Annotated in this window: 39 protein-coding genes and 3 pseudogenes (2 of these 42 cut by a window edge); 28 read left to right on the top strand and 14 right to left on the bottom strand. The window is 39.7% G+C overall.

Features of this window, described 5'->3' with window-relative positions; translation table 11 throughout:
• Both DBK98_RS22770 and DBK98_RS22765 read left to right on the top strand, forming a co-directional pair.
• Positions 1-1,121: the 3' end of a bifunctional proline dehydrogenase/L-glutamate gamma-semialdehyde dehydrogenase gene (locus DBK98_RS22770; protein ID WP_032537001.1), read on the top strand. 2,311 nt of this gene lie to the left of the window's left edge; only the last 1,121 of its 3,432 coding nucleotides appear in the window; the start codon falls outside the window, past its left edge; its stop codon occupies positions 1,119-1,121.
• 67 nt (positions 1,122-1,188) lie between these two features.
• Entirely contained in the window at positions 1,189-2,241 is a 1,053-nt protein-coding gene (locus DBK98_RS22765) for a linear amide C-N hydrolase (RefSeq protein ID WP_032537002.1), read from the top strand.
• Positions 2,242-2,348: 107 nt separating this feature from the next.
• On the opposite strand, the gene DBK98_RS22760 is transcribed toward DBK98_RS22765, so the two are convergent.
• Both DBK98_RS22760 and aroC read right to left on the bottom strand, forming a co-directional pair.
• Positions 2,349-3,713 carry a dipeptidase gene (locus DBK98_RS22760; protein ID WP_032537003.1) on the bottom strand — a complete coding sequence of 455 codons (1,365 nt, stop codon included), beginning with the start codon at positions 3,711-3,713 and terminating at the stop codon, positions 2,349-2,351.
• A gap of 12 nt (positions 3,714-3,725) precedes the next feature.
• On the bottom strand, positions 3,726-4,802 hold the full coding sequence (gene aroC, locus DBK98_RS22755; protein ID WP_005808404.1) for a chorismate synthase: 1,077 nt from the start codon (positions 4,800-4,802) through the stop codon (positions 3,726-3,728).
• Positions 4,803-5,062: 260 nt separating this feature from the next.
• On the opposite strand from aroC, the gene DBK98_RS22750 reads away from it, so the two are divergent.
• From DBK98_RS22750 to DBK98_RS22720, 7 genes are all read left to right on the top strand, one after another.
• Positions 5,063-5,641, top strand: a complete 579-nt coding sequence (locus DBK98_RS22750; protein ID WP_005781354.1) for an RNA polymerase sigma factor — start codon at positions 5,063-5,065, stop codon at positions 5,639-5,641.
• 99 nt (positions 5,642-5,740) lie between these two features.
• The gene (locus tag DBK98_RS22745; protein WP_032537004.1) at positions 5,741-6,940 is read left to right on the top strand and encodes a FecR family protein; all 1,200 of its coding nucleotides are present in this window, start codon (positions 5,741-5,743) and stop codon (positions 6,938-6,940) included.
• A gap of 128 nt (positions 6,941-7,068) precedes the next feature.
• Positions 7,069-10,521, top strand: coding sequence for a TonB-dependent receptor (locus DBK98_RS22740; protein ID WP_032537005.1), 3,453 nt, complete (start codon positions 7,069-7,071; stop codon positions 10,519-10,521).
• Positions 10,522-10,550: 29 nt separating this feature from the next.
• Positions 10,551-12,437 carry a RagB/SusD family nutrient uptake outer membrane protein gene (locus DBK98_RS22735; RefSeq protein WP_032537006.1) on the top strand — a complete coding sequence of 629 codons (1,887 nt, stop codon included), beginning with the start codon at positions 10,551-10,553 and terminating at the stop codon, positions 12,435-12,437.
• A 26-nt stretch (positions 12,438-12,463) separates the two neighbouring features.
• A complete protein-coding gene (locus DBK98_RS22730) occupies positions 12,464-13,786 on the top strand; it encodes a BT_3987 domain-containing protein (RefSeq protein ID WP_032537007.1) in 1,323 nt (440 codons plus the stop codon).
• Positions 13,787-14,664: 878 nt separating this feature from the next.
• Entirely contained in the window at positions 14,665-17,880 is a 3,216-nt protein-coding gene (locus DBK98_RS22725; RefSeq protein WP_022011712.1) for a TonB-dependent receptor, read from the top strand.
• A gap of 22 nt (positions 17,881-17,902) precedes the next feature.
• The gene (locus tag DBK98_RS22720; protein WP_032537009.1) at positions 17,903-19,744 is read left to right on the top strand and encodes a RagB/SusD family nutrient uptake outer membrane protein; all 1,842 of its coding nucleotides are present in this window, start codon (positions 17,903-17,905) and stop codon (positions 19,742-19,744) included.
• Positions 19,745-20,007: 263 nt separating this feature from the next.
• On the opposite strand, the gene DBK98_RS23510 is transcribed toward DBK98_RS22720, so the two are convergent.
• Both DBK98_RS23510 and DBK98_RS23505 read right to left on the bottom strand, forming a co-directional pair.
• Positions 20,008-20,535 (bottom strand): 6-bladed beta-propeller, encoded by a 528-nt coding sequence (locus DBK98_RS23510; protein ID WP_232307377.1) that lies wholly within the window; start codon positions 20,533-20,535, stop codon positions 20,008-20,010.
• Positions 20,536-20,554: 19 nt separating this feature from the next.
• Positions 20,555-20,890, bottom strand: a pseudogene (locus DBK98_RS23505) (6-bladed beta-propeller); the annotation flags it as partial.
• Positions 20,891-20,971: 81 nt separating this feature from the next.
• Between DBK98_RS23505 and DBK98_RS22710 the strand changes: the two are divergent.
• A pseudogene (locus DBK98_RS22710) lies at positions 20,972-22,250 on the top strand (IS66 family transposase); the annotation flags it as partial.
• A gap of 110 nt (positions 22,251-22,360) precedes the next feature.
• Here the strand turns inward: DBK98_RS22710 and DBK98_RS22700 are convergent.
• The 5 genes from DBK98_RS22700 to DBK98_RS23500 form a co-directional block, all read right to left on the bottom strand.
• Positions 22,361-23,848 carry an IS1182 family transposase gene (locus DBK98_RS22700; RefSeq protein ID WP_005807054.1) on the bottom strand — a complete coding sequence of 496 codons (1,488 nt, stop codon included), beginning with the start codon at positions 23,846-23,848 and terminating at the stop codon, positions 22,361-22,363.
• A 228-nt stretch (positions 23,849-24,076) separates the two neighbouring features.
• On the bottom strand, positions 24,077-25,444 hold the full coding sequence (locus DBK98_RS22695) for a radical SAM/SPASM domain-containing protein (RefSeq protein WP_050503227.1): 1,368 nt from the start codon (positions 25,442-25,444) through the stop codon (positions 24,077-24,079).
• A gap of 184 nt (positions 25,445-25,628) precedes the next feature.
• Entirely contained in the window at positions 25,629-26,996 is a 1,368-nt protein-coding gene (locus DBK98_RS22690; protein ID WP_080594320.1) for a DUF4932 domain-containing protein, read from the bottom strand.
• Between the two features lie 727 nt (positions 26,997-27,723).
• On the bottom strand, positions 27,724-28,023 hold the full coding sequence (locus DBK98_RS22685; RefSeq protein ID WP_005808376.1) for a hypothetical protein: 300 nt from the start codon (positions 28,021-28,023) through the stop codon (positions 27,724-27,726).
• Positions 28,024-28,337: 314 nt separating this feature from the next.
• A complete protein-coding gene (locus DBK98_RS23500) occupies positions 28,338-28,544 on the bottom strand; it encodes a transposase (RefSeq protein ID WP_234072593.1) in 207 nt (68 codons plus the stop codon).
• Between the two features lie 702 nt (positions 28,545-29,246).
• Between DBK98_RS23500 and DBK98_RS23495 the strand changes: the two genes are divergently transcribed.
• Genes DBK98_RS23495 through DBK98_RS22665 form a run of 4 tightly spaced genes read left to right on the top strand, consistent with a single transcriptional unit; the run spans position 29,247 to position 32,088 of the window.
• Positions 29,247-29,501 (top strand): helix-turn-helix domain-containing protein, encoded by a 255-nt coding sequence (locus DBK98_RS23495; RefSeq protein WP_234064501.1) that lies wholly within the window; start codon positions 29,247-29,249, stop codon positions 29,499-29,501.
• Entirely contained in the window at positions 29,420-30,100 is a 681-nt protein-coding gene (locus tag DBK98_RS23490; RefSeq protein ID WP_229067038.1) for a transposase, read from the top strand. The genes DBK98_RS23495 and DBK98_RS23490 overlap by 82 nt, the downstream gene beginning before the upstream one ends.
• A 34-nt stretch (positions 30,101-30,134) precedes the next feature.
• On the top strand, positions 30,135-30,866 hold the full coding sequence (locus DBK98_RS22670) for a hypothetical protein (RefSeq protein WP_005808368.1): 732 nt from the start codon (positions 30,135-30,137) through the stop codon (positions 30,864-30,866).
• Positions 30,835-32,088: a glycosyltransferase gene (locus DBK98_RS22665; protein ID WP_032543947.1), complete on the top strand. Its 1,254-nt coding sequence runs from the start codon at positions 30,835-30,837 to the stop codon at positions 32,086-32,088. Before DBK98_RS22670 ends, DBK98_RS22665 begins: the two co-directional genes overlap by 32 nt.
• Before the next feature lie 306 nt (positions 32,089-32,394).
• Here DBK98_RS22665 and DBK98_RS22660 read toward each other — a convergent pair whose 3' ends face one another.
• Positions 32,395-32,541, bottom strand: coding sequence for an NVEALA domain-containing protein (locus DBK98_RS22660; protein ID WP_232307381.1), 147 nt, complete (start codon positions 32,539-32,541; stop codon positions 32,395-32,397).
• Between the two features lie 1,194 nt (positions 32,542-33,735).
• Between DBK98_RS22660 and DBK98_RS22655 the strand changes: the two genes are divergently transcribed.
• The 11 genes and pseudogenes from DBK98_RS22655 to DBK98_RS22605 form a co-directional block, all read left to right on the top strand.
• Positions 33,736-34,308 carry an RNA polymerase sigma-70 factor gene (locus tag DBK98_RS22655; protein ID WP_005781333.1) on the top strand — a complete coding sequence of 191 codons (573 nt, stop codon included), beginning with the start codon at positions 33,736-33,738 and terminating at the stop codon, positions 34,306-34,308.
• Between the two features lie 74 nt (positions 34,309-34,382).
• Positions 34,383-35,408 (top strand): FecR family protein, encoded by a 1,026-nt coding sequence (locus DBK98_RS22650; RefSeq protein ID WP_005808358.1) that lies wholly within the window; start codon positions 34,383-34,385, stop codon positions 35,406-35,408.
• A 161-nt stretch (positions 35,409-35,569) separates the two neighbouring features.
• On the top strand, positions 35,570-39,016 hold the full coding sequence (locus DBK98_RS22645) for a TonB-dependent receptor (RefSeq protein WP_032536820.1): 3,447 nt from the start codon (positions 35,570-35,572) through the stop codon (positions 39,014-39,016).
• 12 nt (positions 39,017-39,028) lie between these two features.
• On the top strand, positions 39,029-40,822 hold the full coding sequence (locus DBK98_RS22640) for a RagB/SusD family nutrient uptake outer membrane protein (protein WP_022011707.1): 1,794 nt from the start codon (positions 39,029-39,031) through the stop codon (positions 40,820-40,822).
• A gap of 101 nt (positions 40,823-40,923) precedes the next feature.
• Positions 40,924-43,380, top strand: coding sequence for a PQQ-binding-like beta-propeller repeat protein (locus tag DBK98_RS22635; protein ID WP_005808352.1), 2,457 nt, complete (start codon positions 40,924-40,926; stop codon positions 43,378-43,380).
• A 13-nt stretch (positions 43,381-43,393) separates the two neighbouring features.
• Positions 43,394-44,317, top strand: a complete 924-nt coding sequence (locus tag DBK98_RS22630) for an alkaline phosphatase (protein WP_032536834.1) — start codon at positions 43,394-43,396, stop codon at positions 44,315-44,317.
• Between the two features lie 64 nt (positions 44,318-44,381).
• Complete coding sequence (locus DBK98_RS22625) at positions 44,382-45,323, top strand: endonuclease/exonuclease/phosphatase family protein (RefSeq protein WP_005781322.1); 942 nt, start codon at positions 44,382-44,384, stop codon at positions 45,321-45,323.
• Positions 45,324-45,350: 27 nt separating this feature from the next.
• The gene (locus DBK98_RS22620; RefSeq protein ID WP_234072592.1) at positions 45,351-46,898 is read left to right on the top strand and encodes an arylsulfatase; all 1,548 of its coding nucleotides are present in this window, start codon (positions 45,351-45,353) and stop codon (positions 46,896-46,898) included.
• A 394-nt stretch (positions 46,899-47,292) separates the two neighbouring features.
• Positions 47,293-48,864: a DUF4925 domain-containing protein gene (locus DBK98_RS22615; RefSeq protein WP_032536821.1), complete on the top strand. Its 1,572-nt coding sequence runs from the start codon at positions 47,293-47,295 to the stop codon at positions 48,862-48,864.
• Between the two features lie 35 nt (positions 48,865-48,899).
• Positions 48,900-49,295 (top strand): calycin-like domain-containing protein, encoded by a 396-nt coding sequence (locus DBK98_RS22610; protein WP_005781318.1) that lies wholly within the window; start codon positions 48,900-48,902, stop codon positions 49,293-49,295.
• Positions 49,296-49,581: 286 nt separating this feature from the next.
• Positions 49,582-50,463, top strand: a pseudogene (locus DBK98_RS22605) (transposase); the annotation flags it as partial.
• A 427-nt stretch (positions 50,464-50,890) separates the two neighbouring features.
• Here the strand turns inward: DBK98_RS22605 and DBK98_RS22600 are convergent.
• The 3 genes from DBK98_RS22600 to DBK98_RS22590 all read right to left on the bottom strand — a co-directional run bounded on the left by DBK98_RS22600 (position 50,891) and on the right by DBK98_RS22590 (position 54,055).
• Entirely contained in the window at positions 50,891-51,673 is a 783-nt protein-coding gene (locus DBK98_RS22600; protein ID WP_032536822.1) for a porin family protein, read from the bottom strand.
• 10 nt (positions 51,674-51,683) lie between these two features.
• Positions 51,684-52,778 carry a PCMD domain-containing protein gene (locus DBK98_RS22595; protein ID WP_005821667.1) on the bottom strand — a complete coding sequence of 365 codons (1,095 nt, stop codon included), beginning with the start codon at positions 52,776-52,778 and terminating at the stop codon, positions 51,684-51,686.
• A 149-nt stretch (positions 52,779-52,927) separates the two neighbouring features.
• Positions 52,928-54,055 carry a glycoside hydrolase family 43 protein gene (locus tag DBK98_RS22590; protein WP_032531982.1) on the bottom strand — a complete coding sequence of 376 codons (1,128 nt, stop codon included), beginning with the start codon at positions 54,053-54,055 and terminating at the stop codon, positions 52,928-52,930.
• 175 nt (positions 54,056-54,230) lie between these two features.
• Between DBK98_RS22590 and DBK98_RS22585 the strand changes: the two genes are divergently transcribed.
• Both DBK98_RS22585 and DBK98_RS22580 read left to right on the top strand, forming a co-directional pair.
• Positions 54,231-55,517, top strand: coding sequence for a serine dehydratase subunit alpha family protein (locus DBK98_RS22585; protein WP_005808324.1), 1,287 nt, complete (start codon positions 54,231-54,233; stop codon positions 55,515-55,517).
• A 108-nt stretch (positions 55,518-55,625) separates the two neighbouring features.
• Complete coding sequence (locus tag DBK98_RS22580) at positions 55,626-56,144, top strand: hypothetical protein (protein WP_005781307.1); 519 nt, start codon at positions 55,626-55,628, stop codon at positions 56,142-56,144.
• Between the two features lie 93 nt (positions 56,145-56,237).
• On the opposite strand, the gene DBK98_RS22575 is transcribed toward DBK98_RS22580, so the two are convergent.
• A complete protein-coding gene (locus DBK98_RS22575) occupies positions 56,238-56,828 on the bottom strand; it encodes a peptidylprolyl isomerase (RefSeq protein WP_005781304.1) in 591 nt (196 codons plus the stop codon).
• 327 nt (positions 56,829-57,155) lie between these two features.
• On the opposite strand from DBK98_RS22575, the gene DBK98_RS22570 reads away from it, so the two are divergent.
• Positions 57,156-57,671, top strand: the 5' portion of a protein-coding gene (locus DBK98_RS22570) for an AraC family transcriptional regulator (protein ID WP_005781301.1). The gene runs 333 nt beyond the window's last position; 516 of the gene's 849 nt are visible here — the first part of the coding sequence; the start codon lies at positions 57,156-57,158; its stop codon lies off the right edge, out of view.

Below are 57,671 nucleotides of genomic sequence, written 5' to 3'. Positions count from 1 at the left end.
CTGCTTTTGGCAATGCAGGACAGAAATGTTCTGCCTGTTCGTTGCTGTTAGTGGAACGTTCGGTCTATGAAGATAAGAGTTTCCGTGAGAAACTGATTGATGCGGCTACCAGTCTGAAAGTAGGGAGTGTTTGGGATCCGGGCAATGTAGTGGGGCCTATGATAACAAATAAAAATGAAAAATTACTGCAAGCATTAGTGCTGGAACCTGGGGAGACTTGGTTAGTGCCGCCAAGATTCATTGATAAGAAGCAATATATACTGGCTCCTACTGTAAAGTGGGGAGTGAAGCCGGGTAGTTACTCTTTTCGCACCGAGTTGTTCGGTCCGTTGTTGAGTGTGGCTTGTATTGAAGATTTACAGGAAGGAATTGATTTGGTGAATGGATTGGATTATGGCTTGACATCCGGCCTCCAGAGTCTGGATGAAACCGAACAAAAGATCTGGAAAAATTCGTTAATGGCCGGAAATCTGTATATCAATCGGGGTATAACAGGGGCTATTGTCAACCGGCAGCCATTTGGCGGGATGAAACTTTCGGCTTTCGGTGGAGGAGTGAAAGCTGGTGGCCCGAACTATTGCAGTTGCTTTGTGAAAATAGCCGATAAACCTGATAGTAAAACCGACTATCGTCAGAGCTATACTAAAGCCTTTCAGGAGGAATTTTCAAAGCCGAGGGATATAAATGATCTTTATGGTGAACAGAATTTGTTCCGTTATTTGCCACTGAAGAGTATGGTATTGAGGCTTTTCCCGGATGACAGGAATGAAACAGCAGAGATGATAGTATATGCTGCCCGGTTGTGTGGAACTCCACTTACCATTAGTTATGACCCATCGGACGATCGTACCGAAGCTTTGGCAGACACAGGTTGTCGGTTGAGGAAGGAGACAATGGATTCATTTATCAGTAGTATCTCCGAATACGAACGTATCCGTACCTGCTCACCGGAAATACCCGTGAAAATATACGAAGCAGCTGTACAGACTGACAAGTATATTGCTACAGCACCTCCGGTGAAAGACGGAAGGGTAGAGTTGATACATTATATTAAAGAGCAAAGCATTGCTTTTGAATACCATAGGTACGGAAGTATTTCGGAAGTACCTGCCTGTGAATAAAACTAATACTCCATGGTTTTGTTATCTAAATGCAGATAACAAAACCATTTTAATTAATAAAAAGAGTATGAGAAAGAAAATTATGATGGCAGCTTTGGTTACTATAGCTGTCAATTTGATCTGGGGTGGACAGCCTGCGAAAGCATGTACACGTGCAGTTTACATTGGACCGGATAATATGGTGATTACCGGACGTACGATGGATTGGAAAGAGGATATTCAGTCTAATTTATATCTTTTTCCCCGTGGTATCAAACGTGCAGGGTACGATAAAGGAAATACGGTAGAATGGACTTCGAAGTATGGTAGCATTGTGGCTACCGGGTATGATATCGGTACTTGCGACGGCATGAATGAAAAAGGGTTGGTTGCCAGTCTCCTGTTTCTACCGGAGTCTGTCTATACCCGTCCCAGTGACACCCGCCCTGTAATGGGGATCAGTATTTGGACACAGTATGTGCTTGATAACTTTGCAACAGTACGTGAAGCTGTTGAAGAGCTAAGTAAACAAACCTTCCGCATTGATGCTCCGAACATGCCTAATGGCTCTGCATCTACATTGCATATGGCTATCACTGATGAAACAGGTAATTCCGCTATTCTGGAGTATATCAATGGAGACCTGATCATCCATGAAGGTAAAGAATATCAAGTAATGACAAACTCTCCCCGTTACGATCTTCAATTGGCTGTGAATGATTATTGGAAAGAGGTAGGCGGTTTGAATATGTTGCCGGGAACCAATCGTTCAAGTGACCGTTTTGTGCGTGCTTCTTTCTATATTCATGCTATTCCGCAGACATCGGATGCGAATATTGCTGTACCGAGTGTATTGAGCGTGATGCGGAATGTATCTGTTCCTTTCGGAATCACAACTCCGGACAAGCCGTATATTTCTTCCACACGTTGGCGTTCGGTTTCTGATCAGAAAAATCGGGTATACTACTTTGAGTCGACTTTGACTCCCAACCTGTTCTGGGTAGATTTGAATAAGGTTGATTTTAGTCCGAGTGCAAATATCAGGAAATTATCTTTAACACACGGGGAAATTTATACAGGAGACGCAGTGAAAGATTTCAAAGACAGTAAATCGTTCACATTTATGTTTGAGTTGCCATGATAAGTCTTACCACAAATAACACGGATTAAAACAGCATTCAATTTTAGGTTGCAACGGAACCTGATTGATATCTGTTTTAATCCGTGTTATTATTTGTGATAAGAAGCTTACTTTTTACTGTATGTCAGATGAAATTCTACAACTGCCTCGATCCCTTTTCTGAATATATTCAGAGAGAAGTTTTCATTAGGCGAATGGATAGCATCCGATTCCAGTCCGAATCCCATAAGTACGGTTTTTATTCCTAACACCTGTTCGAAGGTTGATATAATAGGGATACTTCCTCCGCGACGTACGGCCAATGGTTTTTTACCGAAGGCTATTTCAAATCCTTTTTCTGCTGCCTGATAGGCCGGTAGTGATATGGGGCATACATATCCTTGTCCTCCATGCATCGGTGTCACTTTTACATCCACTGTAGCCGGAGCGATCCGGCGGAAGTAGTCTGCAAAAAGCTCTGAGATCACATGATGGTCTTGGTGCGGAACCAGCCGACACGATACCTTGGCATAGGCTTTTGACGGGAGTACGGTTTTAGAACCTTCACCAGTATAGCCACCCCAAATGCCACAAATATCGAATGAGGGGCGGCAACTGTTTCTTTCCAGGGTACTGTACCCCTTTTCACCAAAAAGCTCTTTTACACCGATGGCTGCTTTGTATTTTTCCTCATTAAAAGGAATATGGGCGATCATTTCACGTTCTGCTTGCGGAACTTCTTCCACGGCATCATAAAATCCGGGGATTGTGATGCGTCCGTCAGCGTCAATTACTTTACTCAACATGCCGCAAAGCACATTAATCGGATTAGCTACAGCCCCACCGAAGTGCCCTGAATGCAAGTCGCGATTTGGACCTGTTATTTCGATTTCCCAATAGGCCAAACCGCGCAGCCCGGTAGTTAATGAAGGAAGATCGGCACCCAACATACTGGTATCTGATACCAGTATGATATCGGCCTTTAGTAGTTCCTTATGCTCTTCACAGAAGGCCTCCAGGCTTGGTGAACCGATTTCTTCTTCTCCTTCGAAAATAAATTTCACATTGTTTTTCAGCAGATTGTATTTTACGAGATACTCAAAAGCTTTTACTTGAATAAATGCTTGTCCTTTGTCGTCATCGGCACCTCGCGCCCAAATATGTCCGTCACGTATTTCCGGTTCAAAAGGTCGGCTTTTCCACAAATCGAGAGGTTCGGCAGGCATCACGTCATAATGCGCATATATCAATACCGTTTTAGCGTTAGGGTCTACTATCTTTTGTCCGAATACGATAGGATTTCCTTTTGAAGGCATAACGATGGCTTCATCTGCTCCGGCTTCGAGTAATAATTGTGTCCAGCGTTGTGCACATGCCAGCATATCATCATGATGTTCCGGTAGTGCGCTGATGCTGGGAATACGGATGAGGCTGAATAAATCCTCCATCATCATCGGTTCGTTCTCTGCAATATATTTCTGAATTTCGTTCACGTTGAATAATTATTAAAGTTGCGTCATTCTATCCAATAAATAATAGTCGAGTATGGTCATTGCTGCCATAGCTTCTACAATTGGTACTGCACGTGGCAATACACATGGGTCGTGGCGTCCCCTGGCTTTCAATGTGGTATCGATGCCGTCGATATTAACAGTTTCCTGTTCCATCAGTACCGTGGCTACCGGTTTGAATGCTACCCGGAAGAAGATATCTTGCCCGTTACTGATCCCCCCTTGGATTCCTCCGGAGTGGTTGGTTCGTGTTTCTATCCGCCCATTATTGTTGTAGAACACATCGTTTTGCTCTGAGCCTTTTTGTTTGAGTCCTTTGAAACCGTCTCCATACTCAAAAGCCTTTGCAGCATTGATACTCAGCATGGCATTTCCCAATGCGGCATGTAGCTTACCGTATACAGGCTGTCCAAGTCCGATAGGACATCCTTTGATGACACAAGTCAATACGCCTCCAATGGTATCTCCTTCACCCTTGATTTTATAAATCAAATCCTGCATTTCTTTTGCTTTTTCGGGGTCCGGACAACGCACCGGATTGCTTTCAATCAGGTCAAGGTCGTAATCTGTATAATTGCCCTCCAATTTAATTGGACCTACCTGTGAAGTATAAGCTGTGATGTGAATTCCCAATTGACGCAATGCGAGTTTTGCCAAAGCACCACCCACTACCCTTGAAATGGTTTCACGTGCAGAAGAACGTCCTCCACCACGGTGATCACGGATTCCATACTTTACAGTGTATGTATAATCGGCATGTGACGGACGATATACTTTTTCCAGGTTATTGTAGTCGTTTGAATGTTGGTTTTCGTTCCATACGATAAACCCGATGGGGCATCCTGTAGATTTTCCTTCGAAAATGCCCGAAAGAAATTCTACCTTATCAGCTTCTTTGCGTGCAGTGGTAATGACCGACTGCCCCGGGCGACGGCGGTTCAGTTCTTGCTGAACGAACTCCTCGTCGATAGTGATACCTGCTGGAAATCCATCAATCACTCCTCCGATTCCTTTACCATGAGATTCGCCAAAGCTGGTTAGTCTGAAAATATTGCCAAATGAATTGAACATATTGAATAAGGCTTTAAAGTTTAGTATATGCAAATATAACAATAAATTTCAGGAAAGAGTTGTTCTCTTCGGTTTTCCTTCATAAGGGGAGATTGAATTTCGCTGTAATAGATGCCGGCTTTTGTTTGTCCTCTAATTAATACAAGAAAGAAGATTAGCAATTATAAAGGAATTTTATAGTTAAAAAGAGAGGTTTCTTGACTACCTTTAATGAATTTTTGCTTATTTTGCGCAACTGATGTTGTCAGAAGTCATGCGATATGTATAATAATGATCCCGTTGAGAGTAGTAATGCGAAGTGGCAGTCATTTCTGGAAGGAGATGACAATGCTTATGCATGGCTGTATTCTCAATATGTTCAGCAACTCTATCAATATGGGTGTCGCTTTACTACAGATACAGAGATGGTGAAAGACTGTGTCCAGGATGTTTTTGTGAATATCTACAGACAGAAAGGTAAATACTCTTCTCCTCCTGCCAATATTAAAATCTACTTAATGTCTTCGTTAAGGAATTCTATCTTTAATGTCTTTAATAAAGGGAGTTTACATGACACTTATATCTCTAATATAAATTATGAGTTCGATTTGTCGGTAGAAGAAAAAATTATTGAGACCGAAGATGAAACATCTCAGAAACATACTGTTGCCCATTTGTTGAATACGCTTTCTCCCCGACAGCGTGAAATCATCTATTATCGTTTTTTTGAAGGGCTGGATTACAGTTCTATTTGTGAGCTGATGGGGCTTAATTATCAGTCAGCCTATAATTTACTTCAGCGATCTCTCACCCGCTTGCGTGAAATGTATGGTATATTGCCATTTTTCTTTCTATTCTAATTCCTTGTTTTTCAGCTGGTAATAGAAATTCAATAAAAAAATCCGCTTTTCACTGAGTAGATTTCAGAGCTCTGTCTGTCTTTTTATAAAAAGAAGAAAATGGAGCGAACTCACTATATACACTATACCGCAGCTGATTTGTTGAACGACGGACCTTTTCTGGACTCAATGCAGCATCCTACGGAACAAAGTGAAGATTTTTGGGCAAGATTGGAAAAAGAAGACAGCGATTTTGCCAAAGAGTTACATATGGCTCGAAGTTTTTTAAAGATTGTAGCCGTAAGTCCTCAAAAGCAGATGACAGACGATGAAGTGGGAATACTTTGGGAACGAATCAGCTATCAGGTAGCGGTTGAGAAAAAAGCGAGAAGAGGAAAAAAACGATTAATTTTCCTGCGTGTAGCGAGTATTGCTGCCTGTATATCAATGTTGGTCTTGAGCAGTTATTTTGTTTTTTCCCTTATTGCTTTTTATGAAGAAAGTTCATTTTGCAGTTTGGCCAGTATCTCCCAACCGGATCATAGCGATGACATACAGTTAGTCTTGTCGAAAGGGCAGAAGGTGGTTATGGATGGGAAAGAAAGTAAATTACACTATAAGAAGGGTGGTAAAATAGCCATCAATTCCGGAACGGCTCAGGCAGATGAAGAAGGGGGCGCAGGTTATAATCAGTTAATAGTTCCTTCCGGAAAACGTTCTTTTATAACATTTTCCGATGGGACACGAATAGCCGTGAATGCTAATACCCGTGTGGTATATCCGACAGAGTTTGCGGCACATAGGCGGGAGATTTATGTGAATGGAGAAGTCTACCTTCAGGTATCTCCTGATAAAACCCGGCCTTTCATCGTAAAGACCAATCGGATGGAAGTAGAGGTGCTGGGCACGAAATTTAATGTGAGTGCTTATGATTCTGCAGAGGAACAATCGGTGGTTTTGGTATCCGGTAAAGTGAAAGTGGATACACATAAGCATCCCGAGAAAGTTCTTAACCCCAATGATATGTTAACTTATGATGACCAAGGGAACGAGTTGCGGATAAATACAGTGGATGTGTCTGAATATATCAGTTGGGTAGAAGGCTATTATTGCTTTGAACGTGAAAAGATTGAAGTAATCATCGAAAAGTTATCTCAATATTATGGAAAACACATCACAGCTGATTCGGGGCTGATCGGGTTAACCTGTAGTGGTAAGCTTGATTTACGGGAAGATTTATGGGATGTTTTGGAAATGTTAAGTAAAACCATACCTGCGAAAGTAGAGATCAGAGAGAACCATTTTTTATTAACCAAGTAATTTCTAATAGTATGAAACAAGGACCTTAAATTTTTTAAGAAAGGGTTGGATAATACCCTCATATCATCCAACCCCTGATTAGATTAAACTACGTAAAAACAAATTTGTTAATCAAATCGTACAAATGTATGAATAATCATGGAATATTTAGTCCCAATAGGACTAAAGTAGGAACTTTATTATCAATAAAAAGTATTTTTTTATTTTTGTTATTCACTTTTGCATTCGAAATAGCTTATGCTTCAAGTGTTTACTCGCAAACCAAAGTCTTTACTATGCAATCTGCCGGAAAAACCGTACTACAGGTTTTTAAGGAGATAGAGAAGAATAGTGAGTTTATCATCTTTTACAGGGATGGTGTTATTGACTTGAACCGGAAAGTCAGTGTAAATGTGGTTAATCAGTCGGTCGAAAAAATATTAGAGCAATTATTGGCACATACCGATAATGGATTTACCATTAAAGACCGTCAGATCATTATTTATAAAAAAGAAACTTCCGAGTCCGCCTCTGCCCCTCAGCAGAAGGCTAAAATCAAAGTTACCGGAGTCGTTACCGATGCAAAAGGAGAGTCAGTCATCGGTGCAAACGTAGTGGTAAAAGGAAATCCTGCTATCGGTGCCATAACCAATATGGAAGGACGTTATGAAGTCATGCTTCCGTCGGATGATGTGATTTTGCTGGTCTCATACCTGGGATATAATACCGAAGAAATCAAAGTGAAAGGACGTCGTAACATCAATGTCGTATTGCACGAAGACTCAAAAGCGCTTGATGAGGTAGTGATAGTCGGTTATGGTAAACAGAAAAAAGAGAGCGTGGTAGTATCTATGAGTTCGATAAAACCCAAAGACATTGTCGTTCCTTCCCGAAGCCTGAATAACAGCCTTGCCGGTCAGGTGGCAGGTCTGATTGCGGTCCAGCGTTCCGGAGAGCCCGGTTATGATAATGCCGAATTCTGGATTCGCGGAGTCAGTACTTTTGCCGGAGGAACTTCTCCGCTTGTACTTGTCGACGGAGTTCCCAGAAATATGAGTGATATTGAACCGGATGAAATAGAAACATTTTCTGTACTGAAAGATGCGGCCGCTACTGCCATTTATGGTGCGGAAGGAGCTAACGGTGTAGTACTGGTGACTACTAAGCGCGGACGGGTTGAGAAGGCTAAAATATCTTTTAAGACAGAACATACGATTTCGTCACCTACTCGTCTTCCGGAATTTGTTGGTTCTGCCGATTATCTGAGCCTGTATAACGAAGCATTGCGCAATGATGGAGAGGGACCTCAATTTTCTGATGAACTGATAGCCCATTACCGTAACAACGATGATCCGGATCTGTACCCTAATACCAATTGGATTGACGAACTTCTTCGTAAGAATACCTTCAGCCACCGTTATACACTCAATGTACGCGGTGGTACGGAAAAGGCCAAGTATTTCGTATCAGGTGCCTATTTTAATGAAAGCGGATTGTTCAAGAACAGACCGAATGGGATTTATGATACCAATATCGGTATTGACAGGTTTAATCTGCGTTCTAATATTGATATGGCTGTATCTTCTACTACTACAGTAGGAGTAGATCTTGCCATGCAATATCTCATTAATAATTATCCGGGAACAGGTACTTCCACCATTTTCCGTTCCATGTTGATCACTCCTCCCTATGCTTTCCCGGCTGTGTACAGTGACGGAACAGTAGCTACTTATGCTCAGGAAAGAGATGCCAATATGCGTAACCCTTATAACTTATTGATGAACTCCGGTTATGCAAAAGAATACAGAACCGGTATCCAGTCAAAAGTAAATGTCAATCAAAAACTCGATTTCATTACCAAAGGTTTGTCTGCCAACCTGAATATAAGTTATGACTATGACAGCGAGATGATTATCCGTCGTGAATATAATCCGACACGATATCATGCTACTGGTCGTGATGAATTGGGACAACTGATTTTCTCTACGGTTGTATCGGGTAACCCGGATATTCAGGATCCCAAAAACAGTGCGACATCTGCCACCAAGAAAATTTATATCGATGCGTCTGTCAACTACAAACGTACGTTTGGAAAACATGACGTGGGGGCCATGTTGCTGTATATGCAGAAAGAGACACAACAGCACAATGTTCCTCTTCCTTTCCGTAAGCAGGGGTTTGTGGGCCGTGCCACTTATGGCTATGACGGACGCTATTTTGTCGAAGGCAACTTTGGTTATACCGGTTCCGAAGCATTTGCCGAAGGTAATCGTTTCGGCTTTTTCCCGGCAGTCGGTGCCGCTTACTATCTTTCTAACGAATCATTCTATCCGGAAGCGGTAAAAAAGATAGTTAATAAACTAAAGTTGAGAGCATCTGTCGGACGTACGGGTAATGATAAAACGGGACAGGAACGCTTTTTGTATCGTCCTACTTTCACGACCAATGCCGGTGGATTCACGCAGGGTATCGGAGATACTGGCGGAACCAACGGAATAGGTAACGGTATTGTTGAAGGACGTTTTGCAGCCCCCTATCTGGCTTGGGAAATTGAAGATAAGCAGAATTATGGTTTTGATCTTGGATTGTTCGATAACCGTATTGATATTATTTTCGATTATTTCCGTTCCGAACGTAGAGATATCTTGCTGCAACGCCGTACTGTTCCCCAGTTGGGCGGACTTCGTCAAGACCCATGGCAGAATTTTGGTAAGGTACGTAATCAGGGTGTGGATATGTCAATGAACCTCAATCAGCAGATGGGTAAACTGAAACTCAGCGCCCGCGGGACATTTACCTTTACGCGCAACAAAATTCTTGAATACGATGAGCTACCGCAGAAGTACGATTATCAAGCAGTTACCGGTACCCGGGTCAGCGAAAATACTCTTTATATTGCCGACCGGCTTTATACCGAGGACGATTTTATAGTCAGTACCAATGCCAACGGATTGAAAACCTATAAACTTCGTTCGGAACTTCCGCGTCCTACTTTGGGAGGATTGGTTGGTCCGGGTGATATCAAATACGTCGATGTAAATGGTGATGGTGTGATTGACTCTTATGACCAGGTAAGAGGAGTAGGGAACCCGAGTACCCCTGAAATTATTTATGGATTTGGCCTTAATGCCGAGTACAAGGGTTTCTATGCAAGTATCTTTTTTCAAGGGGCAGGCAATACATCTGTTCTTCTGGGAGGGGCTACTTCAGAAGGATGGTACCCGTTCTCCTGGGGTGTCGACCAGTCCAATTACCGTACGTTTGCTTTAGACCGTTGGACCGAGAGCAATCCCAGCCAGGATGTCATTATTCCGCGTTTGCATAAAAACAATGCCAATAATGCCAACAACCGGGTGGCAAGCACCTGGTGGCTGCGTGATGGTTCATTCTTACGACTGAAAAACATAGAGTTCGGTTATCAGCTTCCTAAGAAATTTATGGATAAGATTGGTTTTGAGGCTGCCCGTATTTATATTATGGGATATAATCTTGCTGTGTGGGACAAGATTAAGTATTTCGATCCGGAAGCCGGTAATGCCAACGCAGGTTTGAATTATCCTCTGCCACGTACTTTCACACTCGGTTTAGACTTTACATTCTAAAAAGAAAAAACAGATTAATAAATAGAAAGATGAAAAAGCAAAATTCTATATATACTTTGCTGATAGCGCTATTGTGCTTTGTTAGTTCTTGCGACTATCTGGGAGTTTCCGAACAACTTGCGGGAGGTTTGCAGAATACCGAACAGGTATTTGATAACGTATCGTATACAAAAAGATGGTATGCCAATGTTTTTGCCGGTATCCCCGACTATTCGGGAATAAACAGCGTGAATGTGGGAGCTTTCAAGAACCCTTGGACGGGTATGTGTGATGAACTGGTCGTAGGATATGGAAACTCTTCCAAATACAATAATTCGGATAGAAATGCTTCCAACATGGGATTTCATCGTTATGGCGACTGCTACAAATACATCCGTCAGGCCAATATCTTTTTGCAGAAGGCCCATCCGATAATGACTACAGGTACTCAGGGTGATCAGTTGCTGGAAGACGAGCTGACGCAGATGAAAGCCAACGTACGTTTTATGCGGGCATTTTATCATTATTTGTTGTTTGAACAGTACGGTCCGATCATTTTGGTGAAGGACAAGATATACGATGCAACTGAAGATCAGGACGTACCCCGGAATACGGTGGACGAAGTGGTAGCGTACATTGATTCCGAACTGACAGCAGTTGCTTCAGAATTGACTCAGGAGCCCATTTTTGAAGATAAGGATTATCGTGCCTGGCCGACCAAAGGAGTTGCTCTGGCCGTTCGTGCCAAGTTGTGGCTGTATGCTGCAAGTCCTCTTTTAAACGGAGGATACAGAGAAGCTTTGGCGGTGACGAATCCGGATGGTACCCGCCTGTTTCCCGATTATGATGCCGGTAAGTGGGAGAAAGCTCTTGCTGCTTGCAAAGACTTTATCGATTATGCCGAGGCCGGAAGATATGAATTGTATAAAGAATATAAAGACGACAACGGTGCTGTCATTGATCCGGACAAGTCTGTATATAATCTGTTTCAGAAGTATACACACGAAATTATCTGGGCCACGGCAAATAATGATTGGGGAGGGATGAATGGCGATGCTTTTGATCGTCGTATCGCTCCGCGCTGTGAAAAAAATGGTTTGGGTTCCACCGGAGTTACGCAGGAATTGGTAGATGCTTTTTATATGAAAGACGGGCTTCCCATTTCGGCTACGGCTTATTTGCCGCAATCCACACTTTATCAGGAAGAGGGATACGGGACTTACAAAGATCAGAATGATAACTTCTCCAAGAAGTATACCAACGTGTCTGTCAGCAACCGTTACCTCAATCGTGAACCTCGTTTTTATAACACCGTTTTCTTCAATGGACGTCAATGGCCTGTGAGCTGTAATCAAGTGTTGTTTTACAATGGTGGAAACTCCGGTGTGCAAGAAGGACAGGCCACGCTGACCGGTTATATGCTTTTCAAACGTTTCAACCGTTCAGTCAGTTTGACCAATCCGGGGGTAGCCTCTCAGTTCCGTCCTTCTATTATATTCCGTTTGGCAGATTTTTATTTGATGTATGCCGAGGCAGCCAATGAAGTCAATCCTAACGATGTGAGAGTTTTGAAATACCTCAATCTCGTGCGTGAGCGTGCAGGATTGCCCGGTGTAGAGACCTTGAATCCTGCCATTCGTGGTAATCAGGAGTTGCAGCGGGCTGCTATTCAGCGCGAACGTCAGGTGGAACTGGCCACAGAAGGGCAACGTTATTTTGATGTAAGAAGATGGATGATTGCCGATAAAAACGGAGAAGGTCGTCAGAACGGTTATGCACATGGAATGAATGTGCGTGGCGAACCGAATGATATTGACGATTTCAATCGTGTAGTGGAAGCAAGTCAGATTGTATTTAACCGGAAAATGTATTTATATCCGATGCCTGACTCAGAAATGCGGAAGACTAAGAATCTGGTACAGAATCCGGGATGGTGATTTTGAACGAATAAAAAGACTAACTTATGAATAGATTTAATTATATAGCACTGTCAGCTTGCGTTGCATTGTCGGTAAGCAGTTGCGATGACAGTTTTGATGTAAGTTCCAAAGCCGATGGAGTTTTGGCTGTATCTCAGGAAGGATTCAACACACTGCAATCCTATAATGTAGGTGAAAAGTATACGGCAGATTTATGGATACAACAGGGAGGATTGAAATCAACCGCCAGTGTGGTGAGTTTCTCGGTGGACAAAGCCCTGCTCGATTCGATGAATGCAGCTGATGGAACGTCGTACGAACTTCTGCCGGCCGATTGTTATCAACTGACAAAAGGGACAGTCGATATTCCGGCAGACGAAAGACTGCTGAAAGGTGAACTTACTTACGATCCGGCTAAGATACAACAGCTTTCCGGATACGATCACTTGAAATATGTGTTGCCTTTGCGTGCCACATCCAACGGGATGCCTTTGGTTCCGGGACGTTCTGCTTTGTTGTTGGGATTTAAGGTCTCAGAACCGATTGTAACCATTATGAATGCCGGAGTCGAAGAAATCAATCTGGCAGACGTAAAAGAGTTGCCTGTACAGATCGGCGTTCCGTTTACCAATAAATGGGAAATAACCTGCCGTCTGGAAAACCGCCAGTCGGTGATAGATGCCTATAACACAGCCAACGGCACTTATTTCAGTATGCTTCCGTCCGATGCTTATGTAGCACCCGAGACCCCGGTTCTTCAGAACGGAGTAAATCAGGTAACAGCAACTTATAAACTGAAGGATGACATTTTGCCGGGAAATTATATGTTGCCCGTACAGATAGCAGAGGTAACTTCTGACGTCACTATACGGGCAGATAAGGATACTTATGCTGCTTATAGCATCATAAAAGAAGGAGATAAACTTTCTAAAACGGACTGGAAAATCGTGTCGTTCACTACCGAGGAACCTTCGGGTGAAGGTAGCAATAACGGACATGCCAAACACCTGATCGACGGAAACGCCGAGACCTTCTGGCATTCTCGCTGGCAAGGAGGTTCCGATCCTCTCCCCTACGAGATAATCATTGATATGAATCACCGCGTTAAGATAGCTCAAGTGGAACTCTTGCCACGTGGGCGGGGAAGTAATAATCCGATTAAAGTGGTACGTTTTGAAGCCAGTGAGGATGGAAACAACTGGGAGTCGATTGGTCAGTTTGGCTTCACCAATCAGGATGCTGCATTGAAATATTATGTAAAATCATCAACGGCACGCTATATCAAACTTGTCATTCCTGATGGGGTAGGCAACGGTACGGTGGCTGCTATCCGTGAGTTGGACGTAAGAGGTACGGTAATCAACTGATATAAATAAGTAATCATGCGAATCAATAGTTGGGAGAATTCATCCAATTATTGATTCGCATTCAAGAGAATAATAGCCTGATAAGGATAAAAAGAATGGGTAAAGATCTTGATGTGATGATATTAATATGCTGTCGGGCTGTTTTTATGCTACCAAAGATGTACCGTTGACGTTCTTTGATTAAGTAATTATTTTACAATACTTTTCTATAAAAATGTTATTGATATGCGGTTCTGCTTGGAAATAAATAAATTCAAAAGTACTTGAGAAAAGTTCCTGTAGAACTTGGAAAGTTTTATGCGCAATACATACAGATGCTACCTTTTAGATTATCGAGTTAACAGTTTTAAAAATACGTAATAAATGGTCCATTTTTGTGGCAAATATAGCAATAACTTTAATAAAACGCTTATTTAAGCATGTATTTTTTTAAAATATCGTAATTGCAACTCTGAAAATTCTTCTTTATAAGATGGTTTTCTATACTATTTAATATCAATGATTTGATCTTTTCTCTCTCCATTATGTGTTTTTTCTTGTGATATATATCGAAGTATACAGAGGTGGAAAATAGGTATATCTCTTTCTCGTTTTAGACTACATTTTACAAATACTCCTTTTCGTTTACATCATTTACCTTTAAGTTCAGTTGTCTTTCTTCTTTCTTAAGTTCTACAGGAACTCTGATAAAATCAGGCGTTTTGCGTAAATCAATATCAGCATGGTTCAGTATAGATGACGTGTTAACCATATTTATTACGCCTATGAAAACATAAGAAAGACCGGATTTCAAACAGGACTATGCATCGATAGATGGATAGTATCACTTTTTCCTGAAAATTAATTTAAAACCTACACAACAAAAAAGATTTAAGCTTATGAAAAAACCTTTTATGCTAATATCAGTTTTGCCGATGACTGCTCATATTAGTAATGATGCTGATACTGCCGGTGATCGTACCGGGAGGATGCCAGAAGAATATGCGTTTAAGAATAAAGTATTGAGATTGATCTGCTTTATCCTGTTTTTATTGTCTTTCGGGCTGAATTCAGTCTTCGCCCAGGTTCATAATGCCACCGGACTTGTGGTGGATGAGAACGGTCAGCCTTTGATCGGAGTACAGATTAAACTGGAAGGGACTACTACAGGAGTTATTACTGACGTAAATGGTAACTTCTCGATAAGTGCCAAGAAAGGAGATATACTTCTTTTCTCGTATGTGGGCTACGAATCACAACGGATCACCTACAAAGGTGAAAAGATTCTGGCCATAAAGATGCTTCCCAATACCGAATTGCTGGATGAAGTAGTGGTTATTGGTTACGGTAAACAGAAAAAAAACAGTGTCGTAAGTTCTATTAATGCTATCGGACCTAAGGAACTGGCTGTATCGTCCAATAGAAATCTGACTAATACCCTGGCCGGACAAGTGCCGGGTTTGATTGCCGTTCAGCGTTCGGGTGAACCGGGATATGATAATTCCGAGTTCTGGATCAGAGGTGTAAGTTCCTTCAAAGGAGGTACAAATCCGTTAGTTTTGGTCGACGGTGTGCCCCGTAATATGCAGGATATAGAACCTGATGAAATCGAATCGTTTACTCTGCTGAAAGATGCCGCGGCAACTGCTGTGTATGGTGCCGAGGGTGCTAACGGAGTGATCTTGATCACATCTAAACGTGGTAATTCGCAGAAACCCAAAATATCCCTTCGTGCCGAATCTACCTTGCTCACTCCGACTCGCCTGCCTGAATTTATGAATTCGGTAGAGACGCTGGAACTGTATAATGAAGCTTTGAACAATGAAGGAACAGCCAGTATACGTACAGCGGAAGAAATTGCCAAATACGGTCCGGGAGCCGATCGCGACCTTTATCCCGACACCGACTGGTTGAAGGAGATGCTGAGAGAGCATACCTATAATATGCGCTATACCCTCAATGTAAGAGGCGGATCCGAGCGTGCACGTTACTTTGTTTCCGGAGCCTTTTATCAGGAGAACGGTATTTTTAAAGAGGGCAAGAAAAACGAGTATGACAATAACATCGGGCTGAAACGTTATAATTTGCGTAGTAATATCGATTTCGACGCGACGAAAACAACATTGGTGAAAGTAGATATTAGCGGACAATACCTGCAAACGAATTATCCGGGTACAGGCACAAATACAATTTTCAATTCGATGTGTCGCACTCCCTCTTACCTGATGCCTGCTGAATACTCGGACGGAACGATTGCCGGACATCCGCGTCCTTCGGGTAACCGCGTGAATCCATATAACTTATTAGTAAATTCCGGATATGCCAAAGAGTGGAGAACGTCTATCCAGTCGAAACTGGAAGTAAACCAGAAGTTGGACTTTATCACCAAGGGGCTGAATTGGAAAGGTCTGATCAGTTTTGATGCTGATATGAAATATACGGCAAAACGAACCAAGACACCTACTCAGTATCTGGCAACCGGACGTGATGAAAACGGGGCACTGCAATTTAAGAAAGTTGTGGAGGGCAGCGACGTATTGACCGAGAAACTGGAAAACTCTTCGAATAAAAAAATCTATTTCGAAACTTCGTTTAACTACAATCGGACTTTTGCGCAGAAGCATGATGTGACCGCTATGGTTCTTTATATGCAAAAAGAGACCCAATATCACGACAATGCTTTGCCTTACAGAAAGCAGGGTCTTGTGGGACGTGCCACTTACGGTTATGACGGACGTTATTTCGTAGAGGGCAACTTCGGTTATACAGGTTCCGAGACCTTTGCAAAAGGATTTCGTTTCGGCTTTTTTCCGGCAATGGGATTGGCATGGTATGTCAGCAACGAACCTTATTATCCGGAGGCGTTGAAGAAGGTAGTCAACAAGTTGAAATTCAGGTTTTCTATCGGACGTACGGGAAATGATGACACCGGTGGTGACCGTTTCTTGTACCGTGGTACGATGAAACAGGATAATGGAGGGTATAATCTCGGCTTCAGTGATACGGGAGGCATGGGCGGTATCGGTAATGGAATTACCGAGGCCCGGTTTGAGGCTCCCTATCTTTCATGGGAAATTGAGGAAAAGACGAATTACGGTATTGATCTCGGCTTATTCGACAACCGCATCGATTTGCAGGTAGACTATTTCAACAATAAGCGTAAGAGCATTTTATTGCAACGCAACACGGTGTCCAACGTAACCGGTTTCCAACAGATGCCTTGGCAGAACTTTGGTATTGTGAAGAATCATGGAGTAGATGCCAGCCTCACCCTTAACCAAAAAATAGGGCAAGTCAACCTGAGTGCACGCGGAAACTTCACGTTTGCCCGTAATGAAATTATCGAATACGATCAGGTGCCGCAGGTGTATCCCTGGCTGGAAAAGAAAGGTACCCGTCTCAACTCGAACAAGCTCTATATCGCCGACGGTTTGTATACCTATGATGACTTTATCATCAACGGTGAAGGGCTCAACCGCACTTATGAATTAAAACCCGGAGTTGTTTCCGGTCTTTCGAGCGGCGTTCGTCCGGGTGATATCAAATACAAAGACCTGAACGGTGACGGCAAAATTGACAGCAATGACCAAATGGAAGATGTAGGAAATCCCACTGTTCCCGAAATTGTCTATGGTTTCGGATTTAATGCCGAATGGAAAGGTTTTTATGCCGGTATCTTTTTTCAGGGAGCCGGTAATACGTCAACTGTATTGGGAACCGGAGCTGATGCGACCTTCTTTCCTTTCCAGTGGGGAATCGAAGAATCTGCGGTGCGTTCGGTGGTAGCCGATCGTTGGACAGAACAGAATCCAAGTCAGAATGTGATGTTTCCCCGTATGCATAGTAATAACTTCCAGAACAATACGGCAGCCAGTACGTGGTGGCTGCGTGACGCCGGTTTCCTGAGGCTGAAAAATATCGAATTAGGTTATAATTTCGATAAGAAGTTATTGAAGAAGTTGAATATAGAAGCATTGCGCTTTTATATACAGGGAAACAATCTGTATGTATGGGATCGTATCAAGATGTGGGATCCCGAGCAGGGAAACAACAATGGAGGTTTCCCTTATCCGCTGAACCGTACGTTTACTTTTGGTCTTGACTTTACATTCTAACTTAATTAATAATAGTATATATATGAAAGTTTTTAAGAATTTACCGACCTTTATACTGGCACTTGGATTGAGTGCGGCTCTCCTTTCCGGCTGTAAAGATTATCTAAATGTATCAGATGATCTGGCTGCCGAAATGACTATGGAAGAAGTATTTAATAACACAAGTTACGCACGCAGGTTTCATCGCTACATCTATACCGGTATCCCCGATATGTCGAACATCATCATAACGGATGCCTATGCCAGCCTGACCGGTTTGGATAATCCCTGGCCGGCTGTTTCAGACGAATTGAAGTCAGCACAGAACAATGTGAAAACGATTCCAACGATAGGCTATCATGCCGGATCGGCCGATTTGTCACGTTGGAGCCTTTACAAGCAAATCCGGCAGGCAAACGAATTCATCGCATACGCCCATGTCATTCCTCAGAACGGAGATGTAGCCGACTTCATTGATGAAAAAGAACTGGCTCTTCTGAAGAACGAAGCACGTTTTTTACGTGCTTATTATCATTATCTGTTGTTCGAGTTATATGGTCCCATTCCTATTATGACCGAAATAGCCGATCCTTCGGCTGCTGACTTGGATTATTACAGAAATTCGGTAGATGAAGTAGTTGCCTTTATTGATAAAGAACTTAATGAATGCTACGACTTGCTACCGGAGAAAGAACTGAATCCGGACGGTACTATTAACAATGAACGTGCGGCGGCACCGACCAAGGGGGCAGCGTTGGCCATTTTGGCCAAATTGCATGTGTATGCGGCAAGTCCGTTGTTCAATGGTGGTTATCCCGAAGCTGTTGCTTTGAAGGATAATCAGGGCAAACAACTCTTTCCGGCAAAGGATGACACGAAATGGAAAACTGCTCTGGACGCTCTGCAACGCTTTATTGATTATTCAAAAGGGCGCTACTCTTTATACCAGGTGGTGAAGGACGGTGAGATCGATCCGGCAGAATCGCTTTATCAGTTGTTTCAGGTAAGCGTTAACAATTCGGAGGCGGTTTGGCAAAGCAGTAAGAACTCCTGGGGCGGAGTAAACGGTGAAGGCCGTGAACGCAGATGTACTCCGCGTGCTATTTTTAGTGGATTCAGTTGTGTCGGAGTTCTTCAGGAAGCTATTGATGACTTCTTGATGAGTGATGGTAAAAGCATTGATGAATCGGGTTTGTATAAAGAAGAGGGCATCGGTGAAGACGGTATACCCAATATGTATAAGAACCGTGAACCGCGTTTCTACCAGGACATTACTTATTCCGGCAAAATATGGCAAAAGACCGATAAGAAGATTTATTTTTATAAAGGAATGCCGGATGACAATTCGAAGGCAGATATGAGTTATTCGGGATATTTACTTTATAAAGGTATGAACCGTGATTTGCTGAATCAAGGCAACAATCCGAAATCCAAGTATCGTGCAAGTATGTTGTTTCGTCTGGCCGATTTTTATTTGTTGTATGCAGAGGCCCTGAATCATGTGAATCCGGGTGATGCGCGTATTATCCAGTATGTGGATAGCATTCGTTATAGAGCCGGTATTCCCTTACTGAAAGACATTAAACCGGAAATTATCGGCAACCGGGAGTTGCAGGAGAAAGCCATACGTCACGAGCGCCGCATTGAATTGTTTGCCGAAGGACAGCGTTATTTTGATGTACGTCGTTGGATGTGTGCCGAAGAAGAAGGGTATAAACAAGGCGGCCCTGTTCATGGTATGGATATGAATGCCACCGATCTTGAGGGATTTATGAAACGCACTGCTTTTGAGACCCGTATTTTTGAGAAGCGTATGTATTTGTACCCCATTCCGTTGGCAGAGATACAAAAGTCGAAGAAATTGGTACAAAACCCCGGCTGGTAAGGAAACACACGTACAATAGGTATCCGATATAGATGAAACCGGGTTGTAGACAGATGGACTTTACATTTGTTTACAACCCGGTTTTTGTGATCATGATTTCAGTAGTGAACTATTATTTGAACTTGTAGAATACAAGTACCGGATTGTCGTCTTCTTTTATATCTCTATATGCTTCCAGTTTCCATTTTTCTATTGTTTGAGGAGATAAGCGATTTAACTCTTCGCATATCCATGAAGCTTCTACCGGGTTTATGAGAGTGTTTTTATAAGCTTGTCTTGCCCACCAGAAACAGAACTCTTCCGGATTTTTTTTTACTGGCGGTTGTGTTGGTCAGATAAATTCTGGCTGTTTTTTTATTCCAAAAAGATGAATACACTTTACCTTTGAATCCAAAATCAACATGTAGCCATTGATCGGTTTCCTGAAAGTTGATCATTTGGATTACCGATTCATTGATTTGGTTGATTTCGTCCGGTGACATATTTTTTCTGAAATCAAGTTCCCCATGATAACTTCTTTTTCCGAAATCGTATTGATAGCGTGGAGACACTTTACCTAAAGAATCTATTTGGTAAATATGATAGTCTCCAAAGATAGGCTCTATTAATATTAAGTTTTTGTAAGTTGAGAATCTATAAAGGGCACCTTCTGCGGGATGTGTAATAGGAAAGTAGCCTTCTGTAATTTGTATAGAACCATTTACGCGATATAGCATTGAGCGCTTGGGGCTGGCATCTTTGATACCTAAAGTCCCTCCCCACAAAAAGTATCTCTTTCTGATCGTTGACATAAAAATCTCTAAGAGAAAGATATTCTCCCGGTCCTTCCCCTTGCCTGCCAATCTGCCTTATCAGCTTTCCATTATTATTGAATATTAATAATTTCTTGCGATCGTCATTGATGATAATTAATGAATCATATACTATAAAGTGGAAAATATCAGCTATTTCATATCCTTGTTTGGTTTCTAATGGTAACAATTTTATTTCTGAAAATAATGAATCTATAGGAGTACTTATATTAAGATTTTCAGGAATCGAAATTGATGTTATCTGCAAAGCAGATGATTCCTTACTTTTCCTGCTGTTATTACATGAAAGTAATAGAAAGAAAAGTAAGGAATATAAAAGGACTTTTGTCTTCATGGAATTAGTGGGATTAATCAAAAGCAATAACCATTAATGCAGGCTGTATTGTAACAGCCACCTTGGCCATAATCACAATAAGAGGATTTAGAAAAGCAGTTGGCTTGGCTAAAGAGACAATATTTTGGCCGTAAGAGTGAGAAGTTGGCTCATCTGGCCCCCAGTCAGCTCAACTTGTTTGAGAGCTCCCTCTCTGAGCAGTTACAAGAAATTGAAGCAGCTAAAGAAGCAGCCGAGAAAGAGATTAAAGAATCCACAGTAGAACGTAAAAAGGAACGTCAGACATGCAAGATGCTTGAAGGTCTTCCTGTGGTTGAAGTTGTAATAGAGCCGGAAGGTGTTGATTTAACCCTGTACAAACGTATCGGTGAAGAGAGAACACGCACATTGGAGTTCGAACCCGGTAAATTGTATGTGAAAGAAATTGTTCGCCCTAAGTATGGCCTAAAAGCAAATACAACTTTACCCGAAGCCGGTAAATCAGGGGTGATGATTGCACCACTTCCACTACTACCAATCTATAAAGGACTCCCAGGAGCTAGTTTATTGGCTGAGATGCTACTTCAGAAATATGAATACCACGCTCCATTCTACAGACAAATACAATCGTTTCGTCATTTAGGGGTTCGTCTTAGTGAAAGCAGTCTTAATGGTTGGTTTAAACCAGCTTGCGAGTTATTAGCTCCGCTCTATGAGGTCTTAAAAGAAGAGACACTCAAAGCTGATTATATCCAAGTGGACGAGACCACGCTACCTGTAATAGATAATCAGGCCCATAGGGCTAAGAAAGAATATTTATGGGTAGTTCGATCGGTCATTGATGGAGTAACCTTCTTTCATTATCAAGACGGATCACGTTCTACCCAAGTAGTCGAGAAATTACTCACTACCTTCCAAGGATACCTGCAGAGTGATAGATATCAGGTATACAATGTCTTTAGTGACAAGGAAGGCGTGTGTCTTGCAGGCTGCATGGCCCACATTGGACGACATTTTGAACAAGCCTTAGATGAACATAAATCCTTAGCAGAGTATGCATTGGCTCAAATACAAAGCCTCTACAATATAGAACGGATGGCAGATAATGATGAGTTCGCTCCTGAACAACGTGCAGAGCTACGTCAGCGCTTGGCGACTCCAATTATGGATGCACTGGAACGCTGGATGGAGGCTACCTATCCCAAAGTACTACCTAAGAGTCGTATGGGACAAGCTATAGATAGGCTATGCGTATCAATTATGGTCAAGAATGAGGAGTTATCTGCAAGATGGTAGACTAAAAATAGATAATAATCTGGCTGAAAACGCGATAAGGCCTATTGCCTTATCTAGAAAGAACTTTTTGTTTTGCGGAAACCATGGTAAGCATTCGGGAGTCTGTGCAAAAACTACTTTTAGAGGAATAGTGATCTTCTTAAGCTCACACTTTTCCTTTATATCAATTCAAGCGTGTGTATTTGGATTACATATTTAAATCACAAGATAAAGTTCTTTTTTCTGCATTTCATCTTTTATCAACAATAAGGACATATATAATGATACTAAGGGCAAGAAAGCCTTTAGTCTTCTTTTGAGTTCGTCCATCCCCATTATGGTGATACAGCGCGTCAGGTTATATATGGTCATAAAGATGTTAACCTCACTCAACACATTGGCTTTGCCTTTCATTAGAGTATATGTAAATCCCCATTGGCGCTTTAAAATCCCAAATTGATGTTCTATAATTTGTTGCCTCAATTTGTAGTAATTCCTATTTCCTATAACCCTAGCGTTATTTTCATCTATTATATCTTGATATTCACTTCTTTCTATTACTCTGCCATTTTGATTTTGAGTACATTTTTCTCTTATTGAGCAATTTACACAGGCTGATGTTTTATATACTTTTGATCTATAATTGGGGCGGCTCCTCCATTTCCCTGTTGTTGTCATTTGTTCTCCACAAGGGCAGATATAATAATCTCCGTCATTTATATAATGAAATTCAGCTAGTGGTATGGAATTGGAATTAGGCGATGTTGATGGCATAGGTGATGAATAAGTACATATTCCCGAATATTTACAGGCTTGTAGTTGGTCGCCACTAGTATAACCGGCATCGCTAAGTGTGTTGAACGAATCTAATTGTAGTAGTTCCTGGACGGTCAATGCCGCTGTTGATAGTTCTCTTTTATCAGTTGATGCTCCAATATGAGAGTGAACCAATAATTTGTGTTTACTATCAGAGGCTGCTTGAACCGCATATCCAACTCCTGATACATTATTGGTTAACATTAATGCTCTTGAATCTTTGTCTGTCAGACTTACTTGAGTATCATTACTATTCTTCAATTCCGTATCAAGAGTTTCGTATTTCTTACGCCGATCTTGTTGTAATTTAATCTTAGATTCAAGAAGTTCTTTTTCTTCCTCTTTATCAGTCTCATCTAAAGCTGCTTCAAAATCTTTAATACGTTTATCTATATATTCAAGATGTCTGTCTATCTTTTTTTGTGTATAATTGTTTCTGAGACTATTTTGGGCAAATATCTTAAAAGAATCTATACCTATGGTTTCGCCTTCTATCAGACCCATATCCTTTAACATAAGAACAAACTGCCTAAAGACTTTTCTAAAAGCCTCCGCATTATTTTTTCTAAAATAAGCAATTGTCCGAAAAGAGGGCATTAAGCCTCCTAATAGCCACCATAATTCCACATTTACTTTACAGGAGTGTTCCAACTTTCTTGATGACCTTATTGAGTGCTTATAACCATATAAATACAATTTTAGTAATGTTACAGGATTATACGGTGGTCTCCCTTCTGATTGAAGTTTGACATGTTTAAACCCAAGCTCATCTATAGGCAAGATATCCACAAATAAATCGATAACCCTTGCCCAAGAATCTGGAGCAACCAATTGTTCAAGAGCTATCATTTGAATTTGATTTCTGTTTTCTCCTACTATGTAGTTCATAGATATATTGTTTAGTTTCTTTCCATAAATATACGAAAAATAAATGATAATTCAATATAGCGTCTAAGGTTTTTGCACAGACTCTCGGGGGGCTTACACTTTATCGGAGGCTTACCGAACAAGTAGGAGTGCACTACAACTTCGTCAGAGCATTTTGAAAAAACAAAACCAATCATACTATTTTTAAGACCAATCCCGACTCATGTAGGAGACGGCAAAGTCGGGATTTTAGCTTTTGGAGCCGACGGGATTTACTGAAGGGTTACTAAAGTTTTGCTTATTTCGCTCAATATAAAATTTAAGAAAGTCTAACATATAGCCTTTATAATAAATGCATGGATTATTTGCTCCATTTTCAAATTTATTTTGTATTCTTTGAATGGGGCATCCTCCGCCACAGATGGGTAGATATTTACACTTCACGCAATTAGCATCTTCTAAAGGATCCGCTCCATATAGTTGACGATTTATATTTGTTGCATTTAACTCTATCAATTCCCCATTCAAGTTTAACCTGCCTATTGCATACTTCTTGTCTCCGATTACTTCCCAACATTTATATGCATAGCCTTCTGGATCAAAAGAAATAGCTATGTTATTTCTAATAGCACATTCTCCAAATCTACGATTAGGGTATCTAATATATGGAGTATCTATTCCCCTACCTGCCAATGATAATATGTATTTTGTACGCTCGTCATGATTAAATAATAAGGAGTTTAAACAATCATTACTTATGCAATCAATAGTTCCCCTATTTATAACGAATGAGGGAGCAATTGTAATATTCTTCGAATTTTTAAATGTTTTCCAAAACAACTCTAATAATTGTTCATATTCATGAGCATTCTTTTTTGTTAAATTAACTCGAATTGTAATCTTTATATCTGGATCCAATTCATGTAACAATTCAATATTATTCCAAACCTTTGAAAATACATCTGGACAATCTGGAAGATATTTAACTTGGTTATGAGTTTCTTTTATTCCATCAATTGTTATTTGAATAGAATTAACACCAATTTTTTTTAATATCTCAATAACATTCTTATTTATATGGTATCCTGTAGTTATAATATCATTATCTATCTCTTTCATCCAGATTTTGGATAGCTTCTCGTTGAATTCGACCATTTCCTTTATAGCCATTAATGGCTCTCCGCCAAACCATGTAAGCTTAATTATTTCAATATTTTTTCGAGAATTAATATATTTAATAATTGCATCTATAGTTTCGGATGGCATATATTTACCCCCTTTACACTTTTCAAAACAGTAAAAACAGTTAAAGCAACAATCCATAGTTGGCGCAAGTGTTAAATGCATAAAATTGGTTTGGTCACGCATCTTTTTTATTATTGCTTTATATTTTAAATAATCATCTTCATCATTTTCTGTGAGAATTCCATTCTCAAATAAAATATCACATAATTCTTTATCGAACGTTATATCTGATAATTCTGCCCTACCTTCATTCTTTTTTAGATCAGAATATATCTGCTTATCTATTTCAATAAGAGCATTCGAGAGAGTATTATATGTGAAGTAATTGATCTCATTAACATCAAAAAGGAATGTATATTTTGAAATTTTCATCTTGATTATTGGATTTTTGTTAAATAAATATTGCGTTTGATAGAGGGGAAACCTACTTCTATTTGGAGGTGGTTTTACTAAAAAAAGTATAATACTTGTTTGTCCCAAAGTGTTTCTAGCTTATTTACCCCAAAGAATCTATACTTTTATTTCCATTAATTTTCAAGTAATCATATAGAAAGTATTAATAAAATACAAGGTCACAATCAACATTATTATTTAAATTATAATACTTTGAAGATTGGAACGCATTTGGATTTAACTTAACACCATATTTACAATTATACTTTTTAGTTTCCGAATTCAATTTCATTATAAAGCTGCATTTATCATCACTCCATTTTACCTTATTAAAATCAACTGGTAATGGCTCACAGCCAGAAGGAACTCCGCAAAATCCATAAGAGCCATTCATTGGTTGTGAAAACGTGATTATTATTTCATCAACTCTTATTAAGCTTGTGTTGGGTGCAGGAAATATATTTGTAATAAATGGACTTAAATATTCATATTCTTTAATTACTAAATCAAAATTATTAGCTATATATTTAAAAAAAGAAATGAGTTGTGGCATAAACTTTTCAATAGACATATAACGTTCCCTATTTAGATTAAAGTTATCCATAAAATCCATACTTCTTTGCATCCATATAAAACCTTTTTGCATGTCTTGAGCAAGATTAAATTCCATCGTTTCATAATTTATTTGCTTCAAATACGTCAAAACAAATAAATTATTCAACCACTCCAATGCCATTGTTTGCGCATTACCATATGCAATCTTAGTCATTTCTTTGTTTATAAAAGGGTAAATTTTATTTGCAGTATCTTTCATTTCATCCCAAAAAGCAAAAAATATAGAATTTGTATAATGATGTAATATTTCATGCACCAAAATAGGAAGTGATTGTAAATTAGGGGTGGGAAGCCCCTCTTCGTCTCCTATAACACCTATTATAACACCACCCGGAAATGCATAATTATGACGTCCATTAATGAGACTAATATAAATATTTAGGTCTTGATTCATTCCCCTCCCATAAAACGAATTCAACCATTCATTCAAATTGATATTAGCAAAATATTTCCCCATACGCTCTTCAGCGATTTTGTAAAGTTCCTTGTGGTTGTTAAAAAAGACATCAAATTTACTTTCCTTATAAAAGCGATTGAGCATTCTAATGTATTCAGTAAGTAATTTTTCATTCCATCTTGAGTCTATTTCAGCCAAGTTAGAAATATCTGACCTTAGAGTCACTCTTCCTTTTTTTATTTCTAAAAAAGCAGTTACATTAGCAACTGCATTATATCCAATTTTATATTCCTGATTAAGTTTTCTTACATAATTTATAGGTTCTGTCAATTCATAAGGAGTAAAATAATCTAGGTCTCTAAAATAGGATGATATTTTGCTTTCACAAAACTCGGGAACACCTGCTAAAGCAAAAGTTATACTTGTTAGTTCAAAACGCTCATCAATACATGGAATTATTCGTGCTTCCCCTATGTGGATATAGAGTAACATCATAAAAAGCAAAAGTGTTTTTTTCATATAAATACTATTAATGTGAATCAGCAGTTGAATATCAACTTCCTTTTCACTTGTTAATAAAATGTTATTATTTAGTTATTTGTCTCAATGAAATATTTTAGATCTCCTTGAAAATTAGTATATTAAAAGAATAAAACTGCTTTTTTTAAAATTATGATTCCCTAGAAAAAAGAATTAAAATTATAAAACTATATATGTATATCTGCGTTATTTACGAGTCCTCACTAAAGCTCTACTGTCAAAGATTCAGCGATAACAGTAATCCAGCCTATTTGTTCTGCGGAACTTAATCAACAATACTTCAAAATCAAAGGCATACATACTTTTACTAAGGAATATCTACTTTCATGGTTCCCCAAGTTACCTCCTTACAAGACATTCAATTATAAATTGAATGTCTTGTAAGGGCTGTCAGAAAACTAGTCAGACAGTTGATCCATTTATTCAAATCTCAAGATTGTGACATGACAAAATCATTGGTTGATTCAATGCCTATTGTCACTTGCGCTGGTAAGAATAAACCAAGCAAAGTGGCCACTGAAATTACATCCAAAAGATACTGTTCAACTATGAATATGTATTGCTCTGAATGATAGAGAAGTATATACCTGTTGAAAAAAACGTCAAAATAATTTATTTAACATTCTCTATATACGGTACAACTTCAACTAGTGTTCTAATTAATAACTTTTTATAAGACTAAACTTATCTTTTTGCTAATTTCGCACTATTTGGTACCTCCACCGCCATAAAAACTTCCAGTCCCACAAGTAGTAGACCAAAAACCAATTCCCATACAAGTACTGCTTCCATATTGCATATCATTGCCACATAAAACGGATGATCCGTCAGTCATATATCCCGTTGGCATTGCTTGTGCTGGACCACATGTGGTAAAGGTTGTTGGTGGGAATCCTTGACAATTTGAATAAGGAGACCCCACAGTACAAGTTATACCTCCTTGTACATCATTCATTTCTTCGTTGCTAAGGAATCGACTCTTAACTAAAATCTTAATTTTTTTCATATTTACTGTGTTTTAAAATTGATTTTTTCAAATATACAAAAAAAATAGGAAATAAAAACAGGATAGAGAAAATTAACGAAAAATAACAAGTTGCATGCCTGATAATTTTGTCAAACTTAACATGATATATTTAGAGCCTGTTTGAATTTTATTTAATAACATCCTAATGGATGCCCGTTTTACCATTTCCTCTGCCGAATCGAATGTAAGTTCATAGTTTCTGCAGAGTCTTCTGTAATTGTCAAAACATGAAAAAGTTCTTTCCATAACCCACCTTTTTCCTATTGGTTTAAATCCGTTTATCCTATCTCCACTTATAGTTGTAACTTCAAGGATATATCCAAAGGCTTTTTAATCTTTTCCGCTATTTCTTCACGATAACCTGCATCTGCCAATATGATTTTCACATTGCAACATAGTTTCCTAAGACATCTTGCTAAGAGATAAGCGGCCTTGCTATCATGCACACAGGCAATCGTTGCCATGACAGCAAGTAGAAAATTATTCTTATCTACTACCACATGGCGTTTAATCCCTTTTACTTTCTTGCTTTCTTGTTCCCCTCAATGCCATTAGGAGAACGGTTATCACCCCAACGTACGCCTTGGCTGTCCATGATACCGATACTAACTTCTACTTTTTGCCCCATTTTAATACGCACTTTTTCTCGTAAGTTATTCAATAGCAAATCAAATTCATTCAAAGAAGACCATTTGCGGTAATAGTAGTAAACTAATTCCCAAGGAGCAAAAACAGAAGGAAGCATGCGCTACTGACACCCGATTTTTACCAAGTAGAATATAGCATTCCATATTTCACGCAAATTATATTTTCGCTTTCTTTCTTGCAAGTTCAAGATTTTCTTGATAACTTGCCACTGTGTTTCTTCTAAATCCGTACAATACATAATTATTTGAAGCTTGGTAACCCAAAATAATCATTTGGACGGAAAGAGGAAGCACTCTTTTTATTTCAAACGATAAAATTTAAACAGGCTCTAGTATTCATAATTATTTCACATATGCTAAAACTGTTGTATCTTCGTCATATACAAAATGTACATGCGAATGAAGATCAAGACATTGACGTTGACAGAATCAGAACGGAGAGAATTAACCTTTGGCTTTCGCAATGGAGAAAGCCATTGTTTTCGAATGCGTTGTCACTGTGTATTATTCAAATCGGAATGCTTGAGCTCTGTCCAAGTGGGAGAGTAAACCGAAATGATGTCTCAAAGTGTCAACGGTTGGGTGAAACGGTTCGAAACCGATGGCATCAAAGGCTTGCGCACTCGTCTCGGACAAGGGCTCAAACCCATCATGGACTGTTCGGACGAGGAAGCAGTTTGCAAGGCCATCGAATCGGACAGACAAAGCGTTCGCTCAGCCAAGGAAGCATGGCAAAACTTCTCTGGCAAAGAGGCGAGCGATTTGATATTTCGACGTTTTTTATCCGCATTGACGCAAGTAGACTTATAAGAAAACGTCTAAAGGGTGCACCCTCGTCGCAGTTCTACGTATATAAAACAGAGAAGCTGCAAGAACTTGAAAGGCTCTATGTCAAGGGAGAAATCAACCTCTTTTACGGTGATGAATCGCATGTTTGTACCGAATGCTATGTCCCATACGGATGGCAGTTTCCCGGAGATGATGTATTTGTACCTTCGAAAAGAGCTAAAAGACTGAATATCTTTAGGATGATTGACCGTGATAACCGCTTCGAGGTCTTCTGCACAAGTCAAACTATTGATGTCGGAAAGGTTGTCGACTTTCTTGAACAATATTCCTTCAGAATTGACAAAAAGACAGTTGTGGCGCTTGACAATGCCAGTGTACACAGGAATGTCAAGATTCGAGAGATGCGTCCTATTTGGGAAAAGCGGGGACTCTTTATCTTCTACATTCCTCCATACTTCCCTCATCTGAATATTGTCGAGACTCTTTGGAGGGTAATGAAAGGGAAGTGGCCCAGACCACAAGATTATACCTCCGCTGATACACTTTTCTATGCCACCAACAGGCTGTTGGCTGAAGTAGGGAAAAGTTTGAAAATTAACTATGCGCATATTGCTGCTTAATTATGAACACTTACTTAAATAATTATTTAATATTATGATTTTACAAAAATTTAATAATGCTGAACGAATAGTTCATTACTTAATGCTAAATTCATATTTTATAAACGACATGGGTTTATGGTATGGACAAATGGGAGTTGCATTGGCTATTTCGAGTTATGCTAGATACACAAACAATCAAATATATCTAGATGCGACTTCCTTTTTATTGAGTAATATTATGAAAAATATTAATCATTGCAGGACATTATCATTTTCTTCTGGGATATTGGGCATTGGATGGGGAATTGAGTATCTGCTTCAACAAGAATTTATAGAAGGGGAAGGCATTGACATTTGTGAATCTATTGATCGGAGCATAATGGAAATCAGTCCGAATAGAATCTTAGACTTATCTCTAGAAAATGGCATTATGGGATTATTACATTATGTAATTTATCATTTACAAGGAGCATTAAAGACAGGATCTGAGCTACCATTTGATGAAGAATATTTTTCTGAATTACATAAGCTATGTATAGCTTTAAAGAAACTGGACAATCCAAATTCATTAAATTTGCTATTAGATATTTATATCAATTTTTATCATTATAGATCAATCAGTAATTACAATATTAGTATAACTAATTTCATAAAAATAAATTCAGAGAAATTACAGAAAAAATTATCTTTTTATCCAATAGGGCTAAGAAGTGGCTTAGCGGGTATATTACTAAATATTATAAATAAAAAAAATGAAAGCAATGAAAAATATCTATATATTTGATGAATACCTGAGTTCTCAAAAGAATGGAATTGGCATCTATCTTCAAGAGTTAGTTTATTGTTTCTGTTCTCTGAAATACAACATCTGTCTAATTGTTTTTAATGCAAAAACTGAAGAGTTCAAGATCATCAAAGAAAAAAAAATAAGAAAAATTCTTTTTCCTGTTTTAAAAATTCACTTTGTGTATTATGTAGATGTTATAGAAAAATTCCTGCGATTATATATTGAAGATAGTTTAGAGAACGTTTTTCTCATTAATCACACTCCATGTGATGATCTTATGGAATCATTGAAAACATATTTTCCGTTATCTAAAATTGTATTCACCATTCATGATTTCTATTGGACCGTATCACTCATGGGAAATATAGATGAATATGAAAAAGTAATAAAAAATGCTTATATGGCAAAAAATGTAAATATGAGATCCAATATGGATTACATTCTTAAAATGTACAAAAAAGAGATGAGAATGTATGAATTAGCTGATCGCATTATATGTTTGTCTAATGACACTCTTTCCATATTACAAAATATTTATAAAATAAATAAAAGAAAAATTTACTGTATTTCTAATGGACTTAGAGATACAAAGAAAAAAGATTTGTTAAATGAAAAAGATAAAGATACAAAGAGAAAAAAGTTATATTTAAGAAATGAAGATAAAGTTTTACTATTTATTGGGCGACCGACAAAACAGAAAGGAATATTTGAACTATTATCAGCAATGCACATCGTACTAAGAGAATATCCAAATGTAAAGCTTGTTATAATTGGTGATGGAGATGAAGTTTCAATAAAAGAAATCATAAACGCATCATCTCAAATTGCTTCTTCAATAATCATAACAGGGAGATTAAATAGAAAAGATGTTAAAGAGTGGTTAACTATTGCAGACATTGGAATAATACCTTCTTATTATGAGCAATGTAGCTATGTTGCTATAGAAATGATGATGTATGGTTTGCCAATAATAACATCAAATGGCTTAGGTCTCAGAAATATTTTTATTGATGGAGTCAATGCAAAAGTAGCTAGAATTGAAAGTAAGAGACAATTATATCAAATAAATTTAGCTAGAAACATTATTAATTTACTTGATCATCCAGAACTATGCAAAAATTTAAGTAAAGAAGCAAAAAGAACATATAAAACAAAATTTGCAATCAAATACATGAAAGCATGCTACATGAAACTTATTGATTCAATGTATAGGGTATAAAGTGGAAAATATCAGCTATTTCATATCCTTGTTTGGTTTCTAATGATAACAATTTTATTTCTGAAAATAATGAATCTATAGGAGCACTTATGCTAAGATTTTCAGGAATCGAAATTGATGTTATCTGCAAAGAAGATAATTCTTTACTTTTCCTGCTGTTATTGCATGAAAGTAATAGAAAGAAAAGTAAGGTATAAAAGGACTTTTGTCTTCATGGAATTAGTGGGATTAATCAAAAGCAATAACCATTATGCAGGCTGTATTGTAACAGCCACCTTGGCCATAATCACAATAAAAAGTGACTTCTCAACCTCCCATTGTATTTATACAAGGTCTACAGGCTGTAGTGAGATTTTCTTGTGCCCATTCCATATTAGCTAATGCTTCTATATTAGCTAATATGATATTTGTCTTTCTTGCTTCTTTGTGAGAGTTTAGATTAAAACTTATCACCAAAGTGATTATACCTGTAATAAATAATGAAGTGATCAGATGTAGCTTTCTTTTTTTTTCATAATACAAATATTTAAGAGGTTGATACTTTTTTGCAAGATAGTTGCTTTTTTATTAAATCTTTTATTTTTCAAGTTAAAAAAAACGTAATGCTCTTTATTGAGGATTATATAATTTTAGCACTTATTTAAGTTCTCCTTGAATAAATTTTCAGATTGGTTCTATCGAGCTGTTTTGAGTTTCCTTTCGGTCTATGTTTTCCGTTTTTGTGAGGAGTATAGCAGGCTCTGTGACTTTTTCGATTGACATTCGTCTATGCTTTGAGATTAGTTTAAGTAATGCTTAGAAAACAATCTCTTGGTACGCATTATGCTGACTTAAAGAGGTGATACAACATGTTTTTATGATCACTTACAATCTGTCATTTTGTATTTTAAAAATGCGTAGAAACGCTTTTTACGGTCCGAAGGAAGATGGGCTGAATAAAAACGCATGGATTTTGAAATAGCATAATTCATGCGTCTTGTGTTTGGACGATATTTTGATTGTAATAAAAGGCTGTTGATGGATATTGTAATAAAATGAAAGTAAAAGTGTTGTAAATGTTTTAAAATGCTATTTCTATGATGTCCGTTTGTGATTGGATTGTAGAAAAAAATGCTCTTTTTGGGGGCGATTTATTCTATTTTCTACGACGTGATCTTACTTTTTTTTCTGGAAGACAAACATCGTGTAAGCAAGAAGTTAACTTCCTGCTTTCACGATGTTAACTCTCTCTTGGCAAGAAGTTTGTTTTTTATCTTTACGATGTTAACTTCCTGTTTTCTGTTTCCGGATTTTAGGGTATAAACAGACCAAATATTTGCATTTTGTTTGCCGATTCGCTTCTGTTTCACTGTTTTTGGTAAAATGAATAGTTAGCCTAAAATTATTTATTGTATTTTTTTAATACGGATTTTGGAATATTGCTTTCATAATGTCAATCGGTAAGTATGGGTGCGGGCAGTGCTTTCAATGGCTATGGTTATCTAAGACCCTGTTCAGATACCTGTTTTTATGGAGATGAGAAAAACGGTTCGTTTGAAAACCGTCACAACTTATTCCTTACGATTACTAAAACAGTTTCTTAAAATTTTGAGATTATTATTATTATTTGTTACTTTGTCAATGTCTTTTTATTAACTAATGCTTTAAATGAAGAAAAACGCAATGTATTCGAACCTTGAGTCGGTAGAGCAACTGTTTCGGCAATATTATAAAGTGTTGCGGGTGTATGCGTTTCGCTTTGTGAATGATTGGGATGTTGCAGAAGACATCGTTCAAGATGTTTTTGTTGCTTTATGGAATAAGCGTGCAGATATTGAATTCGATGGAGCAGTAAAGGCCTATCTTTTTAAGGCCGTCTATAATAAATCTCTCAACTTTCTCACCAGTAAGAAATATACTGAAGAAGAGTCCATGGAATGTTTTTCAGATCAGATCGATGCGTTGCAGATTCAGGAAGATAATCAGGAGAACTCATTATTCATGAAGGAACTTCGGGGTGAAATCGAAGCTTTTGTCGAAACACTGCCTGTACAGGTAAAGAAGGTATTTATACTAAGCAGAAGCTACGGCCTGAAGGTAAAGGAGATTGCTGTTCAGCTCGATCTGTCACCCAAGACTGTAGAAAAGTATTTGACCCGTGCTCTGTTGGAGTTGCGTACCCATCTTAAAAATAAAGGTTTAATGAGCCTTTTATTCCTACTCTATCTCTGCTCAAAATAATATTTTTAAAAAAAGTATGTTTTGGAGGAGGGTTTTTTAAATTTCACTTGTATTACTTAATAGAGGAGCTAAAAATGAAGAATGAAATAGGAGACATAAACGAAGTGATTATACGTTTTCTGGATGGTACAGCTACCTGTGAAGAGAAAGTTTTTCTTTTGAACTGGCTGAAACAATCGGAAAAGAACCGGAACGAGTTTTCCGAAGTTCGTGATTTATGGCTTTTAGGCAATACGCTGGCTACTGATGATGTTGAAACGGAAGTAGCACTCGACCGGTTTAGATCACGGATACAAATACCGGAATCCGGTTCCCGTAAAAGCAGATTCGTTTTTCCGGAACATTTCAGTCTGTTCCTGCGAGTGGCAGCCGTCTTTTTGATACTGTTTGCTGTCGGTTCTGTTTCTTATTATTGGGGTAGCAGTTCGGCTCCGGGGCAGAAGGAAGTCATGAACCGTTTGCTGACTGCCAATGGAAGTAAAGGCCGTTTTGTATTACCGGATAGTACGGTTGTATGGCTCAATTCAAATAGTTTGTTGGAGTATCCGGAAACGTTCAGTGCATCAGTCCGTGAAGTCAGTTTGTCCGGTGAAGCCTATTTTGAAGTGCGGAGAAATGAGCAACTTCCATTCCGGGTGCAAGCCGGAGAAATGAAAGTGGAAGTGTTGGGTACACGCTTTATTGTCGACAATTATCAGCGGAAATCCGGAGTCGAGGCAGTATTGGTAGAAGGTAGTGTGAAGATTGCCGGTTGCAAGATGAACCATTCGGTGGTACTGACTCCGGGGCAGTTGATAAATTATGATAAGAAGAGTGAGCGGACCAAGGTACAGATGGTCAATACGGATGATTATATCAGTTGGATTCAGAATGAGCTGACTTTCGACAATGATAAATTGGCCGATATTATCATTAATTTGAATAAATGGTATGGGGTGGATATTGAATGTCCGTCAGACTTTGCTGAGAAAGTTTTTATGTCATTCTCTGTTCGAAGCGGGGAAGAGTTGGAAGAAATCCTGAAAGCGATGACTTTGGTCGCTCCTATAAAATATAATTGGGAAAATGGTGTTTTACACATTCTTCCCCGAAAGCGATAGAAAACACAAGTATTAACCTTAAAAATTGAATGAAAATATGTAGAAACACACAACCAGACAAAAAAATAGGTAAATGTTGCAGCATTTACCTATCTCAGATTTCTTTTAATCACGTCTCTTGCAGGAGACGCAATTATTTACTTTAAATCTTTTACAAAGATATGAATAAATTTAAATGGAGGAGCTTTTTGAGCTTTTTCTTAACAGAAAGAAACATTCGTTTAGCAAGACTTATGTCTTTTATTATGTTCCTGTTTGTTTTTCAGGGAGTTTATGCTCAGCAGACACGTATTAATCTCCATGTGAAACAAGTTCCCCTGAAGCAGGTTCTTAAATCGATTGAATCGAAGAGTGAGTACACTTTCTTCTACAATGATGCGGAAATTGACATGAACCGTAAAGTCACGGTTGAGGCCGATAATGAACGTATTGACGTAATTTTATCCCAAATTCTGCCGGACTGCAAATGCGTAGTGGAGAATAGAAAGATTATCCTGATTCCCGGTGCGGAGAAACAAAATGTCCGGAATGACCACGTTGCAAAAATGAAAGAGATAACCGGTACCGTTACAGACGCAAGGGGTGAAACCTTGATCGGAGTAAATGTAACGATATTGGGAACAACTACCGGTGTCATAACCAATATCGACGGCAAATACTCATTGAAAGTTCCGGTAGGCAAGTCGCTTCAGTATTCGTATGTCGGCTATATCACCCAGACGGTGAAGGTAGGCGATAAAACGGTGATGGACATTGTAATGCAGGAAAACAGTAAAGCACTTGACGAAGTTGTGGTAGTGGGGTATGCTGTACAGAAGAAAGTCAACCTTTCGGGTTCGGTAGCGACCGTATCTACTAAAACAATCGAAGACCGTCCGGTACTGAACATGGGGCAGGCTTTGCAAGGTGCCGTTGCCAACCTTAATGTGTCTGTCGGTGATGGTGAGGCAGATGACTCCCCTTCCTATAACATTCGTGGTACTACTTCTCTGAACGGAGGTTCTCCGTTGGTAGTCATTGACGGGGTTGTTTCCACCAGTGATCAGTTGAATCGCATGAATCCTGTTGATATAGCCAATATTTCTGTGCTGAAAGATGCCGCATCCTCTGCTATATATGGGTCGCGTGCTGCGTTCGGTGTTATTTTGGTTACAACTAAAAATGGCAGCAATGAAAAACTTACTGTTAACTATAACAACAATTTTGTATTGCGTACCAACACTCGTATGCCGGAAATTATAACAGACCCTTATCTGGTGGCAACTACGAGAAATACAATGTCATATCCGTGGTATAACCTTTATAACGAGGAACAACTGGCCTATGCGAAAAAATGTTCCGAAGATCCTTCCACTTCTCCCTACTTCCTGAATCCGGATGGTTCTTATACTTATTTTGGACGTACAAACTGGGTGGACGAGGCTTACAATGATGTAGGTTTCTCTACGATCCATAATATTGATATTTCCGGGAAAACAGACCGTATCTCTTATTACTTTTCGGGAGGATACAATCGTCAGAACGGTATGTTAAGGTATGGAAACGACATTTATAACCGGTATAACCTGCGTACCAAGTTACAGTTTAAACTGACGGATTGGTGGAGTCTGAGCAGCAATGTGAGCCTGACCACTTCCGATTATGACTATGCGAATGCCATGACCAACACCTATAAACAGATGTACCGTAAAAATCCGATGGATATGGTTAAGAATCCTGATGGAACCTGGACAGATGCCAGTGTGGGTACATTGGGGGCATTGGCCGAAGGCGGACGTGCTACAGACTGGAAAACAAATACAAATATCAACCTGTCTACTAAGATGGATATAGTCAAAGATGTCTTTTGGGTACAGGGAACCTTTGCTTTTGCAAATACCAAGACCAGAAGCAACTGGTATAATCTGCCTGTCACTTATCGCAATGGACCCGAGTTGCCTGTCCTGACGTTTAATCCTATTTCTACCGTATCGGATGCTTCGAGCAGTAATTCCGATACAAAGCACATCTTGTTTGATGTTTATGGTACTTTCCAGAAAACATTTGCGAAGAAACACGCCATTACTGCTGTTGCAGGTTTCAATCAGGAAGAGTATAAATATGATTATGTGAAAGCGAATCGTAAAGAGCTGATTTCAAGTTCACTTCCCACCATTAACCTGGCCACGGGAGATATGAATATGTCTCAAAGTATAACGACTTGGGCTTTAAGAGGTGCGTTCGCGCGTTTGGGCTATATCTACGACGATAAATATATCTTCGAATTTAACGGACGTTATGACGGTACTTCGCGTTTCCCGAAGAATGATCGTTTTGTATTTAATCCTTCCGTATCATTGGGCTGGGTCATCTCGCGTGAAAAGTTCTTTGAGCCTTTGAGTGATGTGGTTAGTTTCTTGAAGTTGAGAGGTTCTTATGGTAGTCTGGGAAATCAGGATGTGGATGCGTATGCATATCTTGCCACGATGGGATCGGGAAAAATCAGCCAGATACTGGAGAAACAACAGCCGGTATATGTGGGAGCTCCCGGATTGGTAGCCGGTAACTTGACTTGGGAAAAGGTAACTACCACCAATATTGCTGTAGACGCTAATTTTTTCAATAACCGTTTAAGCATAACGGGTGAAGTATATGTACGCCGAACAAAAGATATGTTGACGGCAGGAGTGACACTGCCAAGTGTTTTGGGAACGGATGTTCCCAAGCAAAATGCAGCCGACTTGAAGACAGAGGGTTGGGAATTGACCGTAGGTTGGAAAGATCAGTTCAAATTGGCCGGAAGACTATTTTATTATGATGTGAACTTTAATCTGGCAGATAGCCGTGCCTATATTACGAAGTACGAAAATCCGAAAGGATTGTTGGGTGATTACTATGTAGGAAAAGAGATTGGTGAGATATGGGGGGTAGAGACTTTAGGCTTTTTCACTTCCGAGGAAGATATAAAGAATCATGCAGACCAGTCATGGTGTACTTCCTATCCGGGTACCCGTCCGCTGGCTCCCGGTGATCTGAAATTTAAAGATGAAAATAAAGACGGTAAAATAACCGATGGAGCATGGACACTGGAAGACCATGGTGATTATAAAGTCATTGGTAACAGCCGTGCACGCTATACATTTGGTCTATCGGCCAATGCACAGTGGAATGGATTCGATCTTAGCCTGTTTGCCCAGGGGGTAGGTAAGAAAGATTATTATCCGGGTACAGGCGACCTTTATTTCTGGGGTATTTATGCACAGCCCTGGACAAATATTACCGTGGGTAATATGTACGACCATTGGACAGAGGAAAATCCGGACGCGTATTTCCCGCGTATGAAAGCTTATGTGGCGGAAAATACAGACAGGGAGTGTGGAGTTGTTCAGACCAGATACCTGCAAAATGCGGCTTATGTCCGTCTGAAAAACCTCACCGTAGGTTATACTCTTCCTAAAGTACTGTTGAATAAGATAGGAATTGAACGTTTGCGTATTTTCTTTTCCGGTGATAATCTGTGTGAGTTTTCAGGCTTATACAAACATTATAAGGTAGATCCGGAAAGTTTAGGTAATATTGTTTATCCTCTTCAGCGTTCTTATTCATTTGGTTTAAATCTCACATTCTAATTAAGATAAGTTATGTGTTCAAAAATAAAACATATATTACTGACTGCGTGCTGTCTGACAGGCGCAGGTCTGATGACAAGTTGCAATGACGGATTCATGGATCGTTTCCCTGAGACCAGTATCACGGAGAAGGTCTTTTTCTCTTCTCCTGCCGATTTGGAAACCTATACCAATGGCATGTACGGATACATTGATGCAAGCTATTCGGATACTCCTTCCGACAATATGCTTTACACGGAAGATACTGATATTTATAAAATGATGCGTGGTGAATATAGACCCGATAACATAGGTAAATGGAGTTGGAAGAATATTCGTACGGTCAATTTTATGTTAGCGAGGACAGACCGTGTGGAGGGTGACCGCGGTGAGATTAATCACTACATCGGGCTGGCACGTATGTTTCGTGCATTAATCTATTATTCAAAGGTGAAAGACTATTCGGATGTGCCATGGTATAGCCATGACCTGCAAACGACGGACACCGAGTTACTATATAAGTCACAGGATCCTCGTTCCCTGGTCGTAGATTCCATAATGGCCGATCTTGATTTTGCCGTGACCCACATGAAAACAAACAATAGTACGACCCGTATTTACCGGAATGCTGCTTTGGCTATACAGGCGCGGATTGCTTTGCATGAAGGGACATTCCGTAAATATCATCCCGAGTTGAAACTGAATGATGGCGACCGTTTCCTGAAAATAGCGGTGGAGGCCTGCCGGAAGATTATGGACACAAAACATTACAGTCTGTCGACTTCCAAAGAGAGTGGCCTGCCTGCCTATCAGTCACTTTTCTGTAGTGCGGATCTTACGCAAAACCCGGAAATGATTCTGGTGGCTGATTACGATAAAGCATTAGGACGCCTGCACAATGCCCAGGCTCAGTTTGACTATAATACGGGACTTTCTCGTAGTCTGATGGAAGATTATTTAGTCGTTGAGGACGGACAAACCAAATATTTTCATGAAGTGGAAGGTTACCGGACCAAGACGGTACTGGAGATCTTTGAGAATCGGGACCCTCGTCTGGAGCAGACTTTTATGAAACCGGGTGTCCTGAACGTGGGTACTACCGAGCCTCACCGGGCTAAACTGAATCTGGGTGGATATCCGCAGATCAAATTCCGTCCGTTGACATTCGATCAGATGGATTGGGGAAAATCTTATACTGATTTACCTATTATCCGTTACGCTGAAATTTTGCTGATATATGCTGAGGCAAAGGCCGAATTGGGTACGCTTACACAAGATGACATCAATAATACAATCAATCTGATCAGGCAGCGTGCCGGTATGCCGGATGCTTCGTTGGACGACTGGCTGGCTAATATTGATCCGGTACAGGAAGAACGTTATTCCAATGTACAGTCTTCACAAAAAGGTGCTGTGCTGGAAGTGCGCCGTGAACGCAGAATCGAATTGGCATGCGAAGGGTTCAGATATGGTGATTTAATGCGTTGGGGATGTGGAAAGTTGTTTGAGGCTGCTCCGGAAGGGGCGTATATTCCGGGAATGGGCTATTATGATGTAACAGGTGATGGTACACCGGACATTGCAGTAGTGGAAAAGAAAGCGGATGTAGATAAGATACCTGAGGAGGACAAGCAAAAGTATAAATTGACGGTTTATGCTTTGGAAGGTAATACGATTGGGCTCACCGAAGGGACAAAAGGCTATATCTACCTGATAGCGCAACATGGTAAGTATACTTTTGTATCTCCTAAATATTATTATTATCCGGTTGCTACCAAAGATATTACTGTTAACGAAAACCTCTATCAGAATCCATTCTGGGAATAGGTTTATCATATCGAAAACAGAAAGGCTGCTCCGGCAGTAGCGGGAGAAGCCTGCTGTTTTCGTTAAGAGATAAAACTGATTAATATAGTAAAACAATAAATATGTTGAAGTTATTTGCAGGTATAGCGGCTTTATTCCTGGGAGTTGGCAGTTCTGCTTTCGCACAGATAGAAGGCGGGGTTTATATCGACACAAACAGAAACGGCATTCGTGATGCCGGAGAGAAAGGGATAAAGGGAGTCTGTGTGCAAGATGGGCTCCATGTGGTGCAAACGGCGGAAGATGGTAGCTTTATACTTCCGGGACATAAAGACACCCGGTTTATCACTTTGACCGTGCCCGATGGATTTCAGGCATCTGCTTCCCATTATTTACCTTTCGACGGGACCGGGAAAAAGTATGAACTGGGAATTTGCAAGAGTCCGGTAAGGACAGGAAATGGATATTCGTTTGTACAAATCACAGATACAGAGACATCTCTGTATGGTGACTGGATAGACAATCTGAAAGAGTATGTGAAAACAAATCCGACTGCTTTTATCATCCATACAGGTGATATTTGTTATGAAGCCCATCAGGATTTTCACGGACGTTATCTTCGTTCTGAGGATTTGGGGGTTCCGACTTATTATTGTGTGGGTAATCATGATTTGCGTGCCGGAAGGTATGGTGAAGAGTTATGGCAGAGTCATTTCGGTCCTTCATGGTATTCGTTCGACGTTGGTAATGTGCATTATGTGGTTACTCCGATGCTGGGTGGTGATCATGCACCCTCGTACAGGCGTGCTGATATCATCCGTTGGCTGAAGAATGACCTTGCACAAATAAATAGAGATAAAAGGGTAGTTTTATTTAATCACGACTTATGGTTTTGGGGAGACGATTTGCTCTTCAAGGATAAAAACGGCGAACAGATAGACTTTGCAGATTATAATCTGGACGCCATGATTTACGGACACTGGCACAATCATTATTATAAGCAGTTGAAGTCGGGACTTCAGACCTACTGCTCATCCACTCCGGATAAAGGAGGAATCGATCACGGAACGTCCTGTTTCAGGATTTATCATGCTGATACCAAAGGTAAACTCAGTTCGGAAACCCGTTATACTTATATCGATGGAATCTTGACTTCTGCTTATCCGGCAGAAGGTGAAATTGTTTCTGTCTCTGATGGTAAAATGACAGTTCGGATTAATGCTTATCGTACGGTGTCGTACGCAAAAAAAGTAACGGCTTCTGTTGAACGGAACGGGAAAGTCATGTCGTCTGTCACATTGTTACCCGAAACAGACTGGGAATGGAGCGGAACAGTCCGTGTGTCCGATGGCAAGCAGCGCTTGTTGGTGACTGCCGAGTTTGAGGATGGAACCCGTTTGACGAAAAGGGTGGATTACACCGTAACCGGGCAGCCGGCAGCTTCGGCTGTGGCATCCGCCATTTGGGCGGAACTTCGTGGAAATGCCGCCCACAATCAACTGGTGAATGACACAGTGTCTTTGCCTCTGCAAACCAACTGGGTCCGAAATGCAGGCAGCAATATTTATATGTGTTCGCCCATAGTGGCACAGAATAAAGTGTTTATAGGAACCATTGACGATGATAGGGCAGAGAAATGCTTTATAAAAGCCTATGATGCTGCAACAGGAGGTCTTTGCTGGACTTTCAGTGCTTCTAATTCGATAAAGAATACCATTGCTTATGAAGACGGGCGCGTGTTTGCTTCGGATGCTTCGGGGATGCTTTACGCCATAGATGCAGAAAAAGGAACGGTTTGTTGGCAAACACAGTTGCCGGTTTCTCTATTGCCACTTCTTGATGAAGGCTTGGCGGTTGTCGATGGTGTGGTGTATGCCGGACATGCGAAAGGAACTTGTGCCGTACGGACTGCCGATGGAAGGATCCTGTGGCAGAACAAAGCCTGGGATGGAGGTGAGGGAACCACTTCTACTTTGACTGTAGGTGCAGGAGTATTAGTGGCGTCTGCACATTGGAACGGACTCTTCGGACATGACATCAATGACGGTACTTTATTGTGGAAGAAGCGTGACAGTAAAATTCGTTTCCGTGACGGATCGGCAACTTTTTACGATGGTAATTTCTATCTGGCCTCATGTGAGAATTTATATGTGATCAACCCACGTTCCGGAGATATTCTGAAAATGGCGGAAACTTCTTATGAGTTTAATTCGGCCTGCGCTCCGCTTGTGACGGATAAATATCTGGTTGTTTCCACTTCCAATAAAGGAGTGGTTGCATTTGACCGTCTCACTTTTAAAGAGGTCTGGAACTATCGTACCGGAACAAGCCTTTTCTATACTGTCCCTTATTCTCATAGCCATGAATGCACAGTCGAAGTTTCGCCTGTACTTGTGGGAGCAACTGTTTTCTTTGGGGCCAGTGACGGGCATTTGCATGCCGTTGACTTGGACACAGGCGCCTATCGTGGAAAACGTGCTTTGGGAGCTCCGGTATTCTCGAGTGTGGCAGTAAGCGGTAACTGTCTGTTCGTTACCGATTTTGGAGGTAATATTTATAATTTTAGGTTACATGATTAATTGTATATACAAAATGAAAAAGATTTCGATATTATTCATATTTTCTGTGATTCTTAGTTTATTTGCCAGTGAAGTAAATGCAGCCGGTCCCCGTTTGAAGAAACATCCGAAGCATGTAGTATTAATTGCTTTTGACGGTTTAAGTGCCGTTGCTATCCGCAATCATCCCATGCCCAATTTCAACCGGTTGATGGAAGAAGGGGCTTATACACTGAACAACCGTTCGATTCTGCCATCATCGAGTGCTCCAAACTGGGCCTCTATGTTTTCCGGAGCCGGACCGGAACTTCATGGATATACGACCTGGGGAAGCAAGACACCCGAGATTCCTCCTTTTATAACCAATCAATACGGTCGTTTTCCGGGACTTTACGGATTGATACGCGATACATATCCTAAAGCAGAGGTAGGCTATATTTATGAATGGGATGGAATGAGATATCTGGTTGATTCGCTCGCTATCAACTACTTCGTACATGCTCCGCAAACAAAGGAACATCCTAAGGGAGCGACACAATTCGCCGTGAATTATCTGAAAGAGAAAAAGCCTATGTATTGTGCTGTTATATTTGAATATCCTGATCACACCGGACACAGCTACAAGTGGGAATCCAAAGAGTATTATGAAAAGCTCGATGAATTGGACGGTTATTTAGGTGAAATAGTAGCAGCCATTGAAGAAGCCGGTATGATGGATGATACTGTAATTATACTGACTGCGGATCATGGCGGAATCGGTACTAATCATGGCGGAAAAACTCTCAATGAAATGGAGACCCCGCTTGTATTTTATGGAAAGGGTGTGAAAAAGAACTATAAGATAACTGAGAGTACAATGGTGATTGATGTGGCTGCAACGGAAGCTTGGCTGCTGGGGGTTGAGCCTCACGAAGCCTGGTTGGGCAATCCGGTAACGACAGCATTCTTTACTAAATAATTAAAATGTACTTATCCAATGGGGGAAATAGCCCCATTGGATGATACCTGTATAAAAGATTGATATGAAAAGATTTATATATATGCTAATTGCGTCTTTGGCAATTAGCTTTGTCTCTTGCACACCTGTGGAACGTGCTAAGGAGAAGGAATTAAAAGTTTTGTCATGGAATGTATGGCATGCAGGACATGCTAAAAACTATCCCGAAAAGGGCTGTGAAGGAACTATAGGGATTCTGAAAAAGAGTCAGGCGGATGTTATTTTGATGATTGAGACTTATGGTGCGGCTCCAATGGTGGCAGACTCTTTGGGATATGATTACGTATTGTTATCAGACAATCTGTGCATTTATAGTCGCTATCCGATAAAGAAAACGTATCTTTTTCCTGATTCCATTTCTACATTCAATTTCGGAGGAGTCGAAATAGATATGGATGGTACGCCAGTCCGTTTATTCGATACCTGGCTGCATTATTTACCCGATATGCGATTAGTGCCTACGGAGCAATCAGAAGCCGATATTTTGGCTTGGGACGATGCCGGGACACGAGATGATGAAATACGCCGCATACTTTCTGTTTTGCAACCGATGATTCGTCAGACTGACAGTATTCCCATGATTATGGGGGGAGATTTCAATGTACATTCCCATCTTGACTGGACAGATACCACGAAAGATATGTATAGCCATGGTGGTGCCGTTGTGGAATGGACTGTTTCTAAAGAGATGCAAAACGCAGGTTTCAAGGATAGCTTTCGTGAAATTCATCCCCAACCCGAAAAGAATATAGGAGCTACCTGGATCTACGATAATGAAGATAAGCCTGTCCGGTCCGACCGTATTGATTTTATCTATTATCAAGGTAAGACTATTCGTGCGGTGACGTCTGAATCTTATAACCAGGAACTGACTAAACCTCTGGAGTTTATGGGAGAAAAATTCTTTTATCCTTCCGATCATGGTTTTGTATTGACTACTTTTAAAGTGTCATCGTTAGAAAAGTAGTGCCGGGTTATCGTATATTGAATTTTTATGAATATTAGATTTGTATGTTCTGCATTGTTGGTACAAACAGCAGGACTCCAGATGGTGTATGCGGGGGATAAGGTTACCGATTCTGTCCGTCCCAATATTATTTTTGTGCTTGCGGATGATTTGGGTTATGGAGATCTGGGATGTTTCGGACAGAAGCGGATCGAAACTCCCCATATAGACCGTTTGGCTGCCGAAGGAATGGTATTCAGTAATTATTATACCGGATCTCCGGTTTCGGCTGCTGCCCGTTGTGTTCTTTTGACAGGAAAACACAGTGGTCATTGTGGCATCAGGGGGAATGATGAAGCTCCGGAACGTGGTAGAGTCTGGGATTTTCTTGCGGCTGAGCGCGATTCGACCTTAGAAGGTCAACGCGGATTGCCATCCGGTACGAAAACATTTGTGTCAATTTTAAAGGAAGGAGGATATCGTACAGGGTTAGTAGGAAAGTGGGGATTGGGTGCTCCGGGTACTGAAAGCCTGCCTTTGAATCATGGTTTTGACTTCTTCTATGGTTATAATTGTCAGCGTCAGGCACACACTTACTTTCCATTGCATTTGTATCGGAATGAACAGAGGGAGTATCTGGCAAATGATACGGTGATACCGCATACCAAACTTGACCCCGGAGCCGATCCTTTGAGCCTGAGCAGCTATGATAAGTTAATCTCACATGTTTATTCGCCCGATAAAATTCAGGAAGAAGCATTGCGTTTTATGGAGGAGAACAAAACACAGCCCTTTTTTCTTTACTACGCTACTCCTTTGCCACATGTTCCAATTCAGGCCCCTCAACGTTTGATTGATCATTATGTCAGGAAATTTGGTGACGAGTCCCCTTATTTAGGACAGGCCGATTACTTTCCGGCACGTTATCCACATGCCGGATATGCGGCAATGGTGACTTACATCGATGAAAAGGTAGGTGAGATTGTAGATTTTTTAAAGAAGAAGGGATTGTATGAAAATACGGTCATTATCATTTCAAGTGATAATGGCCCGACCTTTAATGGTGGAGTCGATTCGCCCTGGTTCCGGAGTGGAGGTCCTTTTCGTTCGGAATATGGATGGGGAAAGTGCTTTTTGCGTGAAGGAGGAATCCGTGTACCGTTGATTGTAACATGGAAAGGACATATCCGGGCAGGAGCACACACTACATTACCATGTACATCTTATGATTTTTACTCAACGATATGTGAACTGGCAGGTGTGAATCCGGCCACAGAGACCGATGGAATCAGTTTTTATCCGACTTTAATGGAGAGTGGAGATCAAATGAAGCATTCTTATCTCTATTGGGAGTTTATGGACATAGAAGGACAGCAGGCTGTACGTATGGGCAAATGGAAAGGATTGCGTAATGGACTGAAAAGAGGAAATATGAAGATCGAGCTATACGATCTGGAAACAGATTCTTGTGAACAGAGGGATGTTGCCCCTAAGCATCCTGAAATCGTCAAAAAGATTGGTGAGATTATGAAAAAAGAGCATACTGTTCCCGTATATCCTGCATTTCGGGTGAAAGTATTGGACGAATTATATTGATTCTTAAAAAATAGGATAGTCGGTAGTGGCAACTTAGAACGTATATATACGATTATATTATTATGTATAAAGACTGAAAGGGAGTAAGAGATCTTTTTTGATAGAAAGGGACTCTTACCCCTGTCTTTTTATAACCAGTGTAATATAAGTAATTAGCATAAGAAAACTATTCTGCCATTATATTATTAAAGATGATGATTGAGAGATGTTATATCTGATGGATTAGAATCATAGATTGAATTTTTTATGATACGATTTCGGCCAATAAGCAACTTAATCTTAAATTTAGAACATAAAATACGTAAGATAGACCTTGTTTGGATGGAAATAAAGCAGTTACTTTGCTCCGTTTTAGAATAAAGATTAAAAATTACTAACTAAACGTGATTAATTTATGAAGAAAAATTTATTGTATCTCTTCGCACTGATTTGTTCAGTGAGCTTGTTCACTGCTTGTAGTGACGATGATGATAACAGTTGGCAAGAACTTCCTAAAGGTGAAATTAAGGCAGAAAATGTAGATTTCCAGTTGAATGGAGCAAGTACCACGGGAACTGTAAACTTTGAAGCTACAAGTCTTCAGTCTGCAACAGTAGGTTTTAAAAATGTGATTGATGGTTATAGTGATGTAACTGTTGATGTTGCAATGGAAAAACAAGCTGACGGCTCTTTCAAATTCAATGGGACGAAAGATATTATGACTAAACCTGTAACAAGAGAAACGGCTAAACCGACTCCATTGTTAAAGGTTACAGTTGATGGTACAATTACACCTGAAGGTAAGGTTGCCTTGAATGTTAGTGCAACAGGTGCCGGTCTTTATATCGGAACCTACAAAGGTGAAACTTTAGTTTTGACTTATGGAGAAACTGCACTGACAGGTAAAGAAGTAGTGTTTGATGCCACAGATGGTGATAATGTAAGTATCCTTTTGAAGGACGTTATCCCAGGAGAAACAGAAACTACATTGACTGGCGTTCAAGTAGCAAATGGAGGATTCAGTGGAAGCACCAAAACAAATAGTTCTACTATAGAATATACTGGTTATCGCAAAGATAAAGTGTTGACTTTGAACTTGAAAGTGACAATGAATGATCCTAAAGGATGGGCTAAGACATATACTTTGGGAGAATACACTCTTGGTACCTTAGATGTAGATGGTACACCTATGCCTAACTCTGTATTAACAAGTTCTTTATATTCTAACTGGGAGGTTGAGGATGCATATTATTCTACTTTCTTCCCTGCGGTGCTCAGAACTATTGGTGGACTAATTTTGCCTCAAGTTTTGCAGTCTGTAACTCTTGAAGCTGATGGTAATATTTCTGCAAAATATTCTTCAGGTTCTATAACTTTTGAACCAAGTTGGGCAATGGGATTAATTTTTGGTGGTGGAGCACCAGGAGTTGATGTTTTAAATAAATTAATTCCTACTGATGGATGGCAGCAGTCTCCTAAAAATTTAGCTTATTGGTTTCCTAAAGATGATAAACTGTATTTGAAATTAAATGTTCCTGCCATTATTTCTCAGGCAATGGGTAGTAATGCAGAATCGCTTGCTCCGATAATTTCTGAAATTTTAAATGGTGATGCTGCTACTGTTAAGAAACTAATAGGTACAATGTTGAAGGTTGATATGAGTTCTATTAGTGATGAGACATTTGAAATGTTGCTGAGTTGGGTGAATAATGGTGTACCTTTGAATGTAAAAACCACAGATAAGGGGCATACTTATATTTATCTTGATAAAACAGCTTTTGACCCAATTATGGTTGATAAAGAAATGTCTGCTGACTCTTCTGATTTTGGTGCTGGATCAGATTTATTTAAGTTGTGGAAGATCATGATGGATGCAAAAATAATTCCAGAGGATGCAGCTGCGGCTATAATTCTTTTAATTGGATTACCACAGAACTGGCCATCTACAACAGGTTTTGATCTGGGGTTGGATTTATTAGCTAAATAAATTGTTTGTAGTATATAATGTTAAAACAATAAATAATGAAAAAGATATTTACCTTATTAATGTTACTTTGTACGATAAGTGTGTTTGCAGCAAATGCTGCTGGTACTTATACTGGTAGATTGACGATTTCGGTTGATGGTGGTACCCCAACTGTGAAGGATGGTCAGAATGTAATTGTGACAGAAAGTGATATTGTGACATTAACAATTCCTGATTTTTCTTATTCTGGTTATCCTAAAGCGGATGTTGTTATTACGGCCTCAAAAGATGCTACTGGAAATTTGACTTTGAAAACAATTAAATATGGCTTTTTGAGATTATCTGCGAAATTCGATGATGGTTCAAAGGTTAGTGATAGTAACTGTAATATCTCTTTGGCTATTTCAGCTGTTCTTCAAAAAATAGAGGTTACTTTTGTTGGAACTAAATAAATTGTATAGATAAAAGGAGGATGCTTTCCGGGCGAGGGCACTGAAAAAGTCCTCCTGCCTCCCTTCTATAAAAAAATGGCGGTATAAATCCAAGAAAATCCGGATTTATACCGTTTTTTTGTATCTTCGAGTCACCAAAAGAATACCGCCATGTTAGCACCCCAAGAACGTTTGGCTTTTAGTGATTATTCAAGTCTTTATGATTTGATCATCCCTCAGGATAACCTGCTTCGACGTATCAACTCGCTGATAGACTTTTCCTTTGTTTATAATGAGCTCGTTTCCTGACGACGTTCTGGAACATGAACTGACTTATACGCAAACACTGATTGATACATTAAAAGAACAGGAAACCTTCGTCTGCATTCCCCAAATAAAGGAAAAACTGAACCTCTTAAAAGAGACATTGGATGATATCAGCGACCATTACACTGTTTCTGAAGATGAGGATGCACGTATCGGGCACAAATCGGAAGAAAGTTCTTTCTTTGGGTATAAGACGCATATCGGAATGACCGAGGAGCGTATCATAACAGCGGCTGTCATAACTTCGGGTGAAAAGGGAGACGGTCCCCAGCTGCCCGCGTTGATTGAACAAAGCCGGAAGAATGGTATCGATGTACAAACAGTGATTGGTGATTCAGCTTATTCGGGAAAGGATAATCTGGAGAAATCTCGTGATGAACACTTTGAGTTGGTAGCTAAATTGAATCCCAGTATCAGCCAAGGTTTCAGAAAGGAGGAAGGCAAGTTTGATTACAATAAGGATGCCGGCATGTTTGTTTGCCCTGCCGGCCATATAGCTATACGTAGGGCAAAACAAGGGAGAAAGAATGGAGCATGGAATCAGGCGTATACTTATTATTTTGATGTACATAAGTGTCAATGCTGCTCAAAACGGGAGGGATGTTATAAGCCGGGAGCTAAATCTAAAACCTATTCTGTACCCATAAAAACCGATGAGCAGCAACAACAGATAGAGTTTCAACAAACCGAACGGTTCAAAGAGAAGGCTGCCGAGCGTTATAAGATTGAAGCTAAAAATGCGGAACTGAAACAGGTATATGGATATGACAGGGCGCAGTCCTACGGACTGTCATGTATGAAAATGCAAGGAGCAATGGCTATTTTTGCAGCAAATCTCAAGAGAATACTCAAACTCAGTTAAAGTAAGTGTAATCCATGCCCGTGGAAGACAAACACGGCTTGTATAAAGCAAATTGTGGAGTTATTACCCTTAATATAAGAAAAAGTTGTATGTGAATGAAATGCATCATTCGACATGCAACTTTTTCCAAGAATTTCTAAAAAAAGGATTGGATGCTAAAAAAGATCACTTTTTCAGTGCCCTCGTTTAACCATCCTCCTTTTTTATTATGTAGTATTAATGCTTAGGACTTTTTTGTTAATTGTTTGGGTTGTTGGAATTCAGTGGAATCTATTGTTATGCTTCTTTTTTAAAAGTGATATTATCTGTATGTTGTTAGTTTGTCTTCAAAGAAGTGTATTAGAATATTATTGTATAAAAAACTCGTATAAAGTCCAAGGTATTAGGATTTATACGAGCTTACTAAAATGAAATATGTCTTTTTTAATTAAAATGCATATCCAAATCCTACATTTAGATATATGGGATACATATTGAATGTAATTGTTTTGAAGTCTTTTTTAAAGATATCATTTAATCCCCAGACTAAATCTGCGTATACATTTAGATGTTTGAATGCTTTCCATTCGGCACCAGCTTGAAACCCCCATTGAAAATTGCTTAGGTCCTTAGAGAAGTCATAAGGAGCAATTTTATCTCCTTCGAATTCTGCTTTTTCTCCAGTGGGGGTGTCTTTGCGTAGATATCCATCATGCACATGTCCATTGAAGTCACCACTGGTCATAAATGAAACATAAGGACCGGCATTAATTCTAACACGTTGGCTAAGTTTATAAGCGGCTGTTACTGGAATTGAGAAATAAGAACCTCTATATTTAGTTTTTACTTTTCCTGTCCAGTAGCCTGCTAAAAGTTCGCCGCCATCCCCTATAATTTCCATACTGTAATTCTTTACACGTGCTTTGGCTTCCATACCTTTAGTTTCAAGACGTAATCCTAAAGTCATTCCCCATTTAGAGTCTTTACCAAACCATTTGGTTGTATTGCCTTCTATAGCTAAGCATATAGTAGGGCTATACCCTGTGAGTGCACGTATTTCTGCAGGTAATGGGAGTGGTGAAGCACCTCCAATGTTGAAACCTGCTTTTATTTCATATTCAAGCCCATGTAGTGCAGACCAAATAATACCATGATTCCGTTCTTCTTGGGCTTTTAAAGTGTTGATTGTGCCGATAAAAGCGAGCAGGCCTATAAGTATATACTTTTTCATTTTTTCATTTTTACTTGTTAGTGAAATTTAATAGAACCTCATCAATGTAAAGTGTACTTCCTGGAGCACCTTCGAAATGATCTCCGCGTATACTTGAAGAAAATACGATAGCTAAATTATATTTTCCAGCTTTGAGTTTCTCCATATCTATTGATTTACCAGTACGATATTCAAATGGTAAGTCAAACTTAATCCATTCATCAGTTTCTTTTGCATCTTTAATCCGAGCTACTGATACGATATAAGTATTATCTTCTGCCAATACGTTAGTTCCGTCAAGTGTAGACAATTTTTCATCTGTTTCATAAAATACGGCATAAATATCACAGATATCTTTTTTGTTATCTACAGGTTTACCATCTATTTGGAATGACTTTCCTGCCTTATATTTATAATATCCGGTAATTGAAGTTGGAATATTTGAAAAAGGGGTTCCGAATTTGGTTGAACGGAGAATATCGGTAGGCTTTACTTCAAAACTACCTAAGAATAGATTACCCGCTGCAATTGGCATTCCAAGCAACGAGCCCCAATAACCTGTTTCGCAAGTTGTTAGTTTTAAGCATTTCCCTTCGACGCCATTGTTTGCTTGACTTGTTGGATATTCTTCTGCTTTTGCTTTTACACCGGTAAAAGCAAAGCCGGCATTGCCACTTGCCCAAGTCATGGTTTCTTTCCCTTGTGCATCTGTTTCGTAGAAAATATGGTATTTTCCCTCTGAGTCGAACTTAATATTCTCAAAGTGATACATTGTGTTAGTAATACCTGAGAAAGTTACTCCTACTTCATATTTTTTCTTCCATTTTCCATCTTCAGAAGTTACTTCATAATATTGAGGTGTGGTAAAATCAAGTATAGTTCCACTATTAGGGACAATAGAAGCTCCCGGAGTCAAAGTAAACTTAGGTGCTAATGCGGTTATATCTGTTCCTGTTTTTACAATTAATGTAACTTTCTTGTTTTCGATGATGGGATCACGATTGAGAACATCACCCGGTACAGTGCATGCAATGATGTCTGCTTCTGCATTAGGTGCTTCGTCTTGTATGCAAGAAACCATTATAAAGCCCAGAAAGAAACAGGCTATCAGATTCTTTAATTTCATTCGATTCTGTTTTTGATTAATAATCCTTTTAGTTTAGTTGATTTTTTGTAAACTTGGCTGCAAAGTTAAGTTTCTTTTTTGAAAAGATACATTTGAACCCCTACAATACAACATTTTATAACGGTCATAATGTTCAGAATGGTGCGTTTTTAGTCTAAAGTCCATGAATCTTTCCATTTGATAACAGGTTTTTCGCCTTCAAAATAAATTGGAAGCCAAATATAACGTCCGTCTATTGCATTTTGGGGTGTCCAACGGTCGCCCATGTATATAAATTGGTCTTTCTTACCCCGCACCGGAAGAATATAAGTACTTTGCGAATGGAAAGTCAGGTCCGCATCCTGACCTACGCAGGGATTCCCTAATTCTTTCCATTCTCCCCAAATGGAGGAAGCTATTGCAGACCGTGCTGCATTAGGACTCCACCCGGTACATCCGGACATGATAAGGTAATAGTTACCATCCTTCTTAAACATGGCGGGAGCCTCCATAAATCGGTTGATAAAAATTCGGGTGTACTTTCCTGTATAGCCGGTATAAGATGAATCAAGTTCGGCAATATGTAAGGTGCTGTTTTCTTCGGAAGAATAGATGTGATAGGCTTTGCCGTCATCATCGACAAACAGATTCATATCACGTGCCATCTGTCCCCGTTCCATATCGCGTCCCAATATATTGAGGCTGTCGGGATGTGCAGGAAGACTACCACCTGTGCATTGACGTTCTTCTTCGATAGAAGGTCTGCGGGCGGTTTTATGGACCGGCAGTACGTTGACAGGCCATGAACCTGCATTGGGGCGGACGGCTTTTAAGAAGGTGTAAGGACCTGTCACCCGGTCACTTACGGCGATTCCGCTTAAAGCTCCCGAATATCCGGCTCCTTTGGGCTCGAGATGGAACCACATGACATATTTTTTAGTGTGAGGATTGTATATGACTTTGGGACGCTCAAGGATACATCCTTTAGAAATGATATGTTCGGAGTCATTTTCGATCACTGACAGTGCTATTCCACAATCATTCCAATGATATAGGTTATCGGAAGAGTAGCAATGCACTCCTACATTGGCAACGTTGCCGGTTTCACCTTCTGTTTTGTGTTCGCCAAACCAATAGTAGGTTCCGTTATCGTACAAAATACCTCCACCATGTGCGTTGATATGGACCTGATGATTGTCCGGCCATATTTTTCCGGGAGTGAAGGATTGCCCTTTGGCTGTTTGCGAGAAAAGAAAACATAACAGAAAGAGGGCTTTTAGTGTAAATCCTTTATTCATTGCTCTTTTTTATTAAGTATTTGTAATTGAGAGACAAAGATACATGATAATTCTTAAATAACCAGTAAACCGATTGTAAAACTCTTAACTTGTCCGGGTGGGATATTCTTTAGTTAAATGAATGGTTTATAAGAGTATATTTCCTACTTTTGTGCAAAATATAAACCTTGAATAGATGACTGAGTCAGAAAGAAAACAGATAATTGCTTTAGTGCAGCGGGAGGTGATTCCGGCTATCGGATGTACAGAGCCGATTGCAGTTGCGCTGTGTGTGGCAAAGGCTACAGAAACCTTAGGAGCTAAACCGGAAAAAATAAAAGTATTGTTGAGTGCTAACATCCTGAAGAATGCGATGGGAGTGGGAATTCCCGGTACGGGGATGATTGGGTTGCCTATTGCAGTGGCTCTGGGGGCGTTGATCGGAAAGTCGGATTATCAACTTGAAGTGTTGAAAGACAGCTCTCCGGAAGCCGTGGAAGAAGGGAAGAAGTTGATTGATGAAAAGCGTATCTGTATTTCGCTGAAGGAAAACATTACGGAGAAACTTTACATAGAGGTGATGTGTGAAGCCGGTGGAGAGCAGGCTACAGCTATTATTTCCGGAGGACATACTACATTTGTTTATGTAGCCAAAGGAGATGAAATACTATTAAATAAACAGCAGGTTTCCGGTGAAGAAGAGGAAGAAGAGGAACTGGAACTCACTCTGCGGAAAGTGTATGACTTTGCACTGACTGCTCCGTTGGATGAAATCCGTTTTATTCTTGAAACGGCAAGACTTAACAAGAAAGCTGCCGAACAGTCTTTTCAGGGAGATTATGGTCACGCATTGGGCAAGATGCTTCGCGGAACCTATGAACATAAGATTATGGGCGACAGTGTGTTTTCACATATTCTTTCGTATACATCGGCTGCTTGTGATGCACGCATGGCAGGAGCGATGATTCCTGTTATGAGTAACTCGGGTAGTGGTAATCAAGGTATTTCCGCTACATTGCCTGTAGTGGTTTATGCCGAAGAAAACGGAAAACCGGAAGAGGAACTGATCCGTGCGTTGATGATGAGTCATTTGACTGTGATATATATTAAGCAAAGTCTGGGACGTCTTTCTGCACTTTGCGGTTGTGTGGTAGCTGCTACCGGTTCCAGTTGTGGAATCACCTGGTTGATGGGAGGCAGTTATGAGCAAGTGGCTTTTGCAGTTCAAAACATGATAGCCAACCTGACCGGAATGATATGTGACGGTGCGAAACCGAGCTGTGCCTTGAAGGTGACGACAGGAGTGTCAACAGCTGTGTTGTCCGCTGTAATGGCTATGGAGAATCGCTGCGTAACTTCGGTAGAAGGAATTATTGATGAAGATGTTGATCAAAGTATCCGCAATTTGACGCGGATTGGATCTCAGGGGATGAATGAAACAGATAAGGTGGTGCTTGATATTATGACTCATAAAGGGTGCTAATGTTAAACAATGTGTTAAAAATCAGAAGATAAGCAGTAAAAGGCTAATTCTTTCATTTTCTTGATATAAAGAACTTTGACGGAATGACGAACTATTAATGCTGAATATATGAAAAATTACTTTGTATGGTTGCTTCTGTTGCTTCCGCTTCTGGCAACCGGTTGTTATGGAGAAGAAGAGAAAGAGGACGGCCCGGGGGATTATATCTGGGATTTCATAAACTATAATATTTATTTTTCGGTGAAGGATGCTGCCGGGGCTAACCTGTTGGACCCGCAGGTTTCATCAAATTTATTGGCTAATGAAATTACGGTGGAATACGAAGGTAAGACCTTTCCGCTGGAAAACTCTGTGGATACGCGGTTTAATATGCCCCGCTCTTTAGGATTAAGAAAAGAGCTACTGGGTAAAGAGAAAAAGCGTGTTCTTTCTTTTGGTGAGTTTTCTCCGGAACATCAATATAAGGGAGAGACTTTTACGATCCATTGGGGAGACGGGACAAAAGACGTGGTGAAATTTGACTTATACATCACCTGGAAGAAACAGGATCCTACGATACATAAGAAACTTTATTTGAATGGTAAGGAGTACAGTGAGGACTCTTTTTTGATAGAGATCGTGAAATAGGTGTGCTATATACATTTTGATATAATAAAACGGTGAACATACCATGCATGTGCAGTATGTTCACCGTTTTTTATTTTATAGATAATCGCTCGATTAATGGCAATGCCCGCAACCGCAGCTGTCTCCACAGCTATCTCCGCAGTCGTCACCGCAACCGTCACCACAACTTCCGCAGCTGCAACCACCTTCACCGGTCATCATTTTAACCATTTCCTGGATTTCTTCGTTTGTAGCCGGACGGCTTTCAACAACTTCACCCGCGAAAGTCAAATCTTCACCTGCCAACGGATGGTTCATATCCATTACCACAGTGTCGGCTTTTACCTCAACTACGCTACCGTTCAGGCGCTGGCCTTCTGAATTCATCAGAGGGATGATATTTCCCGGATAGATATGTTCGTTATCGAATTTTCCGTCAATCTCAAAGATGTTTTTCGGAAGATCAATCACATGTTCTTCATCATATTCACCGTAAGCTTCGGCAAAAGGAATGGTAAATTCAAACTTATCTCCTTTATTGAGGTTTGCTATCTGTGATTCAAAAGCTTCAAGCGTAGTACCCAAACCGGAAATGAACTGAAAGGGATGTTCGGCTGTTGCTTCTTCTACTAAATCTCTTTTGCCATCTTCTGTTGTATACAGTTTGTAAGCTACAGTGATGTACTTGTTTTCTGCTGTTTCCATCTGTTCTTTATAATGTTATTAATAAAATTCGGATTTTCCGTGGGGACAAAGATACGAATTAATCATCAGAGATTTGTGGACTGGTATGGAGTTTATTCTTTCGTAGTAGAAATTAATACCTGTTGGCTGATAGGCGGTGATTTTATGAAAATAAGGAATGCCATGTCTCAATTTTACTTAAATGAAAAAAAGTATTTTATTTCGTTATTATATATAACAAAATAAATAAAATGTATAAACGGATTGAGTTGTCAAAGGGTTTTCTTTGTATTATTTATTAATAAGATATTAGTGTGTCTTTTGTTTTTTTACAACATACATAAACCTATGAAAACCTTACTGGACAATTTATCTTCTGATTTACTGCAAAATCAGGTCTTTCAAACAGGATTTAGATTTTTAACCATTGTGAAAGGAAGCCATTTGCCGAAAATGGATAGCAATGTTTTAATTTTTATCATGAGTGGCACTATGAAAGTTTTTTCTGGTGAGAAAGAATTAGCTATTATTGACGAGCGGCATATCTTCTTTTGGGATAAAGAAAATGATCATGTTTGTGAGATGCTTTCAGATACACAGGTCATTCTGTTTGCATTCGGCGATTTAATTGTACATGATTTGCTGACATTTAGGCCTTATGCTTCCTTTCAGGACAAGTCTGCTCTGAAAGGTACAGGACTCAGATTCGCGGAGCCATTGAACTCTTTTCTACAGCTTCTGGTGCTGTATCTGGAGATGAAATTAGATGATGTCTCCTTGTATATAACGAAACGGCAGGAACTGTTTTATATTCTGAATTCTGTTTATAATGAGCAGGAACTTGCAATTTTATTCAGCTCTTTG

The organism is Bacteroides sp. PHL 2737, from assembly GCF_004115325.2.
Classification (GTDB): Bacteria; Bacteroidota; Bacteroidia; order Bacteroidales; family Bacteroidaceae; genus Bacteroides; species Bacteroides hominis.
Note: the sequence above shows the minus strand (reverse complement) of the source record. Positions and strands in the feature narration are given on the sequence as shown.

Excerpts from the sequence above, each read along its gene's own strand:
- DBK98_RS22765 (WP_032537002.1), top strand. The coding sequence starts at position 1,189 with ATGAGAAAGAAAATTATGATGGCAGCTTTGGTTACTATAGCTGTCAAT.
- aroC (WP_005808404.1), bottom strand. The coding sequence starts at position 4,802 with ATGTTCAATTCATTTGGCAATATTTTCAGACTAACCAGCTTTGGCGAA.
- DBK98_RS22750 (WP_005781354.1), top strand. The coding sequence starts at position 5,063 with ATGTATAATAATGATCCCGTTGAGAGTAGTAATGCGAAGTGGCAGTCA.
- DBK98_RS22745 (WP_032537004.1), top strand. The coding sequence starts at position 5,741 with ATGGAGCGAACTCACTATATACACTATACCGCAGCTGATTTGTTGAAC.
- DBK98_RS22740 (WP_032537005.1), top strand. The coding sequence starts at position 7,069 with ATGAATAATCATGGAATATTTAGTCCCAATAGGACTAAAGTAGGAACT.
- DBK98_RS22735 (WP_032537006.1), top strand. The coding sequence starts at position 10,551 with ATGAAAAAGCAAAATTCTATATATACTTTGCTGATAGCGCTATTGTGC.
- DBK98_RS22730 (WP_032537007.1), top strand. The coding sequence starts at position 12,464 with ATGAATAGATTTAATTATATAGCACTGTCAGCTTGCGTTGCATTGTCG.
- DBK98_RS22725 (WP_022011712.1), top strand. The coding sequence starts at position 14,665 with ATGAAAAAACCTTTTATGCTAATATCAGTTTTGCCGATGACTGCTCAT.
- DBK98_RS22720 (WP_032537009.1), top strand. The coding sequence starts at position 17,903 with ATGAAAGTTTTTAAGAATTTACCGACCTTTATACTGGCACTTGGATTG.
- DBK98_RS23510 (WP_232307377.1), bottom strand. The coding sequence starts at position 20,535 with ATGTCAACGATCAGAAAGAGATACTTTTTGTGGGGAGGGACTTTAGGT.
- DBK98_RS22700 (WP_005807054.1), bottom strand. The coding sequence starts at position 23,848 with ATGAACTACATAGTAGGAGAAAACAGAAATCAAATTCAAATGATAGCT.
- DBK98_RS22695 (WP_050503227.1), bottom strand. The coding sequence starts at position 25,444 with ATGAAAATTTCAAAATATACATTCCTTTTTGATGTTAATGAGATCAAT.
- DBK98_RS22690 (WP_080594320.1), bottom strand. The coding sequence starts at position 26,996 with ATGAAAAAAACACTTTTGCTTTTTATGATGTTACTCTATATCCACATA.
- DBK98_RS22685 (WP_005808376.1), bottom strand. The coding sequence starts at position 28,023 with ATGAAAAAAATTAAGATTTTAGTTAAGAGTCGATTCCTTAGCAACGAA.
- DBK98_RS23495 (WP_234064501.1), top strand. The coding sequence starts at position 29,247 with ATGATGTCTCAAAGTGTCAACGGTTGGGTGAAACGGTTCGAAACCGAT.
- DBK98_RS23490 (WP_229067038.1), top strand. The coding sequence starts at position 29,420 with ATGGCAAAACTTCTCTGGCAAAGAGGCGAGCGATTTGATATTTCGACG.
- DBK98_RS22670 (WP_005808368.1), top strand. The coding sequence starts at position 30,135 with ATGATTTTACAAAAATTTAATAATGCTGAACGAATAGTTCATTACTTA.
- DBK98_RS22665 (WP_032543947.1), top strand. The coding sequence starts at position 30,835 with ATGAAAGCAATGAAAAATATCTATATATTTGATGAATACCTGAGTTCT.
- DBK98_RS22655 (WP_005781333.1), top strand. The coding sequence starts at position 33,736 with ATGAAGAAAAACGCAATGTATTCGAACCTTGAGTCGGTAGAGCAACTG.
- DBK98_RS22650 (WP_005808358.1), top strand. The coding sequence starts at position 34,383 with ATGAAGAATGAAATAGGAGACATAAACGAAGTGATTATACGTTTTCTG.
- DBK98_RS22645 (WP_032536820.1), top strand. The coding sequence starts at position 35,570 with ATGAATAAATTTAAATGGAGGAGCTTTTTGAGCTTTTTCTTAACAGAA.
- DBK98_RS22640 (WP_022011707.1), top strand. The coding sequence starts at position 39,029 with ATGTGTTCAAAAATAAAACATATATTACTGACTGCGTGCTGTCTGACA.
- DBK98_RS22635 (WP_005808352.1), top strand. The coding sequence starts at position 40,924 with ATGTTGAAGTTATTTGCAGGTATAGCGGCTTTATTCCTGGGAGTTGGC.
- DBK98_RS22630 (WP_032536834.1), top strand. The coding sequence starts at position 43,394 with ATGAAAAAGATTTCGATATTATTCATATTTTCTGTGATTCTTAGTTTA.
- DBK98_RS22625 (WP_005781322.1), top strand. The coding sequence starts at position 44,382 with ATGAAAAGATTTATATATATGCTAATTGCGTCTTTGGCAATTAGCTTT.
- DBK98_RS22620 (WP_234072592.1), top strand. The coding sequence starts at position 45,351 with ATGAATATTAGATTTGTATGTTCTGCATTGTTGGTACAAACAGCAGGA.
- DBK98_RS22615 (WP_032536821.1), top strand. The coding sequence starts at position 47,293 with ATGAAGAAAAATTTATTGTATCTCTTCGCACTGATTTGTTCAGTGAGC.
- DBK98_RS22610 (WP_005781318.1), top strand. The coding sequence starts at position 48,900 with ATGAAAAAGATATTTACCTTATTAATGTTACTTTGTACGATAAGTGTG.
- DBK98_RS22600 (WP_032536822.1), bottom strand. The coding sequence starts at position 51,673 with ATGAAAAAGTATATACTTATAGGCCTGCTCGCTTTTATCGGCACAATC.
- DBK98_RS22595 (WP_005821667.1), bottom strand. The coding sequence starts at position 52,778 with ATGAAATTAAAGAATCTGATAGCCTGTTTCTTTCTGGGCTTTATAATG.
- DBK98_RS22590 (WP_032531982.1), bottom strand. The coding sequence starts at position 54,055 with ATGAATAAAGGATTTACACTAAAAGCCCTCTTTCTGTTATGTTTTCTT.
- DBK98_RS22585 (WP_005808324.1), top strand. The coding sequence starts at position 54,231 with ATGACTGAGTCAGAAAGAAAACAGATAATTGCTTTAGTGCAGCGGGAG.
- DBK98_RS22580 (WP_005781307.1), top strand. The coding sequence starts at position 55,626 with ATGAAAAATTACTTTGTATGGTTGCTTCTGTTGCTTCCGCTTCTGGCA.
- DBK98_RS22575 (WP_005781304.1), bottom strand. The coding sequence starts at position 56,828 with ATGGAAACAGCAGAAAACAAGTACATCACTGTAGCTTACAAACTGTAT.